A 57,671-nucleotide genomic window follows, 5' to 3' on the forward strand; every position below is an offset into this window, starting at 1 on the left:
TTAGTGCCGAGTATATAGAAGAATGACATAAGCCCGTTTCTCAAAAATATATCGTTTCCTGAAGAATGACTTTGTTGATTTTACTTGTGGAATCTTGCGAAAAAAAGGGTGTAGTTCGCAAGACCTGGAGAATAACTATAATTGCAGAAAACCCATTCTACACATTAGCATGTAGGCGTTTACTTTTCAACTATAATCCAGAGCGGGCTCTCTGCTGAATCAGACGGAATTGGTGCGGCGAGATGCCCATTTTCTTTTTGAACAACTGGCAAAAGTACGACGGATTCGTCAGCCCGACCCGGATTCCGATTTCCTGAATCGAGAGCGGTGTCTTCGTCAGCAGCAGACAAGCCTGTCTCACTCGCGCTGCCTGCAGGTAGTCGGAGAGGGTGCTGCCCGTCATTTCCTTAAACCGGCGGGATAAATGATAAGGGGATAAATGAAGAGCCTTGGCCATTTTCTCCAGTTGGAATTCCTCCTTATAATGCTCGTCCAGCCATTGCATCATGGTCTCCGCCTGATGAGGTTGCCGGTTAGGGTATCGGGAGACTCGCCGGGCTTCCCGTTCTCCGCGTTCCTGCCAGATAGGCTTAAGCATCCTGAGAAAGGATACCGTGCAGTGGATGATCAGCTCGGCCTTCTCATCCGGCGGGGCGCTCTGAATCGCGCTGCTGTAATAAGCCAGCTGCGAAACCAGCAGATCTTCTTCAGCGATCCCTTCGATCAGCTTCATCGACAGCTCATGATGATAGAGATGCTGGTAAAAAGACTTCAACGCAGGATACGGCTCCATATAAGGCTCCAAGAGCTGAGGATCGAAAATAAGCAGAGACCGGATGAATGGGGCAGCTTCGGTCACTTCGATTTGAACACGATGCAGCTGAAAGGGCTGAAAGAAGAGCAGGACACCCGGACGGATCGCAAACGTCTTCCCGTCGGTGATCAATTGCCCCGTCCCTTCGTGAACATAGACGAATTCCATTTCTTTATGGGCGTGGAACGTCTCGCGGAATGTTCCGAACGTCGTTTTTTTACTGTCCAAGATCAGCATTTTCCCGTAATGGTACAACTTTCTCCCCCCCACCGGCTGCCTTCACGGTTTTTCTTCTATTTTTGATCCTACCACAAATAAGGTCCTTGTAGTTATTCCTTTTCAGAGCCCATAGGGTGGGAATACATGGTTCGGTGAAGCGCAATATGACGATATTTTCGGGCAATGAAACCACACATAGCCGCTACCTAATGAAATACACTCAAGACAGCTTAAGATTAATCCAAATTGGAGGGTTCAGGGATGAAATTAACACGGGAGCAAGTAAAGCGCTTTCAAGAAGATGGTTACGTTGTAGTGGACAATGTGCTGAGCGAGGAAGATCTGGCGCCGGTCATCGCGGGAATATCCCGCTTCATCGATCAAAGAGCCCAGGAATTGAAGGCGGAAGGAAAGCTGCAGAAATTATATGAGGAGGAGCCTTTTGAGCGCCGTTACTCGTTCTTATATGCCCAGACCAAGGAGATCGGCCAAGGCTTGGACATTATGTATTCCCGCATACCGGAGGTTTTCCGTTTTCTGCTGAACCGGAACCTGCTCGATGTGGTAGAGAGCCTGCTAGGTAATGAGATTATATGCAATCCGATTCAACATTTGCGGGCCAAGGTGCCTAATCGGACGTTCGGGGAGGAGACGCCTGAGCATTTTTTGAACGTGCCCTGGCATCAGGATGCAGGGGTAACTTTGGAGGAAGCGGACGATTCGGATATTGTGACGTTCTGGATTCCGCTAGTCGATGCCGTAGCCGAAACCGGATGTATGGAAATCATTCCGGGAGTTTTCCGGAACGGTTATCTCCAGCATACGGCCAAGGACGGTTTCACGATCGTCCCGGATCAATTGCCCGACCAGCCGGCCAAGCTGGCTCCGTGTCCCAGAGGCGGCATCGTCATCATGAACAAATATACTCCGCATCGCGGGACGCCTAACGTATCGGACATTATCCGCTGGAGCATCGACCTGCGCTATCACAAGGCCAACCAGCCTTCGGGCAGACCCTTCTATCCATCCTTCGTGGCACGAAGCGCTGCGAATCCAGACAGCGTCATGGCAGATTACGACGAATGGTGCAGATTATGGGATGAAGGCTTGAAGCGCGGGGCCGGCAAGCAGCTGCATCGGGTCTGATCCGCGCGCCGGCTTCCGGCGGAGAAGGAGACTCCCGGGAAGGCGGGTCTCCTTCTTCAGCCGGCAGCCCCGGCTGATAAGTTCTAACGGCGGCAGTCAAGCTGCCACCCTGACCAGTGGAAGGGATGGAGGCGGACACCCCGCCTTGCCGTATCCTCTAACTATTCCCGGCAGCACTGGTCACCGGATGCAAACAAGCTTTAACCAAATGAACAACCCTATATTGATCCTCGGGCGATAGATTGGAGCCGGAAGGAAGACATAGTCCGTTCTCGAACAGCCGGTCCGACACACTTTCCCCCGGTTCATGCTCGTAGTAGGGACAGCCCGAGAATAGAGGCTGCAGATGCAGCGGCTTCCAGACCGGTCTCGCTTCAATCTGCTGCGCCGCCAGAGCATCGACCAGCTCCGCCGGAGAAACTCCGTGCGCCTGCCGATCAATGGTCATAGTCGTTAACCAACGGGTGGAACGGCCAAAGGCCGCCTCCGGCATAAATTGGACTCCCTCGACATCGGAGAAAGCATCATAATACGCCTGAAACACTCTACGGCGGGCTTCCACCCGATCCTCGAGCACCCTTAATTGTCCCCGGCCAATCCCGGCCAGCACATTGCTCAGCCGATAATTGTACCCCATCTCGCTATGCTGATAATGACGAGCCGGATCACGGGCTTGAGTAGCCAGAAAACGCGCTTGTTCCAATGCCTCCAAATCGTCTGAAACCAGCATGCCGCCGCCGGAGGTCGTAATGATTTTATTCCCGTTGAATGAAAAGACGCCATATTTGCCAAGTGATCCGCTTCGCTTCTCCTGGTAAGTAGCACCGAGCGATTCCGCCGCGTCCTCGATAATCGGCACTTCATATTCGTTGCAAATAGCAAGCAAAGGCTCGAAGTCGGCACTCTGTCCGTATAAGTTGACGACAACGACCGCCTTCGGCAGCTTGCCCTGGGCTGCGTGCTCGGCCAAGGCTCTCTCCAGAGCCTGAGGAGACATATTCCAGCTTCCCGGCTCAGAATCAATGAACACCGGCTTGGCGCCTTGATACAGAATGGGATTGGCGCTGGCGACAAAGGTCAAGGTCGAGCAGAAGACCAGATCGCCCTCGCCCACTCCGATTAAACGCAGTGCCAGATGGATGGCCGCCGTTCCGGAGCTGAGCGCCACCGCCCCTTGGGTGCCTGCATAACTCGCCATTTCCTGTTCAAATGCGTTGACATGGGGACCCAGAGGAGCTATCCAATTAGTATCGAAAGCCTCGCTGACGAAAGGACGTTCAAACTCCCCTATATGAGGAGGGGAGAGATAGATTCGTTGATTATTGCTCATCGACAGATTCCCCATTTCTTTTAATAACTTTGGCTGGAACTCCAACGGCCGTCACTCCGTCTGCCATTGGATGGATGACTGCCGCCCCTGCACCGATCATAGCGTTCTCTCCGATGGTCACTTGTTGAATGACCGAAGCCCCGATGCCCAGCCAACTGCAGCGGCGCATCACCACGGAACCGGCTATGTGAGATCCGGGCGACAGATGAACCCCTTCTTCCAACACACAATCGTGATCCACCGTACTCCCGGTGTTCAGTATGCTGCCCCGTCCAACGACCGCTCCGGCATTGACCGCGCAGTTAGCCATAATTACGCAGCCCTCGCCAATATAGGCATGCTTGCTTATCCAGGCTGAAGGATGAATAATAGACGGCAAGGAATAGCCTGCCTGCTGAAATTTAGCCATCCATTCCATTCGGACTTGGTTATTCCCAATGGCAACAACCACATCCGGACGCTCCCCGTCCGCCAGATAGGCCAGCTTCAACTCTCCGTCTCCCAGGCCGGCGGGCTTCAGCTTCCCGACAATCGGCCAGCCCAGTACAGGAGGAGCGGGATAGCGGTCGTCCAGAAATGCCAGATCCGTCCACTTCCCCATCTCCATCGCTGCATCCGCTACTACCTTGCCGTGACCTCCCGCACCTATAATCAGTAACTTTGCCATTATCCTTCCGTTCCTTTAAAGGGCTCCATGGTTGCTTGTCCTTGCTGGTTGATCCCTTCTGATTTAATGACTTTGTAGAAGGTGAGCCAAAGAATTTTAATATCCAGCCAGAACGATTGGTGATCCACATACCAAACATCCAACTCGAATTTTTGCTCCCAACTGATGGCATTTCTGCCGTTCACCTGCGCCCATCCGGTAATACCGGGCCTTGCCTCCTGCCTTCTCCTCTGCTCATCTGTATACAGAGAGAGGTATTCCATAAGCAGCGGCCGGGGCCCGACCAGACTAAGGTCGCCTTTCAGCACATTAAACAATTGAGGCAGCTCGTCCAAACTGAATTTCCTTAGTAATTTGCCAAAGGAGGTCAGCCGGACATGATCCGGCAGCAGGGCTCCCCTTTCATCCCTTTGATTGGTCATCGTTCGGAATTTATAGACATAGAAAGGTTTGCTGTGAAGGCCCGGACGCATCTGCTTAAAGAGAATGGGTGAGCCAAGCTTGATACGGACCAGACATGCGACGACGATCATAAGGGGCGATAAGACGGCCAGCAAGCCCAAAGCCGCCGTCAAATCAAACGCTCTCTTGAGAAAGCTCCCGAGCCGGGAACGGGAACGCTTGCCTCGTCTGGCCCGGCCTGGTTTCGTCAATTGATCGAACAGCTCCAATTGCTTGCCAATCACTTTTTCTTCATTAAATAACTCCTCGACCATTTCTCGGCTTTTTTGCCCGAACACGATCCGCTTTGCTTTGTCATCCACCAACTGGAGCATATGAAGGAACAAGTCTTCACTATCTTCCTTTTCTACCAGATAGCCGTTATGCCCGTGAACGATCTCCTCCCTGCAGCCTCTAATATTGGTGGCAATAACCGGTTTGCCCATCGCCATAGCCTCGATGATCGATCTGGGAAGGCCTTCCCGGTAAGAAGGGAGCACATAGACATCGCTAATCGATAATAGTTCCGGAATATCCTTACGAAAGCCGGGGGTGATTATACTCGAATCCTGGAGCAACTCCACCAGCTTCCGATTCGCTTCCTGATCTCGATCACTGGCCAGGACATCGCCGATCATAAGCAATTTGGCTTGTGGATGCTCTTGCTTCAACCGATGGAAGGCTTCCAGCAGTTCGAAGATCCCCTTTTCCCTAACAAACCGGCCTATAAAGGAAAATACAACATCGGAATCGCGAAGCTTGAACTCCTTCTTTAACAGAGCAAGCGAAGCCTCGTCCAGGCATTCCTCATTAAATTTGTTGTAAATGTCGACTCCGTTGCTAATATGGATAATCCTCTCTTCCGCTTTAAACCGATCCTGCACGCAAAGCTCGTAATCTTCCCGGCTCTGCAGCAGAAGCCAATCGGTTATCCATCGCGCGCTATATTTCTCAAGCCCGTAAAAAAACTTGTATTGGGCAGAAGACATCCCTTCATGAAAATAAAACCCGTGAGCGGTATAAATAATATGTTTGACTCCTGCCAGTTTGGCCGCGACCCTTCCAAGCAGTGCAGCTACAGGCGTATGAACATGGACGATATCGTATTTCTCCTGCCTCATCAGCCGGTAAAGAGCCATTATCGATTTCAGGTTGGAAACGGGACTTATTTTTCTTGCGATAGGCACCTCGATCATGGTCAGCCCTTGACGGGTCAGCTCGGCAAACCGCCCCGTATCGGTGCAGGCATTATGAACGGTATAACCTGCAGCCATAGACGCTAGAACCATAGGCTTTAACAAAGCGTCCACGGATACATCAATGGCGCAAACTTGCAAGATTTTCGTCATTTTCTATAAGCTCCAGTAAGTAATGTTCGATGGTATATCCGCCGGGCTCAACACAGATTTGACATCCACGAAAATTCCCGTTTCGTTATATAAAAATTTCTTAATGCCTTGCCAGCCTTGCTCTAGATAGGGATGATGAGGAACGGCCAGAATGACGGCATTCGACTTTTTAAGCTGCTCCATCGGTACCAGCTCTACTCCATATTCGTGTTCAGCATGCTGAACTTCCGCTAGTGGATCGGTGACTTGCACATCGATGCCAAACTCGCGCAGCTCGTTAATAATGTCAATCACTTTGGAATTGCGCAGATCGGGGACATTTTCCTTGAACGTAAGTCCGAGCACGGTCACCCGAGAGCCTTGAACGGGAGTGCCATTGAGTATCATCTGCTTGACTAACGACGTGGCGATGAATTGCCCCATGCCGTCGTTAATTCGCCTTCCCGCCAGAATCACCTGGGGATGATAGCCTACACTCTCGGCTTTATGAGTCAAATAATACGGATCGACGCCAATGCAGTGCCCTCCTACCAACCCGGGGGAAAACTTCAAAAAGTTCCATTTGGTAGCTGCAGCCTCCAGCACCTCATGGGTCCGGATCTCCAGGCGGTCAAAGATGAGCGCCAATTCGTTCATGAGAGCTATGTTGAGGTCTCTTTGGGTATTCTCGATCACTTTGGCCGCCTCTGCCACTTTAATGGAGGAAGCTCTGAACACTCCTGCCTCCACAACCGAGCCATAGACGTCGGCGATAATTGCTAACGTATCCTCGTTCTGGCCGGAGACGACCTTCGTAATTTTCTTGAACGTATGCTCCTTATCTCCCGGGTTAATTCTTTCTGGAGAGTACCCCACGAAAAAATCCCTGCCTGCAGTTAAGCCAGAATGCTTCTCCAGGACAGGGACACACACTTCTTCCGTCGCACCGGGATAAACCGTGGATTCATAGACGACCACCGTTCCCTTCTGCAGGTTGCGGCCTACCGTTTCCGACGCCTTGATCAATGGAGTTAAATCCGGGCGTCTCGCATCATCTATCGGGGTAGGTACGGCTACAATAATAAAGTTGCATGCTTTAAGCTTGGATTCATCGTTAGTGAAATCGATTTGAGTATTTTTCAGCTCTTCCGACGATATTTCCCCTGTATAATCTACATGCTCCTGCAATGTGGAAATCCTGTGCTCATTAATATCAAACCCTACAATAGGCTGCGTTTCCCCAAAGGCAACGGCTACCGGAAGTCCTACATAACCAAGTCCGACTACTGCTATTTGTCTGCCCATCTTATACGGTCACCCCATAGTATGATTTATACCAATCTACGAATTTGGCAATTCCATTCTCAATCGTTGTATTGGGCCTGAAGCCGACGTCCCGCATCAGATCATCTACATCAGCGTAAGTGGCGGGCACATCCCCATCTTGAAGGGGCAGAAATTGTTTCTTCGCCGGCCGGCCAATCTTTTCTTCCAGCACTTCTATGAATCGGAGCAGTTCAACCGGCTGATTATTTCCAATATTATAAATTTTGTAAGGCGCGTAGCTTGTACCCGGGTCCGGGGCATCGCCTGACCAAACCGGGTTAGGCTCCGGCTTCTTCTGTGCCAGCCGGAAGATACCCTCCACTATATCGTCTACGTAAGTAAAATCCCTTCTCATCTTGCCGTGATTGAATACTTTAATCGGTTCGCCGGAAATAATCGCCTTCGTAAATAAAAAAAGCGCCATATCCGGGCGCCCCCATGGTCCATAGACGGTGAAAAACCTTAATCCGGTCGTCGGCAGGCCATAAAGATGACTGTATGTATGAGCCATCAGTTCATTGGCCTTCTTGGTCGCGGCATACAGGCTAAGCGGATGGTCCACATTATGATGGACAGAAAAAGGCATCTTCGTGTTGGCTCCATAGACGGAGCTCGAAGATGCGTAAATTAAATGTTCTATCCGGTTGTGACGGCACGCTTCCAGAATGTTCATGAACCCGACGATATTGGAGTCGATATAAGCATGGGGATTCGTTAAACTGTAACGCACCCCTGCCTGGGCCGCCAAATTAATAACGATCTGCGGGTTATGTTCCGCGAAAATACGGTCGATCTGTTCCCGGTCTTCCAACGATACATTATGGAAGAGGAATTCGGGCGATTGAATGCGATTCAGCCTGGCTTCTTTTAAGGAGACTTCATAATATGGATTAAGATTATCGATTCCTATAACCCTGTAATTGTGCTGAAGCAGCTTCTGAGTTAGGTGATAGCCGATAAATCCTGCGGCGCCTGTCACTAGAACGTTCATATTCATTTCTCCTTTGGCCCTTTAAATTAAAGAGTTTTTAATATATCTGAACTTGCCGTTCTTCTCTACATCAATTTTGTCCACGTAATTCAGTCTAATCTTTGTGGCCGGCCCCATCCTTTTTTGTATTTCGTGCCTGATGGTCTCTTCGTACTTTTCTTCCAGCCGATGATTCCCCTGTGTAACCAGCTTGAACTCCACCTCATCGATTCGGGTCTGAACGAATTGTGATTTGATCACTACAGGAGGAACATCCTTAAGGATCGTGCTTCCTATTCTGACCTTCCCTCTGTCCGAAGAGAGCAGATAGTCCTGCGTCCTTCCTTCAATAACTTTCACTAGAGGATTATGATTCCCGCAGCCGCATGTCGTGCTTTCCTCCTCCAGAATGATCGAATCTCCCACTCTATAGCGGATCAGGGGGGTGCCATATGTTGTGAAACTAGTCACTAATGCGCCCTCAGCATCCTCTTCAATAATACCGGTTCTTAAATCGTAATGCAGATTTCCCCGGGAGCATTCAATAATAAAAGGAGCGCCTTCCGATGAGGCGTATTGATTAATGACGGGACAATCGAACACCTTGGAAATGAGAACCTTTTGATAATCGTAAAGTGTTTCGGCCGTTGTAAAAATAGCCAGCGGCTTAAACTGAAGGGGGATGCTATGTCTATCAATAAAATCCGCCAATACATGAATAGCGAACGGAAAGCCGTCTATTTGCTGAGGCTTGAACTTGTTAATGCTGTTCACATAATCCATCATATTGGGCTCGTCCATATGAAAGGTTGAATATAGCATCTGTTTGATAGGGCGGTTGTATCTCCAGAAATTCGAGCCTTTAGCGGCTTGCAGCGGAACTATCGTTCTTCCGGAAAAGGTGGCTCGACGCATACCGTGCACAACTCCAAACTTCTCTTTAAAGTTGGCCAGATAGGCCTGCCTTTCCTGAAAATTGTCTATGGTATAGGCGACTTTTAACGGGGTCCCGGTCGTCCCGCCGGTAACAGAGAAGATAGGCTTATGGATTGGCACCCGGATCTTATCGACATTTTCCCTTAACTGCTGCTTCTCCAGAACCGGCAAGCTTTTAAGGCTTTCCCCCTCCGTAATCGCTTCTATATCCAGACCTTGATAGTAATTTCGATAGAACTCGCTGTTGGCATAAGCATGACGCAGCAATCTAGTAAAGGCCTGCTGCTGATATTGCTTGAGCTGCCTTAAATCCCAGTGGTCGGATTCGGCATAGAATTGCTTAAAGCGTTGATAAGTTTTCCCAAACCGTTCGCTGGCAAGTTTCATGCCGTACATCGAAATGAGCAGGTCTTGACACCAGCTTGGCGAAGCATTGTAAACCTTCTCTTTTAGTCCCATCCTTATTCACCCTGTTTTAGATTACTTCTTATGTGTGCTTCACTTTCTCTCTAATTCCTTGCACCGCTCGTGAATCACTAGCGCAAAACGCAGCGTAAGAACGCCAGAATCGGGTTCTGCGCTCATCCAGCTTTTCTTTTAAATAATCGCCGGCTGTTGCTAAATTTGTCCGAATGTTATTCTCGTACATATCCCGATCAGTGACCATCTTCTCCAAGAGCTGCGCCATGCGCTCCGCATTTCCAGCAGGGAAGATGTACTCCCCGTCCAACAATTCAGGTATCCCTCCGGCATCGGAACCAATGCACGCGCAGCCCCTGCTCATAGCCTCAACCAGCGCTCTGGGCAGTCCCTCGGTTAAGCTGGGATGGACGTATAAATCGATGTTATCGAGCCAATTCATCACAGGTTCCCCGCCAGGAAGAGTCCCATAAAATTTCACATTCAGTTTCAAGCTGTCAGCCATCTGAACCCAACTGTCCTGATTTCCCCCGCCAAGCACCCTAAGCTCGTAGTCAGGCAGCCGATCCTTAATCAGGCTCAGTGCTTTGAATAGAGAATCTAGGCCTTTGTATTTAACGTTCAATCCCCCTATAAAGCCAATCGTCAATCGGGCGTCATTCGCGACCCTCTTGATCCGGCCATCCAGACAGCTATCGTTGATTTCCACCAGTTCCACATTAGAACAGTGCTCGCTCTTTCCCGCGGTTGGGTATTTTTGTTGCAGAAATTGTTTGGTTACATAAATGGTATGGCTGGATTTCTTTATGATTTTTCTTGTTCTGTAGGCAGAGTAGGGGGCCAACAGCTTGCCGGCCAAGCTTCCGTGATTGGTTAACGCATCCCATGGACAGCCAACCAGTTCAGTCGCCCATGGAAGTCGTCGCTTCTCAGCTATCGTTACCGCGAGCGATCCGATTTCACTCGGCAATCTGCCGATGACAGCATCTACCTTATTGTAATGTTCATTTAATATTTTCTTGGCTTGCTTCATATGGCTGAGCCGGTTAATGGGAGAGCTTAAGTTGGGCATCGGCAGAAAAGTAACTCCCCTCCCGCTCGATTTCACATACCCGGACACATCCTTCACCCCGTCATGTCTGAGTCTCCCTGCGACAATAACGTGATCGAATACTTGCAAATATCTTTCCCATACCGAATAGGGGAATCCTCCGCCAGAATAATAATTCCCTTTATCATCTCTGACAAAGGGAAAGTCGTGAGCAAATAATAGGATCATTGAACTTATCACCGTTCCTAGCCTTAAGGATTATCGTTTCCGATCCATCTCAGGTCGCCCCGGATAGCGGCCTTTCTCTTAATGTTTGCCCTGATCTTAATAAAGATAATCGAAAATAGCCAGATCAAGAAAATCGGATAGATCGGGGTCAAATGAACCACCAATAATAAGGCGGAAAAAATGACCGTTAGTAAAGAAATAAAACTTTCCCGGGTATTATCGCCTATCCTGCATATTAGTCCCAGAATCAGCGGTCCTATAATGAAACCGAGCCAGCTAAAGTTAGCTATCATCTCTTCCAAAATACTTGTTGTCATCCCCCAGCCCCACAGCTTGGGCTCCGATAGAAAAAGAGCGGATGTCATATATTGGGCATAAGGATAAGGTTTATCGGGCCACATACTTCTTGGGACATATAGGGTCAAATAGAACAGCAAGCTCTGACCTCTATATTCCAATATTTGTAAATCTTCTTCCAGCTCACTATAAATTGCCAGCCTGGTTACATCGTCCCGGCCATAATCGATTCTAAAATTTAAGTAACTCTGATCAAATGTGTAATCGTCATATTTTCTAACGTTCTGTTGAAAAAAATTAGAGAACAGCAGCAGAACCGTAACGGCCAGTAAACCAACGGCTACTATTTTTTTCCCTCTCAGTACATTCCGCTTGTAAGCCACGAATAATAGGGCCACTAACGTTAAGGCCACTATACTTCTTTTGCCGTATAACCAAATATCCAGGAACAGAAGAGGAGCAAATAAAACGACATAGGTCATATACTTTTTACGGCCGATCAGCATGACCAAGGAAATACAAATCATACTTAGCCGGGAAGAAAATAAAATTAAAGCATGATATTCTGCTTCTTCGCTTCCTAACAGCCCTTTGGAAGAAACGGCATATTGAAGATAAAGCAACGGATTAGGAGAAAACAGGACAATCAGAATGGGTAGAACAATCAAGAAATAAAGAATGACTCTATATTTCCTCAAGTAAGAAATGGCGTTAATCGATACGCTTTCCTTAGGCTTGCCCACTTTGTACATAATTACTGGTGCCAGCATAATATACAAGGCGTAGATTATTCTAGTAGCCGTATCCTTACTCGAGTAATAAAAACCAGGATGTCTTTCATAATTCGGAACTCCTACAATTAAATCCAATATTAATGGCAGGACAAAGAATACGAAGAAGACAAAAATAAGAATATTAACCGTATACAGCTTGCCCCTGTTAATATTCTTAATGACTTTTAATAAAAATATAATGTTAAATACTATTGCTAAAACCTCTATTAAAAATACACCCATAACATACTTCCTTTATGAGCTTTATAAATCAGGCTGATGAAGATGATTAATATGCGGTGATTTACAAAGCTTTTTGTAGTATCTCTAGATAAGATTTAGCAAATTGATCGCTTGTAAAGCCGGTCTGCCGAAATTGGGCATAGGCCTGCTTCTTGAAATTTTGGGACTCCGCCTCCTGGATCATTCCCACGGCGAAGTCAGCCCAATCGCGGTCTTCCGCTGCCAGTGGCAAGCAAGCCAGATTATCAAAAAATCCGGACAATTCCACAATAGGATCGATTTGACTTCCGAGAACCGGAACGCCGCAAGCCAATGCTTCTAATACAGCACCGGGAAGCCCTTCACGAATGGAAGGATAGATCATCAGGTCAGCTTGCTTCAATAATTCAAATACATTGCTCTGAACTCCAAGAAAGAAGACTCTGTCGCTAATCGCATATTCTTCCGTTTTTGTCTTAATTAAGCTGGCAGTGGGCTCATTTTCCTTGCCTACCAGAAACAGATAGCAGCTGCTTCGTTTAGTCATTTCCTTGAACACATTAATTAGCTTGAGATGATTCTTCGCTTCTACCAATCTCCCGATATGAATAATAATTTTGCTTTCCTCATCCAATTTATATTGGCTTCTTAAGGTGTTAGCAAGATCAACAGGATGATTGATTTTGTTTAAATCAATCCCGTTATAGATCACTTCCGTCCGTTTATCGTTTATTATTTCCTTGCCCATACTGGAGACTAAAGATGATTTGCTAACCCCTATAATGTTCGTCGCATAACGCTGGATCAAATTTTTCAGCACAGTATATTTAAATTGCTGAAAGCTTCCCCCTTGTTTGCCGCTGTCCGTCGTTCTGAAATGAGCAATTCTTACTTTAACCCCGGCCAGCTTGGCCAGCATTAAAATCATTCCGGAAAAATAAAACGTATTCGAATGAACGACATGTATATGATTTTTCTTTAGCAGCTTTATAAATTTGAAAGGGAATAGAAAGCTTTTGAATTTGCAATAAGTCATCTTGCCGCCAAGGCTGGTAATCACATCGTCCAGTTCCCCCCGTTGACCGCTTAAGGAGCAAAAATAAAAGGTGTAAGCATCATGATCGATTTGATGCAGCAAATCAATCGTTCTTAGCTCGGCTCCTCCCCTGTTCATCTTGCCGAAGATATGGAGGATGTTTATTTTGTTATTGACCACGCTATCACGCCTTATATTGAATACTTTTGCCTATTCGATAGGTTTTCTCATAAATCTTGGCTTTTAATTTCGGAATGTCTACGATTCTCTTGCTTATCTGCTGATTGCGGCTCTGAAGTCCATACTTGCTTACACATAACGATAGGACGGCTACCCAGCTTAAGCGGTCCCCCAATTTGGAATGAATCGCTTTAGGCTCTTTTTGCCACTCTTTATACATATAAGCCAGCTGCTTCATATCAAATAGATTTAACTTATGTAAATCACGATGAAACAACTGCTCTTTCATCAATTCTGCGCAATGCTCCCTTAACCATAATCCGTAATCATGGTGCCGTTTGGATAGCTGATCCCCGCTCCCGGCTTCCCCATACTTGCTTCCTGTTCTTGCCCAAGCCAGGTCCAGCAGCTTCGGCTCGGTCATCTGCAGCAATTCGTAGTAAATTTGGTCGTTTCTCACCGAATGCTTATATTTCCACATAAGAGAAAAGACATCCTTATCGGTAAATGCCTGATAGAAATTAGTCCAATGCATGATTAAATTGGCGGCATTCCCTAACATTCTCCGCAAATAATGAGCCTGCATCTCGTATTCATTAATCTGTTCATTGGAAGCCCCCTTGTATCTTTCTCTAAAAGAAGCCAGATCCTTTCGCAGCTCCAAGTCAGCCTCATTAAGCAGATCGGTCTTTAATAAGCTGTACCTCTCTCTCGGACAATGCTGTTTCAGCCTTGAAGCGTGAACCGAAGAGTACTCCGCTCTTCCGATACTGTCTCCGTAGCTGCCTGCCAGAACGATATCGTGCTCTCCCAGTCTTTCGAACCAATTAAATCGGTGTAAATGAACAGGACTGATTTCCGCTCCAAGCTTCGCCGCAGCTACTTCAAAGTTGGAGAGCAGATAGGACTCGTCTAATTCCGCATAGTGCCATTCCCATTGGAACAATTCACTGATTTTCTTAGCGTATACCACATCTCTGCTGTTTCTCTTCCCCCAGGTTACCGCATGAATAGTTCCCTGGATTTCATTATTTTTTTCCAATGATTTAAGAATCGCAGCTACGACCCGACTGTCCATTCCCCCGCTTAACAGCAGATAGATACGATGATAGTTAGCGCATTTTCCCCTGATTTCCTTCTTCAAAGCTTCGATTAATCGTTTGGTGATTTCAACCGGCGAGCCTTCCTGTGAATTATATTGCGTGGTGCTGTGGTGAATCTGTTCCCCATTCGCCCCCATTTCGGTCAGCCAAGGCAAGCGGAATACATTCCGGATTAACGTCCGGTCGCCGCATATGTATCCATAACAGAGCATGGAATAGACGGATACTTCATCCAATAGTTTGTTCTCATCCGACAGCAGGGAGACAACCTCCTGAAACTGGTTGGAATAATGGTACCTGCCATCTTTTTTAATTATATAAGGATATACACCGCCTACTTGACTCTGAATCAAAAATTGCCCATCCTTCAAAATGTTCATACTTCTACCTCTACTTGTCGTATATTCTTTAAGCCTTTTTGGATCAAAATAGAGTAAAAAATGACGGAAACAAACGATGCGGTAGCCAATGTCCATGCAGCGCCATTCAATCCGTAATCTTTAATCAGCCATACGGAACAAATGACTGTTACAATCAGCTTCGTCACATGAATGGGAACCTGTGAAGAAAATATTCTCATCGATGTGGCGCCGACCCCCAGCACGCTTCCCAAAAAAGAAAACAAAGAGATCAGCATGACCCATATCAATAGATCGGAATACTCTGCATAGCTCTCCGTATAGACAAGCGTTAATATCGGTTTCCCAAAAAAGACAGCCACAACTACGCCCGCTATTCCCAACGAACCGTTAATGAACAATACGGCAGCTAATAGTTTGATAAAAGCCGGTTTATTGCCGCTTGCATAATATTTGGCTAACCGCGGGCTGACCGTCTGCGAAATCGCCGTCGTGAACCTTGAGGCCCCTACCAATATATAGGTAATCGCTCCGAAAATCCCCAGCTGTTCAATGCTCAAGTAATTCTCAATAAAGTACCTGGGGATATTCGTGCTCAGCGCCCCCATCATCATGATGGCCCCCAAGGGCAGGGCAAGCAGAAACAATTTCCACAATTTTCGGAAATCGAAGGTGAGCAAAGGCTTTTGAATGTAGTGCATGGCGTTGCGGAAATCATAGAACAGCAGCACCAAGAGCCATCCCAGGACAAATCCGGTAATGGCGAAGTAGAAATTATGATAGACCACGTAAAAAATAACGAATAATAAGAGGCTTACCCCTCCCCTGGCGATGATGGAGATGGCCATTTTATTCATCGCTTCATGCCTTTGAAGCAAGCCATAGATCACATCGCTAATTCCTTCGATCAGCTTGCTTATAGCAATTAATAATATGATTATTCTGGCTTCGGCTGAATAATCGCTTAGGTATGAAACGGTTATACATACTAGCAAGGCCAAAAGAACTCCGATCCATCTCAAGGAGTAATAATCTCTAAATTGGTAGTCATCTTTAGCATCTGTAGCCTGAATTCCCCGTAATTGAAAGCTAAAGAACAGCATGATAGGGGTTGTAATCGCCAGAGCTAATGTATAGTAGCCGACCAGCTCTTCCGAGCCGAACTTGGCCATAATAATCAACATCAGCCATTGCAGGAAAGCATATAACAGATTTGCAATAAACATCCACTGAAAATTTTTTTTGAGCGATATTTTTTTCCCCATCCCAATCCCTTTTTCCGTCTAGTATTTTTGGATACATCTTGATGCGAGTCAGCTTCATTAAATTAACTCTAAAAGCCGCGCCAAAACCGGTTTTGATGCTGCTTTTAGAGTTAATTACAATGCTAGTTAGAATGAGAATTATAATGAGTTATAATGAGAGTTCAAAAAGTCAACTTTTCAGCACCGAGAAGTAAAAGTTTTCGCAGAAAACTCACTACGGGAGCTTTGCTTGCGAAGCTGAGAGCGTATGCTTCCGAAGAGAGTTTTGCTCTGCAAAACTTTCAGGAGGAGCGGAGTGTAGGTAGACCTACATGAGCACCTAAAATGTTTCCGGAGGAAACATAACTTCGTAAGCCTAAGCTTTTCGAGGGTGAGTGCAAGATTCGATGCCGAATTCGCTTCTTGGTATCCTTCGTGATCAAAAGGTGACTTTTTGAACAACCTTTTATAGGGCATTCAACCCTTCCTCACATCATACCCTCGACGATGAACGTCTAAGGCGCTAGGCGCCCACAGCATGACCGAGTGCCTGCAGTGATAGAGGTTCAGCAGACTTTACCTGATACTCTTCAGCGGCTATGACAGAAATGGATGACCTAAAACCGCTAAATATCGATTTATTATTGACTAAAAACATGCGACTACTTGGTATAAAGTAAAGCTTACTCCCTGTTTGCTTCCCGAAATTCCGCAGTACAGCGTTTAGTCTTGAGAGCCGTAGTAATAATAGTAACTGTCATCTTTACGCCGACGTTCCACATTATTCAGAACCGCTCCAAGAATTCTTGCCTGAACGAGCTCCAGGTTAGCCTTGGCCTTAAGAGCGGAATCGCGCTTAACTTTACCCGAATCGATGACGAGAATAACTCCGTCGCTTTTAGTGGCGACCAGTTGAGCATCCGTAACAGCCAATAATGGAGGGGTATCCATCAGGATGACATCGTAACGCGAGCGGAGTTCGTCCAGAAGCTCACTCATTCGTCTGGAAGACAGCATTTCGGACGGATTGGGCGGAACCGGCCCCGACGTCAGCAAATCGAGATGCGCTATATGCGTCTCCATAATCACTTTGGACGACACCGATTGTCCGGTTAGCACACTGGTCAGTCCCCACCGGTTAGTTTTGGCAAAGATTCGGTGCATCGTCGGCTTGCGCAAGTCTGCATCGATAATGAGCACCTTCTTCTCCGCTTGTGCATAGACCGTTGCGAGATTGGCCGTCGTTGTCGATTTCCCTTCCCCTGCACCCGGCGAAGTGAGCATAATAATTTGGATCTGGCTGTCGATCGCCGAGAAATCAATGTTCGTTCTTAGCGTGCGGTACGCTTCGGAAATCGGCGACTTCATATTGACATCGGCAATGATCGCCCGCCCGCCGCTATTGTCCAAGCGTGACATGAGACTCACCTGCCTGTTTTGGAATGGAGGAAGAATTGGAGCTGAGATCTTCCTGCTTAATCTTCGTGATGACGGACAAGACCGGCAAGCCCAGCAGTTCGTTCACATCTTTTTCCGTGCGGATTCGGTCATCCAAATATTCCAGAAGGAAGATAAGTCCTAAGGCCGCCATAAGCGAGACGATGAAGCTGATCGCTATGTTCATCTTAATGTTCGGCTTGATCGGAGCCGGATGGCTCTGAATTTTGGCTTCACTCAGAACGGAAACGTTGTCGACTGACATCAAATTGACGATCTCCCGTTCAAAAACTCTGGAAATGGCGTTAGCCAGCTGAACCGCTCTTTCGTGAGACCGGTCTACAATCGATACGGTCATCACTTGCGTATTGTTGACGGAGCTTACGCTCACTTTATTAATAAGCTCGCCAGCCGTTACGCCGAGACTCTCTTGTTCCTTGGCAACCATTTCCATAATATAAGGAGATTTGATCACTTCTTTATAGGTGTCAATAATTTTAATATTAAAGTTAATTTCATTAAGGCTGAGCTGGCCTAAGGAAACGGATGGATCGGTCTTATTGACAATCAGCTTGGTGGAAGCCTGGTAGACTGGTTTAAGGAAGAAGTAACTGACAACTCCAGTGACGGTAGTGACCAACAGGACGATCCCGATGACCCACCAGATGCGTTTGGCAATTACTCGGATATAATCGCGAATTTCTAGTTCCATGATGCTCCCTTCCCTTATAGAGGTTGTTCAAATAGTCCATCGGACTTGTTGAACTTCCCTTATACGACTATAAGTTTCTTCGATTTCTTCTGGTTAGCCAATTGCAATAACCGGTCCTGAATAACTAAACGATCCCATTTTTCGTAATTTTGCAAAATCACGGCCACATCAGCCATCTCGTCCGTTAAAGTCGCTTTGCCGATATAGATTTTCGGGTAGACCTGCTCCTCGTGGACCTCGTTCTCGTTAAGCAGCTCCTCGAACAGCTTCTCCCCAGGACGAATCCCGCTGAAGCGAATTCCGATGTCCTCCACATCGTAGCCGGAAAGCTTGATCAAATTCGTAGCCAAATCGACAATTTTAACCGGCTGCCCCATATCCAGCACGAAAATTTCCCCTCCTCTGGCAAGAGATCCTGCCTGGAGTACGAGCCGGCTGGCTTCCGGGATGGTCATAAAGTACCGGACCATATCCGGATGGGTCACGGTGACCGGTCCGCCCTTGCGGATCTGCTCCTTGAAGAGCGGAATTACGCTCCCGCGGCTCCCGAGTACATTGCCGAAGCGAACGGCAACGAATCGGGTATGACTTCGGCGATCCAGCTCCTGGATAATCATTTCGGCGATCCGCTTGGAAGCCCCCATGACACTGGTCGGATTGACCGCTTTATCGGTCGAGATCATGACGAAGGTCTCTACTCCGGCCCGATCTGCCGCTTCAGCCGTATTCTTCGTTCCGATAATGTTGTTCTTAATCGATTCCTCCGGATTCCGCTCCATCAGCGGAACGTGTTTATGCGCCGCCGCGTGGAAGACTACCCGCGGCTTATGGAGCCTCATGACCCTGAACATCCTATCCCGATCCTGAATGTCGGCAATTTCAGTAATGAACTCTATATCTTGGCCAAAGCTGGAGCGGAGCTCCATCTCGATCGAATAAATGCTATTCTCTCCATGGCCCAATAAGATCAGCTTGCGCGGCGAGAAAACCGCAAGCTGCCGGCATATTTCCGACCCAATGGAGCCTCCCGCTCCCGTAACCAGCACTGTGCTTCCGGTTATATATTTGCGAATCGATTCGGTGTCCAAATTAATCGGATCTCTCCCAAGCAGGTCTTCTACCTGGACATCGCGCATTTCGTTGACGGATACCTTGCCCTCCATTAAATCTTCGAACATCGGGATGATCTGCACCTTCGCTTTAGTCGGATTGCATTGTTGAACGATGGCGTTCAGCTCCCTTTTTTTCAGCGACGGGATAGCTATGATAATGTTCGTAATGTTGAGCTTGGCCACCGCCTGCACAATTTGTTCCCGCCCACCGATGACCGGCAAGCCGACGATTTCCAATCGATGCTTGGTTTCATCATCATCAATGAAGGCTACCGGGCAGAGATCCACATCGGGATTCTGCATCAGCTGCCTGGCCACCAGCGTTCCTGCGGAACCCGCTCCGATAATCAGCGTTTTTTTGCGGTTTCCCAATCCGTTGACACACTTGTCCCGATATAGTCTCCAGGAAAACCGAATTCCACCGATCAAGAACATATGCATCAACCAGGTGATGAGCATCGTTCTCCAGAAAATCTGCCCGGTGAACAGCGCTTGCACAAGCATGGTAATGGCAATCGAGAAGGTGACGGCCTTCATAATGGAGATCAGTTCCATAATGCTGGCGTACTTCCATACCTTGTGGTACAGCTTGTACTTATAAGCAAACAAATGATGGCACAGGAACAAAGTAGCTGCGCTGATCGCCAGTGCATAAGAGAATGGGTAAAAAGATGACGAGGCTATAAAATGACTGGCATAAATGGCAAACAGGACAATGAATGAATCGATACCCATCAGGAGTACCAATCTTTTTGAATAACTCAACCTTATTCCCTCCCTAAGAGCTTTTTCAAAAGTAGATCCTGCCTTCCCACAAAACGACCGATTTTTCAGTTTTTCTCGCCAGTTTTCCAGACCATAAAGCATGCAATGTTTTTCAAAAATATAAGCAATTCGACACCAGGGAGTTAACATCTGCTTTATTTCCCAAGATTATACATAGAGAACAAAATGGGGACAAGACCCAAACCGCCTACGGCCGGTCGGGAGAAAATTAGTTCTGCTGGCACAACAAATATGGAAAATATTTACTTTTATCAACAACATTCCTGTCAGATGTATAACATTAGTCTCAAAAAACTGTAGAATTTCTTTCAAACCAGAATGACGAAATATGAGTAATAATGTCTAATTTTGTAGAATTATCTTTAAAAAAGTTACAAAAAGTTAACAAAATAGCCCCTTAAAGTGACGTATGGCCTTTGAAGCGTATTCCGATCTGCAGCAGAATGCATCTAAACCTTCCTCTAATCGCGGTCGAGCTTCCTGACTTGGCTTCGAAAGGGAGTTATACATTTACTTTGTGGTGGGCCCCGAAACTTGCAAATTCCACAAAAAAAGCACGCCGACTAAGGCGCGCCTTGATAAAGCAGTTTTCGCAAGCTGATTTTAATATCTTCTCCGGATTCCAGAAGCTCTTTGTTTCTTGCCCATATCTGGTAATGGGAAGCACATAGTCCTCTAGCCCGATGCTTTTTCCCACAGTTTTCCACCATACAGGTGCGGATAACCTTTCTTACATGATTCGGGTCCCCGTGCTTTCTCCATCTGGCGTAATGTACGCTGCAATAGCCCTTGCACTTGGCCGGCTCCTGACAATCTTTCACTTTACAAATCTTTAGTATTTGCTGCTTCAACATCAGCGGGTCCCCGTTCCTCCACCATCTCTGATGATGCATCGAACAGAGCCCTCTGGCCTTGATCGGTTTATGGCAGCCTGGAATTGTACAATGTTTATTCATCATCTCACCTTCTGTTCGTTCTTTTTCGGAATTTAGATTTAATAATGGCTTGTCCGCGAGGTTCTCCCAAGGGGTCCTCGTGTCATCCTTATTCAAAGAAACTGCAGCCGGCTTAAGCGAAAGTCGTTGTTTGTTCGTTGATACACAAGACATCATAATTCCCCCTTAGAAGGTGCTTTCCCGGTAAATTGGAAATAAAAAACCATCTTTCGTCATCATTAATGACAAAAGATGGTCGGTTGCACTACTAGCTCCATCTACTCCAAGTGCCCAAATACAGAATAGACTTCAACGCTCCCATTTTGGATAGAGATACTCATTATTTTACAGTTGACACCATTATATAGTAATTCAAACAATATTATTGTCGAATTTTGTAGAATTTAAGAAATATTTTTAACATTTTGCGTGACATATCCGTTGTTCAAGCTGTCATATACTTAGAATGCATTTAGTGGTCAAGTTATAGATAAATTAGAGATGGAGCGGTGATCTTTATTGAAAAGATATTTGTTGCAAAAGCTGTGCAGCCTTGATTCCCAGAGAGAGACCTGGACGACGATTATGGAAAGTAATAATAAAGAAGCTCTACTTAACTTCCTGGGCTGGAATTATCGGATTGTGGACCGAAGCAATCAGGAAGAGGTAGCCCGTTCCGATACGTATCAGGCTGCGTCGAATGAGCGGGTCATCTGACGACCAATCAACCGCTCATCCATGGATTAGGAGGGGGAATCACTCTGTCCATCCAAGCAGATGATTATTTCCATAAGATCCCCTTCCGTTCCAACTGCTCCGGCTGCAGCGGCCGGCTGATCAGATAGCCCTGCACTTCATCACATCCATGCTCCGCCAACCAATTGAATTGCTCCTCATTCTCCACCCCCTCCGCGATGACCTTCAAATTCAATTTGTGAGCCATCGAGAGGATACTGGTCACGATCTCGGCATTCTCTACGCTCGAGGTCAGACCGTTAATAAATGAACGATCAATCTTCAGCTTGTGAATCGGCAGCTTGGTCAAATAGCTGAGCGAGGAATACCCTGTCCCGAAATCATCCATGACAATCTGCACGCCGAGCCGCTTCAGGTCAGCCAGCTTGCGAACGAAGAAGTCCGCCCCCTGGACAGCCATATTCTCCGTAATTTCCAATTCCAGGCAGGAGGGCTCCAGTCCGGTCTCCTCCAGCGCCTTCTCGATTACTCCCATCAACTGCTCGTCCCGGAATTGGCGCGGGGATAAATTGACCGCCACCCGAACGGGGCGATAGCCGGCTTTTTGCCAGGCTACACTCTGCTGGCAAGCGGACTTGATGGCCCATCGGCCTAACGGAACAATCAGACCGCTATCTTCAGCGATCGGGATAAATTCGGATGGAGAGATCAGTCCCAGCTCGCGATGGTCCCAACGAAGGAGGGCCTCCAGACCCGTTAGCAATCCGGTCGCCATGTTCACCTGCGGTTGGTAGACTAAATCGCAGTCCTTAAAATCCCCTGTTTCGAGCGCCTTGCGCATTTCTTTCTCCAGCATGACTTTTCTCAGGTTGGTTTCATTCATATCGGCCCTATAGAACTGGTAATGATTCTTTCCTTTTTCTTTAGCCCGATACATGGCCGTATCCGCATTCTTGATGAGCGTCTCCACATCCGCCCCGTCATCCGGATACATGCTAATCCCTATACTGGTGGATACATAAAGCTCCAGTCCGTCCAACCAATACGGCTTGTCAAATACATTGAGGATAGCCTTGGCGATTTCCTGTGCTTCTTCTTTAGTCGCGTCCTTCAGAATGATATTAAATTCGTCTCCGCCTCTTCGGGAGACGGTATCCGTTGGCCGCAAGCAGGTCAGCAGCCGCTCGGCTACGAGCTTAAGCAGTGTATCCCCCGTCGTATGGCTGAATGTATCATTAATCATTTTGAATCGATCCAAATCGAGAAACATAACCGCCAGACGCCCCGGCTCCGCATGGGCAATCGCCTCCGCCAAGCGGTCGTTGTACAGGAGCCGGTTGGGCAGACCGGTCAAGGAGTCATGGTAGGCCATGGCGGTAATCTGCTCCTGGAACCTTTTATAATCCGTAATATCGGTAGCTATACAGAGAAGCTGCTTTCCCTTGCTGGTGTAAATCGGCATTTTGGAAACCCGGACCCACTTCAAGTGGCCCTGGGCATCAATAAAGGTTTCCTCCAGTCCAATCTGATCCTCCATTTCCTGCAGAAGCTGGCGATCGTGATCCCAAATCCGCGAGGTCGGGGATGCGCTGCTCATCGACAGCTCGTTCTCATTGCGGCCGATCAAATCCGCGGGAAATGTTCCATATAGACGCGCCGTCGCCAAATTCGCCAATGTAAAATTACCTCGGGCGTCTTTGGCATAAATATAATTCGGATTCAAATCAATCATCTGGCGCAGGAACTCCTTTTGCCCAATCAGCTCCGTATTCATATCTTCAATCGTGTTGGCGTTCATCCGATTAAATACGGCAAACAGCGCAATGGAAAAAATCATGACCGCTATACCGCTCGGATACAGCCCCTTGTCTTCCGACAAATTGAATACTCCCACTGCATAGGAAAAGAAGGAGACGATTGAGAAGACAAGCAAGAAAAAGCGGAAATGCCGGTTGATCACCGCACGGCTTACGACCAGGCAAAGAATCAGACTCACGAAAAATAGAATAAGGACGACAACAATTAAAAAACGATATTCACCATAAATCGGGTATAAATATTTCGTATGGTGAGGCGGCTCCACATAATAAAGCTTCTCGACTCCCTTGCGGCTCCAGCCGCCCAGATAGACGATGAACGAAAATAAATAATAAAACGCTATCATCCGAAGATCAACGAGCTTGCTTACCAGCTTGCCAAATCTCAGACCTGAGGTTTTCGGTCCCTCCAGATCATGGTAAACAATATGAACGATATACATGGAAGCGGGCCCCAGCATGATAAAGCCGAATCGAAAAAGCCGGAACAACCTGTCGACTTGTTCCGGAGTAAACCACTCATAACCATATAGAACCGCAACATCCAACTGCCAGATGCTGACAAAAAGCATAAAAATGAAGAAGCCTCTGGCCAGCCTGGTTTTCCTGAACGTAAGCTCCATGGCCAGACCGAGTATTAGCGGGACGACTGCAAAAGCGATCATCGTAATAAAAAGCATCCTCTTACCCCGATCCTCTAGATTTGGATAGTAAAAGGCACGTATTGTTGCCACCGTAGCCGTGTGTAGTAATCGCCACATGATCAACACATTCATATCGAACGGAGCTTACAATAGGAAGATCCTCAAAGCCATTGGCGTCTGTCTTGATGGTGGGCGGGATGAATCCGTATTCGATCGATAAAAGTGCGGAAATGACTTGGAGGTTGCCGATCGAGGCGAAGGAGTGGCCTATATTCCCTTTTATTGAAGTAATCGGAACAGAGGAGCCGAACAAAGCCCGGTGGGTAATGGCTTCTACTTGGTCGTTGCTCTGCATCCCCAAAGCCTGGCTATTAACGAAGGTCGGGCGGATTTCCCCGACAGCCCGGCTCATGGCCGTTATCATGTTGCGTCCGGTGCTATCCGATTCAAAGATAGAGAGACCATCATTATTGGAGTAGATTCCTGTCAATTCTCCATAAATACGGGCCCCCCGCCTTCGCGCATGACTTTCCAGCTCCATGACCAAAACCGCCGCCGCTTCCGAAACTACGAAGCCTTCACTGCTTAAAGAGAAGGGTACGCCCGCTCTAGCGATATCTGTCCCGCGGGATAAAGCGCCCAGCCTCATGAAGCTGTATACGCTGCCAATCGTTATAGGCGCATCGGAGCCTCCGACCAGGCATGCCTCACATTGCCCGCTTTCCAGAAGCAGCTTCCCCATCAACATAGCGTCAACACCGGCCGTACAGCCTGTGCTTAGTGTAAAAGCTTGTCCCTTCACCCCCAGATGATAAGACAAGGCCGACGTTATACTGTGGGAATTGCCCGCACCGGCACCGGATATCGGAAATTTGCGGTATTGGCGGTTGCCGCTTATTAATGCATACGCTTCAATTTCCTTTAATCCTCCGACGGAGGTTCCCATCACGATCGCTGCATGCCTTCGTTCGTCCTCAGACAGCCTCGCCATGGCAACCGCTTCATCCGAGGCGGCAATCGCCATCCGGGCTACCCGGGGATAATATCGGTATTTGCGATCCGACAATGGTATAGCCTCTTCGCTAATGATGCCGCATACGATATCTTCATCATGCGGCCCCAGGCCGGAAACGACCTTCTGAGTACACACTCCCTTTTCCAATACATTCCTATATTCCTCTTTATCGCCAACCCCAGGAGCCTTTAATCCATAGCCCGTTATAACAATTCGATCCAATCCATTAACCTCCGCATTTAGTTGACAGACAGCAGCGTTCTAGCGCAATCGATCATAATGGCTCATTAATCCTGGAACGGACGGGTTCCCTCAATTTCGCATGTTGCACATCCATTATGAAAGAAATTATTCTACACAAATTACAAAATTCCTTTTTTCTCTCCTATTCCTTGCATAATTTGTAAATCAAGTCGAAATTGATAAAAATCCCTTGGGTAGGCTCTGCTGTTAATTTTTACCGTCTTGGCGGTGACCCATTCCACTTGACCTCCTGAATCGATCAAATGTTCTTTATCCCAGATGGACACCCGCTGCTGAGTTAAGAGTGCCAATACAAACTCACTATCGTTTTCAATATACCGTTTCATAAAGATCACCCTTCCGGATCATATTCATCCATGCTCTAATAAGGTTATATGGCTATAAAAACGCACAAAACCACCTCTCAAAGAAATGAAAGATGGTCGGTTGCACTACTAGCTCCATCTACCCCAAGTGCCCAGATATGGAATAGACTTCTACGCTCCCTATTTAGTTAAATAAATAATAACAACTTGAAGACGTGATATTTAGGTCTCTAATATTCTACTTCTATTATATAATGATTTCCATTTTTGAAAACCCAAAATATTATTCACTTTTAGCAACATTTGACAAAGTTTTTTTATCAGAGTCCTAAGTCTCTTGTTTTTTCCATTAAACCTATTTATTGTCTATATAACAACAGGACTTAGGAAGCAACACTTTTGTAACCTTTGGGCAATCAAACCTACCCGGAGCTTGGGATAGGACAATCTCCTTGTTCGAATGTCCCGGAAGCGTAGGAGAGCATGAATAAATTGGCTGCAACTCCGGCATCCTACCTTATTAAGGAAACTCCTTATTTTGTACAATTACTCGGACATCACTAGAAAAAACGCACTTGCTCATCACTCGCACACTCACCTAAAGGAGATAAGTTGACCATGAAGGATAAGAAAAAAAAATCCGCAGAGCACGAACCGACCGTCGCTCCCGGATTGGAAATCATTGAATTAGATGAGAATGCTACAGAAGAAGAAATAAAATCCGGCGATTATACCCCCGTTACCTCTCTGGGCATCGATCGGACACCGGATGATGATTGACTTGCCGAGGCTGTGCACTCTCCCTCCTCTACTCTGCTCTGCTGGTCAAGAGGAGGGCCGCCCCTTTCTGTACTCTCCTTAGCTCGACCCCTGCAAAACTTAGTTCATTCCTACGAAGCAGACAAGCCTAGATACTTTCCGCATTTTTCTTCTGATCGTAAGACAGCACATAAGGAAGGTGATACACATAAGTACCGTTATCGGCAATTTTCAATTGAGCAAATCCTTGTTCCCTTAAGCGCTCCAGGTACTGCTTTGCTTCATCCAGGGAGTAATCGGATCTGAGAGCGATGTCCGCCGGCGTCACCAATCCATCCTGGGAAACCGCAATCGCCAGCACCACTTTCTCCATCTGATAATCCGACTTCGGGTCGTACTCGGGCACCGGCAGGTTATGCTTCGTCTTCTTAAGGTAGTTAAGAAGAAAAAGCGCCACTCCCAAAGGAAGAATAGACAACAGAGTAATCATAATTATAAAAAATGACACCGAATCGTTATTATTCATCAGCATTAGAATAAACCAAAGAATACTCCAAAGAATCATTAGGACCGCGGCTGTTTTCAGGAAAGCCCGCTTCGCTTTAAACCATAATCTTCTCACCAATAAATTATTGTCTTGCTTCATCCTGCCTCACTCAGCTTTCTATATTCATTCAATTTTTTCTCCACACTATGTTGGATGTTCCAAATTTATCCAGATGTCACTCCACTTTCATAAGATATGCCTGGATGCTGAACATACAACGGTTATAGAAAGCAAGCTCCCCCGCCTGCCTTATCTTCTTATTCTAATTTAATCCTGTCATGCTGGCAATGGGAACCATTTCTTTTCCTTTTTTTATTTAAAATACGGTTTACGGGAGAGAGACGGGATGAATGAGGCTACTCGATCCTGCTCTTGATGAATCTGACTACATTGTCTACCGTAGATAAAATGTCCAGCGTCAGATCGTCTTCGTCGAATACGACATGAAACTCTTTCTCCAGCTTCACAATCAATTCAACGGCCGTTATGGAATCCAGTACACCTCGAGTGCCTAGCAGAAGGGTCTCCGGTCCTACCTCTTGTTCTCCTAATATTCTACTAACGAGGTTTATTACCCTCTGCTGTACTTGACAATGGCCGCTCTCCCTATGGTCGGATGGAAGGACTGGTCTGAGTACTCTTATCCAATCGGATTCCTTATAAGGAAAGGGGAACGGCAAACGATAGATGGAATGATCCCCCTTTCTTTCGCCCCTGACAAAGCCAAGCAAATTCAATAAAATTAACGCAGGGCGATTCCGTCTTTCCGATTTATAGCCGCAGCGCGCTTCCTGAAGCCCGGGATGATTCTGCTGAACCAGATCCAGAACTGTCCCTAAAAAGGCGGTGCCGATCCCGCGTCCTTCAATACGGCAGGAAATACAAAATAAACGGATATCCGTCCAGGCCTCATCCAGGTCAAGCATAGCGACGGAGACGATGCCGTGATCCCCGAACCGGTCCTGCAGCTCGGCTAGGTAAAGCCTCTTCATCTTGCTCTCCATATAGGTGCGAACGACTTCCTCCGAAACCCGTTCGACCCGATTGTTCCATTGATTCGTTCTCTCAACCAACTCACATACTCGAGCAAGATCCTCTTCGCAGGCTAACCGCACCGTCAATTCCATGGAGCACGAACGCAGGAACTCTTCCCGTGTTCCGGCGAATTGTTTCTCCGCCTCCTCCCGGTCGGCTCTGAGCAGCATTAATTGCCTGCGCCTTAAGGCTTCGCCCGTCCTTCGGGGAGCCCGGAATTCCGGGTATTCCATAAGCCGCCTGTATTCCTTGGCGTCATATACGTTCAGGTCCGGCAGACAGGTTCGGGCCTCATGCAGCTCGAAGGGATTATCATCGATGAAGGCGACGGCCTCCATTCCGATATTCAGCTCGCGCGCAATTTGCCGAATGCTGTCTGCTTTCGATCCCCAGCCTAGCTGCGGATAGATAAAATAATGATCTACCCCCAGCTCCTTCAGCTTGCTCATCGCTTCGCCGGGATCGTTGCGGCTGGCAATGCTCTGGATCACTCCCCGCTCATCCAAAAGCTCCAGCACTTCAAGAGCTCCCGGACGCAAAGTGACATCGCGGCTTTCGGTGAGGGTTCCTTCCCACAACGTCTCATCCAAGTCCCAAATCAAACATTTGATCATCGTGAAGCCTCCCCGGATTCCAATGGCTTGAACTGTTCTTGAGCAACATACTCCATAGTTAAATGGGTAGGCTCGAATCCGTGCATCTTATACAGGACCCGCATCGGAAGATTGCCGACATGAACATGCCCGACGATTCGTTTAGCCCCTTGATTTCTGCCGAACTCCATTCCGGCGCCCAATAAATCTGATGCATAATCGGTCCCGCGGTACAGTTCGGCAATGTAGAAGCTCTTGAACTGAATATATTTCTCTTTCGTGACAAAATTAACTTTGGGCGTCATCCAGAGCCAGCCTGCCACCTTTCCGTCCTTTTCCCATACCAGCATCCCCTTTCCTTCCTGAGGAATAGCCTTTTCCAGCTTGCGGCGGTGAAATTCCAGTTCGGTTACCGCTTCGCCGCCAAAGGAAATAAGGGCAATCTCTTTCTCATACTCGGCTACTTCAGCCAAATCTCGTTCTTCTATGGGTCGTATGTTCATTGGATCCTTCCTCTCAATCATCAAATAATCAACTGTCATTTTATTCGTCGACAACCTTTTCATTATCTTAGACCATTGTTGCGCAACCCGCGATCAGCCTTTTCATCTATGAATCAGCCGTTTCGTCTAAACCGTTTTTTTATGCTTCAGATCAAACGTGTCATGCCTGCAGCGGGGACAGCCTTCATTCTTCAAGTCTTCTATTGTGGCATAGGTCCCTTGAAAGCCAACAATGACCGATTCTCCACACTCTTTGCAGCTATAGGTGCGCAAAGTTCTCTTGACTTCGCCTGTATAAAGCGCGTCCTCGAATAAAGTAGTAATATCGGGGCGGGTTTGCTCCGTTGTTTTAAGAATGATCATTTGACCCCGATTGCCAATCATCTCCGCTCCCTCGTATTCGTTAAAAGAAGGGATCGTTTCGCCGGCCGTCAGACCCATCCGAATAAATTCCCGCTGCATCGCCAGCATGAAATCTGGGGATTTATGGGCGAACGAAAAGAAGATGGGCAGCCCTTTATTGGACTTCAAGGCGCTTATTCCCCGAGAAAGGAAGAGCGTCATTCCCTGCAGTGTGTAAGGCGGGTCCGTGAAGAAACAATCATACTGCCGTTGCAGCCTTTCCGGCAGAGGCTCCCGCAAATCGACTTGGTGACAAGCAATCGGCAGCTTCTCCTGCTCCGCAATCTCGCGAATGAAGCTTAAGAAGCGTTCATCGATATCGACGACATCGATCATCGCGTTCGGATAGCTGCCAGACGGGAACAATCGTTTAAGCAAAAATCCGATCGACACGCTGACTAAATCGTCATCACCAACACACAATACTTTCTTGCCGATCAGAGTATGATTCCTCAGGCCTAGAATAGCCCGACTCAGGCTGGTCTCCAGCGTGCATTTTGATTGATCAATCTGCACATTCACTTGCGGGCGGGCCTGAAACCACGGCTGAAGCCGGAGGATAAGATCAGCCAGCTCTGATTTCCAATCTGTTTCCTTCTCCATCAGCTTCTGATACAGCCTCTTGTCTATTCCATCGTATCCCCACACCTTTTCAATATAGCTGTTTCCGGTTGAAGTGCAGTACACCCCCCGGCCTTGCTGCAGAACCCCCGCTTTAATCAATTCTTTCTTAACCGCGGCTGCAACGGGAACCGGCAGCAATGTTTTTCTCGCCAGTTCTTTGGTGGAGATGCCCGGCTTTAAATAACATTCCACGAGCAGCTGCTCAATTACCCGGGAGCCCTCTTGCAGACGGACATTGGCACTTGCTTGTTCAATATAATCGTTCATCTAATCCCTCTTTCTTAATTAATGTTCACTGCACCATTCAGTTGAGTTTTTCATTGTATCTCCCCTTCTCCAAAACACTCATTAGCTGTCCAGACACATCGGTTGTTGAAATACAAAAGAAACAAAAAAAGGGCAGAAAACGAACATATAGTTCATCCTCTGCCCTAACCGGGAATGGATTGACGACAATTGCTTATCTCAAAGAAAAGAGGAATGCACCTCTCCCGAAAATAAGCAACAACAAAGCCGTGCTTAAGAAGCACGGCTTATCGCAATCAATTGGATATAGTAGATGATACCGATGTTCTTAACTAATGAGCCCTTCCATTAACCCATGCAGGAATAAACCACCAGAATAAACGGTTCCGAGTCTTATCGCAAAGACACCTGCCCGTTTACCCAAATATCAGCGCAAGAAGGATAAGGACTATCCTCAGCCGATATCAGCGGCACATGATAAAAATGGAAACGACCCTATGAAATTAATTAGTTAAGAACCTTCGCAGACATCAACAACATTCCCTACTATTTAAATTTCATTTATTATAATGTAAAAAAGTTGAAAAATCAAGTAAGGGGCTGCCAGCTAATTGATCATTAAACGGGATCGGGAGAAATATTCCTCCCGAATAACATTATTTTGAACAAATTATTCAGTATATGATCGGCTTATCGTGCTATAATGTAGAGCATAGCCCGGATAAGGCTATCTGATTAATGAATCGATTAGTAAAGCTCTAAGGAGGATTCCTCATGAATCGTATTGTTTTACTGCCTCTGGATGAGAGGCCCTGTAACATCGATTATCCCGAGCAGTTGGCTCGTTTAGGAGGGCTTCCACTCTCCGTTCCGCCTCTCTCCTTGCTTGGCGACAAAAAACGCCCCGCAGATTGTGATCAGTTGGCCGAATGGCTGAAGCAAGAGGCCGAGCAGGCGGACAGTTTGATTGTTTCTATTGATATGCTTGTATACGGCGGTATCGTCCCGTCGAGATTGCATCATTACAGCCCGGAGCATTGTCAGGCTCGTATCGACTTACTCAAAGAGCTGAAGCTTCGTCGTCCGGAGCTAAAGATCTATGCCTTTAACCTGATCATGAGAACGCCAGCGAACAGCAGCAATGATGAGGAGCCCGACTACTACGCTGATTACGGCAGCTCGATATTCCGTTACTCCTGGCTTAAAGACAAGCAGGAGCGAGAGGAGCTGGATGCGGAGGAAAGAAACGAATGGAATCGGCTCCTTAAAGAAATCCCGGAAGAGGTCCTTACGGAGCATCTGCGCAGGAGAAGCGTCAATTCCTTTATCAATGAGTATGCCATCCGTCTTGCCCAGGATAATATCATCGATTTCCTGATCATCCCGTTGGATGACAACGCTCAATACGGCTTCTCGGCTATGGAACAGCGCAAGCTGCTTTTCCTTACAGAAGAATTGAACATCATGGATCGGGTATACCTCTATCCAGGCGCTGATGAAATTGGCTGTACGCTGGTTGCCCGCGTATTCTGCGAAACCATGCAGTATCGTCCCGAAATTTTTGTTCGTTATTCGTCGACTCAGGGGCCTTTTGTCATCCCGCGATATGAAGACCGCAGCTTGAATGAAAGCATCAAGTCGCATATTACGGCTGGCGGGGCCTGTATCGCCGATTCCTCACACGAAGCGGAATGGGTGTTGATGGTCCATTCCCCGCCGGTAGGACAGCAGCAGGCTGCCGAATCTTCGACAGCTTTTGCCGATAGACACCGCTCTTATTTCTCGGAGCTGCACTTTAATGAATTTATTCAAGCCATGCGAAATTACATTAGTAAAGGGAAGACCGTCGCCTTAGCCGACGTGGCTAATTCCAACGGCAGTGACCATACCTTTATGAAGCTGGTCGCCAAATCGGGGCTGTTGCCGGAGCTGGCCGGATATTCCGCCTGGAACACATCCGGAAATACGCTCGGCACGGTGATCGCTCATGGGATCATCGAATCCTACTTCCGTCGCCCTGGACAACCGCTAGATTCTGAGCGGCTGCATCGGAGCCGGGAATTCTATCTGCTTCGACTGGTCGAAGATTGGGGATACCAGGCCATTGTCCGTTCCGATGTTACGAAGAACATCCTGCCCGGAATCGGCGCCAATTACTTTGATGTCGCGCACGTTTATGAGCAAGTGACTGCAACCGTTCGCGAGAAGCTGACCGAATTCATTCAAACCTACCTGCAGGACCTTGAACCGGATCGGATTCATCTGGAGCAGGTGGAAATGCCGTGGAAACGTATGTTTGAAGTCGGTCTTAAAGTGAAGCTGGATGCTAAACTGGACTGAATCTCCATCTCGGCACACACATAATTTTAATTGCTAGTGGAGTTTTCACCCAAATTAAATGCAGACAGTTACCCAACTCCACATTGGCCAAGCCTAACCCGGCGTCCTGTGAAGGTCGCCGGGATTTCCCCATGCCCTTCCCTTCCGAGATTGACTTCGTCTAAAGATTCCGTCCTATGATAATCCGTCTCGCCTTGGAACAGCATCCCTTGCCCTCGCTGCTGCTTCGGATCTCCATCTGTGTTCATCCCTCCCTTCTTTGCATCTCTATCCCCTTCGTTCAGATAGATTCTGATAAAGAGAAAAGGAATTTCACTCGATAACAATTAAAATAGTATATCCAGACAAGTTTCCTGAGCCAAGGGGATAACAGTCAAAAGGAACGGATCCGATAGGCTATCAACGTGGCGGCCTGGAGTTAGCGAGATAATAAAAAAGAACCCCAGAGCGTTAATTGGCTCTAAGATTCATGGCTTTTGGCTTTTGGCTTGGCTTTTGACTTTCGATTTTCGTCAGATTTTTCTCTGCAGTTGTTCCTCCATCCATGCCCAGCCGTCCTTACAGGAGGGCCGAACGATCCATGGCTCAAAGCCAAACTGCAGGTACATTCCAATCGCCTTCCAACTGGTCGTTTGAGTAGTCAAATAAGCTTTATCGTGAAAATCAGCGAGTCGCTTCATCGCCGAAGCTAAAAGCGGCTTTGCCAATCCCCGGCCTTGATGTTCGGGAACAATCGCCACCCAATGTATTCTGCCGTAAATTTTCCCTTGCAACGATTTATACCAAGCTGTCGTTGTGCCTAGCGCCGAACCCGCTCCGTCTTCCAATAGGAAGCAGCGAAGCTCCATTTCATCCGAATGCTCTCCGAATTCGTTAGCGTAGTGAAGCCGGGCCTCGTCCTGACTCGGAAATTCTCCGGCTTTCCATTCAATGGCTGCCCAATGCTCTTCATCTCCCGATCGAAATGGACGAATCCGATAGGGGGACGGAACCGTGTAATTCGGGATGTTCAGTAAATGAGGTCGGTGCATCGACAAAGGAATGTTAACCAATGACGCTTCCCCCTCGACTCGCATGGCTGTTCCCCCCTTACCGGCCAAAGATAGACAATAGGATAAGAATAGCGATCAGAATAGCACCTATAAGCAGCGGGGTGCTGCGTTTGACCTTGCCTTCCAGCCGGGCAGAGTGAATGACGATCTGGCTATGCCTTCCTTCCGCTTTCAAATTGTCCAGCACCTTCTGCTTGGCCTCTTCTTCGTCTTTGGCCTTAACCGATACAATGTTTTGATTTCTTTGCTTTTCTTCATCGAATAAAGTTTCCGTCGATGTATATTTGACCGAATAAATATTCATTCTACCAGCCCCTTTATATATGACATTCGTTATGTATCCATAATTAGAAGATCGTTCCATTAATTATAACAAATTTTGTCCCTCCCTCCTAACGATAATTATTTTATAAAAAAGAAAAAAACCATTATTTTTTAAAAAAATAGAGGAATTTAACTCCACATGTGGTATATTTTTATCAGCATCCTCGATTCACCTGCTTTTTTGACTTTTGCATTGAAAGCGGATTCAAGTATGTCCGTTCTTTACAGAAGGGAGAGTGAGTAAGCCTGAAGAGAAGAGAGCCAGATAATTAACAAGTCAAGCGATAAGCCAATTGGAAGGTTAATCCATAACTATGCCCCAAGGAGGAGTTTATTCAATGAATCATCTAAAGAAAATGATATCTCCTATGTTGTTCGCTTTATTGATCAGCGTTCTAGCGGCCGGGTGCAGTACCGGTTCCAACTCGGCAGGGGGAGTGACGCCATCGGTTACACCCGAGGAAAAACCAACGGATAAACCTAAAGACACGCCCTCGGACAAACCGAAGGATACCGTGGAAATCACTTTCTGGCATGTATGGAGCGAGAAAGATTCGGGCCCCATTGAGGCCGCGGTCGAAGCCTTCAATAAGAAGCAGGACCGGATCAAGGTCAAAGTGCTCGGCAATCAAGATGCAACCAAGCAATTAACAGCGATTTCCGGGGGCAATCCGCCGGATGTCGCTCTTACCTTCTGGAACAACATCGGTCCGTGGGCCGATGCCGGGGCCGTACTGGAGCTGGACGATTACTTCGCCAAGAATAACTTCGATGTCAAGTCGGTCGTTCCCGCTGCAATGGAAAGGATGAAAGTAGGCGACAAGCATTACGGCGTCCCCTTCACTATGAGTATGGCCAATACGCTTATGTATAACAAGCAAGCTTTTCAGGAGGCGGGACTGTCTGAACCGCCCAAGACGCTGGAGCAATTGTTGGATTACGCCGGCCAATTAACCAAGAAGGATGGATCGGGCAATATTACGAACGTCGGATTTATGCCGGACTATCCATGGATCGACAACGTGTTCTGGCCAGTCATTTTCGGCGGATCGTGGGTTAGTGATGACGGCAAAGTAACCCCGAACCGCAAGGAAAACGTCGCCTCCATCGAGTATCAGCGTAAATTCTATGAGCTGTACGGCAACGAGGCGCTGGGCAAATTCAAATCCGGTCTGGGACAAAGAGGAACGCCGCAGGATCCGATGCTGACCGGTCAAATCGCCATGATTATCGGCTGGGAATACAACTTCACTGAGGAAAGAACGCCGGACGGTCCTATCGGCATCGCACCGTTTCCTTATCCGGCGGATAGCCCGGATCTGGAAGGAGCCGGAATGGTATCTCCACGCGGAGTCTTCATCCCGAAGAAAGCGAAGCATCCGGATGAAGCTTGGGAATTCCTGCAATACTTGATGAGCGTCGATGCGCAGGTAGAATTTTCGACAGAATCGAAAGTCATCCCCACCGTTATTAAGGCGCTGGATGACGAAAGATTGACGAAGAACGAAGAGCTCAGCACGATGTGGGATTTCTATGAAAGAGCCAAAAGCGAGAATCTGCAAGGGTTCCCCAATAACGTATATATCAATCAGTATTTGCAGGCGTTGAGCGAAGAAACGGAAAAAGCGTTGAATGGGCAAACCACCGCTCAGCAGGCGATGGATAAAGTAGCCGAGAAAATTCAGCCGCTCGCAGATAAAGCGAATAAATGAACCGATGTGAGCACGGCGGTCCGAGTCCGCTTCATGACTGGGGGTCCTTGGACCGCCTCTTCCACGATGTTCTCATAAAGGAGGCCGGGATGCCTTGTTGAAATTACGAACTAAAGTCGGAGGAGTCCAACGCAGGCAGCTCAAAGCTATCCTCATAGGCCTGTTGTTTACCAGCCCTTGGTGGTTCGGCTTTGTCATTTTTAAGCTGTATCCGATTCTGATGTCGTTCTATTACAGTGTTACGGAATACAACTTATTTTCCCCGCCCGATGTCGTAGGGGCCGAAAATTACGTCAATCTTTTTGCCGATGACAAATTCTATCTCTCGTTATTCAATACGGGTTATCTGATCGTATTCGGTTTGTTTCCCCACCTCGCCTTTGCGTTAGCGATGGCGCTGCTGCTGAATACGAAGGTGAAGGGGCAGGCGCTCTACCGAACGATTTATTTCTTGCCGACTCTTGTTCCCGCCGTCGCCAGCTCGCTCTTATGGATGTGGCTGCTCAACGCGCAATACGGGCTAGTCAACGATTTACTCGGTTTTATCGGCTTGGAAGGCCCCAATTGGCTCGTCGATCCTCTATGGACTAAGCCGGCCATTATTCTGATGGGGTTCTGGGCAACCGGTACGAATACCGTTCTTTATTTGGCCGCCTTGCAGGACGTTCCGCAAACCTTCTATGAAGCGGCGGAAATCGACGGGGCCGGTCGGTGGCAAAAATTTTGGAACATTACCCTTCCATCTATTTCGCCCGTGACCCTGTTCCTGCTCATCATTGGCTTAATTGGCTACTTCCAATTCTTCACGGAAGGAATGATCTTTGCAGAAGCTTCCCAATCCGTCGGAGGCCCGGAAAATTCCCTGCTTTTCTATGCCATTTATTTATACCAGACCGCCTTCTCCTTCTTAAATATGGGGTATGCGTCAGCCATGGCTTGGATCTTGTTTCTTTTTGTCATGGGAATGACTCTGCTTGTGTTCAAAACCTCGGCCCGCTGGGTGTATTACGGAGGTGAGAAATAATGGCCAGACCGTCCACAGCACGTTCTCTGCGCACTCATATCATTCCACATATCGGGCTATTTCTCGTCGGAATGCTGTTTCTGCTTCCTTTTCTATGGCTGGTGCTAACGTCCTTGAAGACGGAGGATGAAATCTTTTCACTGCCTGTTGTATGGTGGCCGAGCACGTTCGAATGGCTTAATTATTCCAACGCCGTCAATGCGATCCCTTTTTTCCGCTATACGCTCAATACATTGTTTCTATGCGGGATGGCGGTCCTCGGCCAGATCATTTCCGCACCGCTTGCCGCTTACGGATTTTCAAGGCTGCAATTTAAAGGCCGCAATCTGATGTTCTTCGTCATGATGGGCTCGATGATGCTGCCTTACCAAGTGACCATGATCCCGGTTTATGTCTTGTTCAACAAGATGAACATGGTCGATACTTACTGGCCGATCATTTTACAGAATTTGTTCGGAATCCCTTTCTACATTTTTTTAATGCGGCAGTTTTTTCTAACGATTCCTTATGAATTGACAGAATCGGCCAAAATCGATGGTGCGTCGGAATTTCGGATTTATTGGCAAATTATCCTTCCCTTGGCTAAGCCTGCCCTCTATTCGGTAGCGTTATTCGCTTTCCTGAACGAATGGAAGGATTTCCTCGGCCCGCTCATTTATTTGAATGATCCGGCCAAATGGACGCTATCCGTCGGCCTGCGGGCTTTCATCGGGGAGCACAAGGTCTCCTGGGGGCTGCTGATGGCTTCCGCCACCATGTTTACCGTGCCGATTGTCGTCCTGTACTTCTTTGTCCAGAAAAAATTCATTCAAGGCATTTCATTAACCGGACTAAAATGACACTAGGAGGAATGAATCGATGAAGTCGAATAAATGGTTCTCTTTGCTGGTTGCCATCCTTATGGCCCTTACTGTTGTACCCGCCGTCGGCTTGTCCCAATCCGCCATTCCCGACAACGAGAACCTGATGAACCTGGCGCTGGGCAAAAGCTATACATTGGAGACACCTTATCCGCGAGATCCGCATTTTAGCAACGTAGAAGCCGCCCATAAGGATGAAGCGGGAAAGAAATTGACCGACGGAGAATATGGCGGAACGACTTTCTCAAGCGGAAAATATGTCGGAAGCATCTGGCAGGGTAGCCGGATCGTAACGATCGATTTGGAACAAATATCGACGGTTCAGGACATCTCCGTCAGCGTGCTGCAGGATTTGCCGGTCGGGATTTTCTTCCCTAAACAAGTCCGTTATTCCATCTCCCGGAATGGGAAGACGTGGGAAAATCTCGATACCGTGCATAATGAAATCTCAACGACGGAAACAGGACCGCTGACGCAAAAGCTGACCCTGCGAGGAATTAACAAAGTGGCCCGTTACGTCAAACTGGAGGTGGCGGTAGACTCCTGGATGTTCATGGATGAAATCGAAATATGGGGTACGCCGGATCGCTCCGGACGGCCGCTGACTCCTTCGCCTCAAGGGCCCAAAGACAAAATAAAATACCCCCAGTCGGGAACGGAGCAAACCGGAGGCATTGGGCATGAAGTTCTGATTTACACAGGAGAATGGGCATATGAGCCCGCTGACTGGATTTCTTTTAGCAAAGACGATTTCAAGCCTTATGTTTCCTATGTAGATGCAGATATGAACCGGGTGGACTATATGTTTGACAGCTACTTGTTCCTCCCTTATGCCCCGCTGATGGATGGCGCCAACTTCGGACCGACGGCCGGCAAGCCTACTGCTAAAGCCCATTTTGAATCGTACCTCGACCGGTTATTCCGGGACGACTATGAGCTAGGGGCGCTGAACGAAGCGGTTAAGGAAGCCAAGGCCGAGCTGGGGAATCCTTCGTATAAGGCAAAAGTGGCTATTGCCATCCCTTATCCGCGCACGGACCAGAACGATTTTGGCGATGTGGACGGAGACGGGATCAGCGAGAATATGAAGGTGAGCGAGGTCGGTGAGGAGCAAGCTCTCGCCAGCCGGGATAAGGTAGTCCGCTGGTTCGTAGACGAAGTGTACGATCGTTGGGAACAAGCCGGATATACGGACATTGAACTGGCCTCGTTCTATTGGTATAACGAATTCGTAGCATACCAGCTCTCAGAGATGGACGGCCAACTGATTCGTAAAGCTGGCGATTATGTCCGCTCCAAAGGGGCCCGACTGCAATGGATTCCTTATTACTTCGGACGAGGCTGGGATGAATGGAAGGACATTGGCTTCGATTCCGCTCTCATGCAGCCTAATTATATGTTCCACAATACGTCGGCGGAACGTGTGGATGCGATCGCTCAGGCGGCACGCGCTCACGGCATGGGCGTGGAAATCGAAATGAGCGATGCGGTGCTGACAGACCCGGCCATGCGGGATAAATATTACACCTATCTGGATAAAGGAGTCCAGCATGGGTATATGACAGGATCGTACAATGCCTATTATCAACAGGTGAAAACACTTCTTCAGGCAGCACAATCCGGAGACCCCGACGCGCGTGAAGTCTATGACCGCACCTATCAATTTATTAAAGGCCAATACAAGGCGCGCAGGTAAGACAGAAGCGGCCGAATAAGCAAACGCGCGCCCGTCCGGCGCGCGTTTGCTTCACTGCTGGGCTGCGGGCCATTATATCAGGGTCATGTTGACGCTGATATAATGGCCCTAAATTATTGCTTGCGGGCGACCAGCAAATAGATGGCATCCGACGGATTCTCCCGATGAACCACTTCTAATCCGGCTTCCTTCAGAGCCTCCTCCATCTGCTCCGAAGGAATGCGATGACTCGGCGGCGGGCCCGATTCCGTCACCTTGTGCTCCCATTCCAAGCATAGCAGATGCCCTCCCGGCTTCAGGACGCGACTGATTTCGGCTGCTCCTTGGGTAAACGGCTCCGCTTCATGCAGCACCATGGAAGCAATGACATGATCTACACAGCCATCAGCAAAAGGAATAGCCTCCAACGGGCCTTCCTTCCTCTCTACGTTCGTCAGTCCCTGCTCCTCCACTCGGCTTTTTAAAACTTCCAGCATTTGGGGCTCCACATCAAGAGCGTAGACCACTCCCTCCGTCATCCGCGCCGCGGGAATCGTGAAATAGCCGGAACCGGCACCAGCATCGAGGATCGTGTCCTCCGGTTGTACTGGGAGCAGCCTCAATATTTGCTCGGGAGGCAAAGTTTTGCGGCGTTCCGGATTATCAAGCCTCTCCAGATTAGCGGGATTAAAACGACGTTCGTGCATGCTGATCTTCCTCCTTTATCAAGAGTTTACGGATTATCGGGATAAACTGACCTTCAATTGTGACAGCGAGCGGAAGACGACCATCTCCCGCCAGACGATCTCCTGATCGGCCAAGGTAAGCCGGGGAAATTTACGCAGCAGGGAGCCAATGGCCACCTGGCCTTCCGCCCGAGCCAATGCGGCTCCCAGGCAGTAGTGAATTCCTGCGGCAAAGGCCAGATGAAGGTTGGGCTGCCGGGTAATATCGAACCGATCCGGATCGGCGAAGATTTCTGGATCTCGATTCGCCGCACCAATTACGGGGAGCACTTCCTGGCCCCGGCTAATGGTCCTTCCGCCGATGGTAACATCGGTTAGCGCCAGCCGGGAGGTCATCTGTATCGGACTCTCATAACGCAAGACTTCTTCAATAGCGCCGGAAAGCAGCTCCCGCCTGTCCTGCAGCAGCCGAAGCTGCTCAGGATGAGTGAGCAAGGTGTACACTCCATTGGCGATCAAGTTAACCGTCGTCTCATGTCCGGCCACCAGCAGAAGGACACACGATGCGATCAACTCATTCTCCGTCAGCTTCTGATCATTCTCTTCCGCTCGGATCAAGCCGCTGATCAGATCATTCTGCGGGTTGAGTCGCCGTTCTGCGATAATGCTCTTCAAATATTCCGTTATTTCCAGAACAACCTGACTGCCCTCCACGAATAGCTTGCGGGGAGCCTGGTAATCGATCAATCGAGCAAGCAGATTTGACCAATCCTTAAATTTCTGACGATCCTGCGCGGGAACGCCCAGCATTTCCGCAATGACAATGACAGGCAGCGGAAAAGCAAATTGCGCGACCAGCTCCGCCTCTTCCCGTTCAGCCAGTTCTTCCAGCAGTTCATTCGTAACTGCCTGGATGCGCGGAACAAGCGTATCAATCATTCTCGGGGTAAAAGCTTTGCTGACCAAGCCCCGCAGCCGGGTATGATCCGGAGGATCGCGAAACAGCATAAACAGATCGAGCAGCTCGACAGCGGGCTTGATATCCTCCTCGATCTCTTTGGGCTTCCCTGAAGAATCCAATCTCTTTCCAAATCGGCCATCCTTCAGAATATGAACGACATTGTCATAGCGGGTTACCAGCCATGAGTTCGAATCCGGCACAGCGTAAACAGGTTCCCTCAAGCGCAAAGCCCGATACTGTAAATGCGGATTAGCAAAAAACTCAGGGGTGTTCGGTTGAAAAATGACCTCTTCCTCTTCCTCTTCAGCTGACCTTCTGCTTGCCTCATTCATAGCTTCACCTCAAATAATGTCGATGATTTCCATGCGAATATTCGCTAATATGGATAATTTTCTATATCATAACAAAAAGGCGCGTTGGAAGATAGGTGACATGTGGAATTTAATTCCAAATATCTCCTCTACTCCAAAACACCCTTTATTGCTAACTCTAATTTACGACAACAAGAAATGTGAAGCTCTTCCATACTAATGACGACTAATGGAGCTTTACGCTTCAAACGGTTATCACGTTGACTCCGCTGTCCTGAAAATGTTTGATGTGAGAAGGCGAGGCTTCTTTTCCAGTGATTAAGGTGTGGACAGACTGAATCGGCGCAACCGTATGCAAGGAGACTTTGCCCAGCTTGGTATCGTCCGCCACTACAATGACTTCCTGCCCTGCACTGATCATTCCTTGCTTGGCCGGGACCAGCTGCGCTTCCGGATGAGTGAGCCCGTATTTCGGATGAATCGCCGGAGTCCCGATAAACACCTTCTGCACATGCATGCTTCCCAGAACCTGATCCGTAAACATTCCATTCAGCATAAAGCTCGAAGGATAGAGTTCCCCTCCCGTTACAATCACTTTAACCCCCGGCGCATCCCGCAGCTCTGCAGCAACATTCATATCGTTGGTAACGACCGTTACATTGGATCGATTCTTCAGATGATGGGCAATATGAATCGTCGTAGTCCCCGAATCCAGGATGATATGCTCCCCATCCTCGACTAGCTCGGCCGCCTTCAGACCGATGAGCTTCTTTTGCTCCAATTGATCCGAAACCCGCTCTACAAAGGACGGCTCCATATTAGCCCGCCCGTCCACGACAATGACTCCTCCGTGCGTTCTGCGCAGCAGCCCTTCCTGCTCGATCTCTGCGAGATCCCTGCGGATGGTCGCCTCATGAACTTGAAATTGCTTGGCAAGCGCCGCTACCGTTGCTACCCGTTTCTGGTTGACGTACTCTACTATTCGAAACTTTCTTTCGGCGGCCAGCATTTGATCCCTCCTAGTTGGATATATAATTAAAATCGGTTTTATAAACATTAATAGTAAATAACTAACTCAACCGTACCCCAACACTCTATATAAGTGGCACGCTTACCCGTTCGTTGTTCCTTTAGCGGACACGAATTCCTGCGATCATACAGTTATTATATATTGAATTCGAAGCTCAAGCGAAAAGCCTGCGATTATACAGTAATTTCTATATAAAACGACCCGATCACCACTAGAACGAGAAAAAAGATGTATTTTTGCAGGCTCTGCTGCGGAATCGGAACAAAACGGTCTTAAATCCTGCATAATTGCAGGCTTTCTCAAAGTGGCTCGACCGGGCGTTTCCCGAAGAACGGTGTTTTTTTGATTTCTGCAGTTCCCTTATTCCATACACCATGGATCGAAACACAACGGGCCGTCGAGCCAATTTAACGCTCAGCGAAAGTTAAATAATTTATGGATAGCCGCTAATAGATTATTTCAGTTAGCCCCTCTTTGTCAAATAGACCCTCTTTCTTAATAGGATCAAATAAAAAAAAGAGGGCGACGGTTCACCCTCTTGGAAGCTTGCCATGTCTTCCCCCACCGGCTCTCGATTCGGATTTAGCAATGATTAAAGCTGTTCTGAATCAACCATCTATTAGCGCAGTAAGCGCAAGCCGTTCAAAATGACAAGAATCGTGCTGCCTTCGTGTCCAACGACACCGAGGGGCAGAGCTATTCCCTGAACGAAGTTGGAAATAATCAACAGAGCGATAACGGTGATTGCAAAAACAATGTTTTGCTTGACGATTTTTTTGGTCCGGCGGCCAAGCTCAACGGCCGTCGAAATTTTATCGATATCGTCATTCATCAGCACAAGGTCGGCTGTTTCCAAAGCCGCATCACTGCCTGCCGCTCCCATCGCAATGCCTACCGTTGCGGTAGCCAACGCCGGGGCGTCATTCACTCCGTCTCCGACCATTGTCACCTTGCCGTACTTCTCTCGTAGCGCTTTGACGCGCTGCACTTTATCTTCCGGCAGCAATTCGGCGAATACCAGGTCGATCCCCGCTTCCTCGGCAATCGCTTGAGCCGTTCTCTGCTGATCTCCCGTCAGCATAGCTACCGTGATTCCCAGCTTCTTCAGGCGCGCAATAGCCTGCTTAGCCTGTGGGCGGATGCGGTCCTGCAGTGCGAGCACTCCCGCAACCCCTTGCGAATTCTGGATGACAGTGACGGTCTTGCCTTCGTTGGCCCACTGCTCTATGACCGCCTCCACCTCTGCCGACAACCGTTCCTTATCGGCAAAGGAGGGCTTTCCGATCTTCCAGGTGTCCCCCCGGTAATCGGCCTGTACGCCCCAGCCGGTCAGTGCCTTCAGCCCGGAGGCCCGCCCGATTTGCAGTTCTTGTTCCCGGGCCTTGTTCACGATCGCTTTAGCCAGCGGATGCTCGGACAAGCTCTCGATAGCCGCAGCGATTTCGAACAGCTCTTCCTCGCTCAAGCCCTGGTAAGCGACCCAGTTGGTCACCGCAGGCTGGCCATAGGTCAGCGTCCCGGTTTTATCGAAAGCGACGACATTCGTCAGCGCAATGTTCTCCAGATGAGCCCCGCCTTTGAACAAAACCCCTTTACGCGCGCTGTTCGATACCGCAGAAAGCATGGCGGGCATAATGGAGGCGACCAGAGCGCAAGGGGAGGCTACGACCAGGAAGACCATTGCCTTATAGAATGTATCCTCCCATCCCCAGTCAAGCAGGAAAGGCGGTACGACAATAAGCAGCAGAGTGATCAATATAATGACCCTGGCGTAAATTCGCTCAAATCGTTCTATAAACAGCTGCGAGGCCGGCTTCTCACTCTGGGCCTCCTGCACCAGCTTGATGATTTTAGCAAATAAGGTGGACTCGCTAGGTTTCGTTACTTCTACGAACAAGGCTCCCTGGCCATTCAGCGTACCGGCGAACACTTCGTCTCCAGGCACTTTGTCGACAGGAATGGATTCTCCTGTAATCGAAGCTTGATCGACAGCAGAGCTGCCTTCACGGATAGCGCCGTCGGCTGGAATTCTTTCCCCGGGCTTCACGAGGACAAGATCGCCCACCGCCAGCTGTCCGATAGGCACTACGGTTTCTGTGCCATCTTTGTACAGAAGGGCCGTCTCCGGCTTGAGGTCCATCAATGAGGAGATATCCTTGCTGCTCTTCTGCATCGTATAGGTTTCGAGGGCACCGCTTAAGGCGAAAATAAATATTAGAACAGCTCCCTCGGTCCAATACCCGATGCTGGCGGCCCCGATAGCGGCAAAAATCATCAGTAAATTGACATCAAGATCCTTCTCGACAAATAACGTATACAGGCCTTCTTTCGCTTTGACGAAGCCACCCACAACAAAAGCAAGCAAATACAAGGCTACAGACGCCGGCTCCGACACATACCCAATTCCCCAAGCAGCAGCGATCAAAATTCCGCTCGCCAGGGCGGCTATTCCTTCTCCATATTTACTCATCCAATCGCTTCCTTTTTCTTCACGTTGATCATGGTATGAGGATTCGTTTAACGTCTCTTTTGCGGTCGGAATCGAAGTGCTCATTATTATACCCTCCTGTCTCAATGAGAATGATTACTATTGTTAGCTCCCTAAAAATGACACATGCCACTCCTTATAAGGAGCAGCATGCAAGAAGAACCAAATTCTCATCTTATTGATTTAAATTAATTTCTACTTAATAATTATTATAAAGTATTTAGGAGGAGTTGTAAATTATATTTTTGCCTACTTTCATGATAAACATTCCAAATCCATAAAACAAGCTGAATGATACCCGACAAATAAATTTTATTAACGGTTGCCATTCCGGATTAATTGCCGGACAATCTGTGCAGATGTTTTAACGAGCCGTTCAATCCCCTCGGTCATCTCCTGCAGATCATCCAGATGCCCGTGAATACGAACATATAAATCATGAGGATTCGAGAAATCCCGAATGTAAGCATCCGACATTTCCATTCCGGATGATTTATGGGATGAAATGATCGGATCGGCTGACTGCCTCTTTGGCGACGGTTTCAATGGCGGCTTTCTATCAGAGTTTTTCATTAGATGGATCAAGTCCGCCTGTTCCAAATTACGCATAGCCTCTTTGACTCTACGGGTCAGTTTCTGTTGGAACATCTTTCTCCCCTCCGACGATTGTTAGATTATAATTCATTAGATGAGAATAACAGGGTTGTCTGTGGAGGGAATTCGCCTAATGGATCTGCAGGAAAACATAAATAGGCCGATCGCCTAACCTAACCATAATCTATTCGACCTGAAAGCAAAGCAACCTTCAGCGGGCTCTTCTCTTCTTTCGTACGACAAAAAGCCGATCCCTGCCGGATCGGCTTAAACTCAATATTTCGAGCTATTGAGTTATGCAGTATTGAGTTAAGGTTATGCATTGGATGGGGTTGTCGGCTCGGATTATTGGATCAACTATCGGGGTCAGGATTCCGGAGCTCCGCCCCCGACGGGCTCCATAATCGAAGGCTGGAACGAACGATTCAGCAGCGGGGAAATGATGAACACCCCGATCCCGAACAGACAAGCGGCCACTCCATACAAGCCTACGAGAGACACCACAGGTTTGAGGCTCCCCGACATCATCATCGTCAGTACCATAGAACCCATGAATAATGGATTCAGAATTCCGTTCACCCGTCCCACGAAGGAGGATTCCGTATTTTGCAGAATCAGAGTGCTAATCCCGATCTGAATAGCAGGCAGAACAAGGCCGCTAATAAATTGCCCGGCCAAGGTTAACCACAGGACGGTTGAATTGCTTGTAATCAGCATGCCGGCAGCACTGACGATCATTCCAAAAGCAAGCATCCGCTGAGGAGCAATCTTACGTGCGTAGACCATGGCCAGAGCGCCACCGAGGATCATGCCGATACCGCTGGCCGCCATCAGCCATTGCAAATTCTCTTTATCCAGAGCCAATCGCTCTGTCACCAAAAACACAGCCAGCGGCTGGATCAAGCCTATCGCTAAGCCGGCCGACATAAAGCAGCCTCCCAGCAAGGTCAGAGTGCGGCTGTTCAGAACATATCGAAAGCCTTGCGCCATTTCTTCGCGAACCGATGAGGCCTGCTTGCCCTTATCCTCTTTCTGATCCGCCGGCAGAAGAGTTAATGCCGCAGCCGATAAGAGGAAGGATATCCCCATAATAAATATGGCGACATCAATGCCATAGGATTGATACACGAATGTGCCCAGAACCGGTCCCAATATCATAAAAATGGCGAACATCGTCTGGTAAAGCGACATTCCCATCTGCATCTGCTCCCCCGGAACATGCATCTTGAACAGCTTCATTCCGGATGGCTGAGAGAACTGGGACAGAATGGCCGAAATTAAGGTCGCAAAAAATACGGCATGCCACGTAGCAAATATAAGCGTGGCTAGAACAGCGAAGACCGATACTGCACTTAGCAGGTCGCACCAAATCATCGTGCGCTTCGGACGCCAGCGGTCGGCAAACGTACCGCCAATAAACGAAAAGATAAAGATCGGCGCAAATTCCGCCACATAAATCATCGACACCGCAAACGGGTCTTCATTCGTCATTTCCATGACAAACAATAATATCGCGTAATTACGAACCCATATTCCAATCTGAAGTAACAAGCCGGACAGTAAAATGGCCTGGACGAACCGATTGCGGAGCAATCCTGAGAAAGAAGTTTGGGACGTAGTGGACATGATCATCCACTCCTTCTATGAAGAATTTTTCAATTTTCAACTTAATTAGAATACAGGCAATAAGAGCTTCGCGCAAGCGAATTTTTATGTATAAATTGTTATTTCCTACCGAACCCTCTATCCACGCTCTTAAGCGTAAACGGCTGTCTTCGTTATGGCGCGTAATTAAATAAAGCCGGCGCCGATAAAATATCGACGCCAGCTTGCTGCCTTGTGCTATACTTTTTTAACTATTATAACGGAATTGGCACTTGCACATCTTGCTTTTCATTTTAATTCAAACTGGACGCTCACTTCATCCCCGACTCTATCGGACTGATCGTTATAGGGTTCGGAAATATAATAGGTTAAGCTTTTAATCTCATCCAGATTGCTCTCGACTTCAAAAACAATATTTCCCTTCTTCAGCACCTGCCCCCTGAACTCGCCGCCAACCGGGTCCGAATGATAGATCGCGGTTTCGATCTGCTCCTTCGTGTTCAGAACAAGCTTGCCTTGATGGGGACGCCAGTTTACGGTTTCACCGGACGTATTCTCCACTTCCACTTTGAGGACAACCGCGTTCACGGCTTTGGAATACGGAGTGCTTTTATAGGCGGGGTCCAAGGTAACTTTGGAAATGGAAATTTTCATTGGACCGCTCACGAGCTCCTCCTTCACATTAAAGCTTTTCAGCGCGGTCGGAGGACCCCCTTCGTTTAAAATGACTTTATTCGCCTCTCCGTCCCATGTCACCGATAATCCTAAGGATTCGGCAACAGATCTGATGGGGATATAAGTGTTATCATCATAGGTAATAGGATGGAGCTCCCCACCCTGCTCGTCCTTAAATTGCAGAACGCTGCCATTTAATTCTACCTGGATTCCTTTATTCAAAAAAGCGCTAATGGGTTCCATATGGCTGGCGGCCCATGCGCCAATGGACATGGACGCGGCAACAACAATAGACATAAGAGCGGTAATCATGAGCTTTCGTCTCAATTTCGACACACCTCACTATAGGAAATCGTTCCTATTATTGTATCATAATCACCAATCCGTTCAAGAACAAACCTGAGCAGGATTATATCGTCTGGTTACTCTTATATAAACCAAAAGTGAACGCCCGAATAGGCGTCCACTGTATGGAAGAAACTATCTGATTTTAACTTTGGCTTTTTCACCGTCGATGTCAAAAAGAACATGGATGCCTTCGGTAGCTTCGACCACCTTGTCAGGCATTTCAATAACCGTAAACCCTTTAGCCGTAGACAATGGCTGTACTCTTTCATTGGCCAGATCGCCGTCAATCAACGTTATTGAAATTTTGTATTCGTATTTGTCATTATAAATGGCTTTAATCTTGGTGCCGCCAATCATTTCAATAAACTGTTGGGCCTCACTGGCATTGTTGGTAACAGCCAGATTCAGAACTAGAAACTTACTTCCTTCATCTGCAGAAGAGGACAGCATCCCGCCCGTTACAGATTGATTAAATTCAAAAGATTCGACAACAACTTCCCAATCTTTTAAATTGAAAGTATCACCGACTGCGAATTCTTGCTCTGCTTTGTCTTTCTCTGCATCCTTACTCTCTTCTTTTCCCTCGTCTTTTCCTTCGTCTTTACTGCCTTCGCTGTTACCCTCTTTGTCATTTGTTTGAGCCCCTTGAGCCGCACCATCATTTGGTTTAGGTGTTCCTTCCGCTTCCTTGCCAGTAGATGAGGAACAAGCAACAAGAAATACTAGTAAGACTAAAATCCATGACTTTTTCAATTCTCTATCCCCCGATTAGGTAAATTTTACTACATCACTTTACCATATTTCGACTATTGTTTCTAGTTCTATTTTCATAATATTTTCATAAAACTAGTCCTTTCGGATCTAATTCTTAAGTTATAGCCTAGATTCGGCTAGAAACGGAAACAAAATACATTATAGCGACACTTTAAAGTTAGACCCATTTTGAGAGCGACCGCATTCGAGGGATGATTATCGTCGGAGCAATCCCAATAAGCTATTTTATCCTCTTCTAAACATTGTCTGACAAAAGCGCGGGCTGCTATTTGCGCGAGCTTGTTCCCCCGATGGGCTTCTGCCGTTTCGATGTTGATAGAATGAGTCTTTCCAGCTACAAATCCCGAATAGCAAAGAGTGGCTATTTCATTCTGACGAAGAACACAATATCCCATGCCTAGCTTGAAGAAATGCTCCAAGGTAGACCAGTTCTGCAAGATGTTCGATATGACCAGACTTCCGTTTATTAATTCGGTAGAGGCGAGCAGTTCCGGCGATAGTTTAACCAGCCTGTATGGTTCCTTCACGAAAAGTTCCTCCAGGGGAAGTTTTTCCAAAGCTGCTTCTCCAATAGTTCTGCTTTGTTCTGGTTGTGGTACGTAGACATTTTGCTTACACACTTCTACTCCCCGGTGAGCAAATAAAGCGGCCATGGTCCCATCCCAAGCGGGATGGTGGCCGAATCCTTCAAACCAAGCCAACCGCAGCTTCCGTACTTCACGAGCAATTTGATTATCAATAAAATCATTAAGCTCCCGATTAAAAACCGTGTGATGCGGATCACCGATCAAACCAAAGCCGTCCAGATTTCCTTGCCAGACAAGCGCGGACCGAGGCGAATTCAGATCATCGACAAATACTCGCCCAGGATTATTTCCTTCTATAATCGCCCTAATCTCTAGCGGTCCTTTGTCGTAGAGCAGCCTGTCACATCGCTTAAAATATTTTGGCTCTAGTTCATAAATCATAATATTGAACCTCCATCCCTAATAATAAAGCCCAGGAATACACTTCCCGGGCTCTTTCGACACTTATTTCCTCGCCGCATGCCTTCCTTGTTTATTAAGCGTTCTTAAACATTTGGTACACAGGCTTAATGTCATAGGTTGACCGTCGATCAGCATTTTTCGCTTGACAATATTAGGCTTCTGCACGCGCTTGCTTCTTCTGCTCACATGAGATCGGGATAGGCTGATTCGATTGGCAGCGACTGTTCTTTTACCACAAAGGTTACACTTCATATATTCATTCCTCCTACGGATGCTTTCGATGTAGAAGGAACGCAAAGTAACGTTCACTAAAGGAGATAGCTCTTGCTCCTATATCGTAAAAAGCGGACAACCCGATTAAGGCGTCCGCATAGGTTTATAACTACTGATTACCAAGCGTTCCTGTAATGGTTAAAAATAGGCGCACTAATCCCTTGGTGTACAAATCCGGGTTTGGCGCTATTGAATTAATAAACCATTACAGCGTTGCTGGCATAAATAAATTCCCCTTCCCTATATCTCCGTGGGATATTATACCATTTCCTCCGCAATAATACAATGGAGAAGGAGGTCACAAAATTTTGTTCTCTCCAACAATTTATACCACCCTCTACTTATTAGAGGCTTCACAACACTGTTTCTGTAGACCCACCCGATCTCCATCGGATAAAATTGTTAACAAGGAAAAGTTCTGCATGAAACGGTTTGGAATGAATTGAAAAGGATGAGATGAGTTTGAAATCAACCAGAGCCGCTGGCTTATCCATCATAAGCAACACTTTCGTCGTCATACTTAAGCTGATGGTCGGAGTCATTACAGGATCGGTGGCCGTCATCTCTGAAGCCATTCACTCCTCACTCGATTTAATGGCTTCTGTCATCGCCTTTTTCTCCGTCCGAATTTCATCCCGGCCGCCGGATAAGGATCACCCCTACGGACATGGCAAGTTTGAGAATGTATCCGGTACGATCGAAACGCTGCTCATTTTTGTAGCGGGGATCTGGATTATTTACGAATCCGTCCAAAAACTGTTAAATCCGGAACCCATCCATCTCCCTATGCTGGGGGTTGCCGCAATGGTCGTAGGAGCGGGGATCAACTTCGTTGTAGGAGGCATTGTGAAAAAAATAGGGGAGCAGACGCAGTCCGTCGCCATGCGATCCAATGCTTTGCATTTGTTAACCGATGTCTACTCCTCGTTGGGCGTGGCCCTCAGTTTGCTGTTGGTGAGCTTGACCGATTTTTATATTCTCGATCCTCTGATCGGGATCGGCATTGCGATCTATATTATGAAAGAGGCCTTCTCTCTGGGCAAGGAGTCCTTCCTGCCTTTGCTGGATACCCGGCTGTCCAAAGAAGAAGAAAAGAGAGTGCGCAACATTCTTGATTCCTACAAAGATGAATTTATCGAATATCACGATTTCAGAACCCGCAGATCCGGACCGGAGCAGCATATTGACTTTCATCTGGTCGTTGCCTCCGATTCCGATATCGTAACCGCACATGATCTATGTGATCGGATAGAGAAGGAAATCCAAAAGGTGTTATACGCCCCCAGAGTGTTTATCCATCTGGAGCCGGAACACGAAAGATTGACTCACCGTCCGCTTAAGGATACGACAAACAAATCGCCAACTAAATGAGGCGTTGAAGCCAACCATCTGACGCCCCCATTGGAGAGAGGCGAAGGTCCTCTCTCTATTATATCCATCCATTCGAGAACCTTTCGTCCGACCTCATAGCGCCACCTCCACCGCCCGAATGCTATTTTTTATCCCATACAACAATAAAAAGTGTAGCCAAGGGTCCAATAAGCAATGAAATAAAAAACCAATTCAGACCGCTTCTGTTTTTACCTTGCGCAAGCCCCGCATTTATTAGAGCCAATGTTCCCCAACCTACATAAAAACCATTATCCACAACATCTCTCCTCCAAGCATACTAGATAAAATAATTATAAAGCAAAAAAAGCGGGGTGACAGCCATTTTGTCACACCGGTATACGCTGGGAATGGCGCTGAAGATTTGAGGAATTTAGAAACGCTCGGCAATAATAAACGTAAGGTATAGTAACATTTTCGAAAATTTAGATTACAGAAAAAAAAGGGAGGACCTTACTTATGAAATATAAAGCTGGAAATACTACGCTAGTTTGCCCCTGCTGTCAGAATGATACTTTTGAGAAGGACTATCGGCAGCTTAACTCCAGAGGAGCGACCTTCTTAGGTTTTGATTGGGCTAATCGAAATGCCACCATCCTCATCTGCACACGCTGCACCCATATATCATGGTTTATGGAAGAACCTGCGAGAGGCTGATTTAGATCCCCTGCAATAATCCAGATACGCAAAAAAGCCGGTTTGCCGATCCCCGATCGGATTTAACCCGCTCCCTCTCCTCGCCCTGAATTCCACGGAATTCAGGGTTTTTCCATTCGGATCACTCTTCAATTTTAATATTTTTGTAAGCGTTTACTTTAAAATTGTAATACAATCCGATAAAATATTGATAGAGGAATATAATGCCAATATAATACATTTATATTGATTATAAATTTTCGCGGAATATTCTTCCATTAATTTACAATCATAGTGCGACAGGGGGCCATTATGACAAATAACGGGTTCTATACTTTCAGTTATAATCGTTCTCCGAAAAGCGATAAATTAATGATCCTCCATGAATGGGAAAAGTTCATATCCGGAATGTCCTCGCAGGTCAATATCCGGCCCTTTATGTTCAATTCCTGGAAGCGTTGTAAGGAGCTCGGAATTGATCCGCTTCTCAATGAAATCTCCTATAGCTTGGGAATGGACCAAATTCAGGAATACATCAATTCCGACCGGCTCTTCCAAATGATCAAACCGTTCTTAAAGAAGTTGAAGCAGCACTCCGAAAATACCGGCTATATCGTCACGTATTGCAATGCGGCTGGCGAATTGATTTATTACGATGGCGATTTGTCTATACTGCTCAAAGCCGAAGATATTAATCTGGCGCCCGGCGCAGACTGGAGCGAAGGCAGCGCAGGGACGAATGCGATCGGTACGGCTTTGGTTACCGGAATGCCGATCCAAGTGTTTGCCAGCGAGCATTACTGCCGGGAAATACATGGCTGGACCTGCTCCGCCTCCCCTATCCGCGATCCCGGCACCGGCGAAATTCTCGGTATTATTGATTTATCCGGCTTCTGGACGACCTATGATCCGAGATCGATTGAGGCGGTTATTGGAACAGCTCGAGAAATCGAGAGCATGCTTTACAATCACCTGAAATTGGAACGCAGGCAGCTTTCTCAGTATTTTGCGGAGCTGACCAAAACAACAACCCTGCCTTTAGCGGTTATAGATCGCGGAGGACGGGTCGTTCAAGCTTCCCCGATCCTCTATGATAAGGGCTGGATTTCAGCCAATCATGGGATGAAGGCTCCTTTTCCCGCCAACAAAAGGATTCCGGACAGAATGAGCTGGGAATTGGACGATGGTCATAAAAACTGGCGGTTTGAACTCTCGCCCTTCTACTATGGAGGAGAGGCCATTGGATCGATTGTCTACGCCCTTCCACCGGAGATAGCCAATTTTAAACACCTGCCCAGCCTGGGGCAGTCCCTGGCAGCCTCTAATCTGCCAGAGGAAGAAGCCGGTGAACGTCCAGGCGCTCTGCCCCATGATAAATTGTACAATTCATTGTTCAAGCATCATCCCGATGCCATCTTCTGCTATGATTTGCAAGGAGTTCTTCTCGACGCCAACCCGGCAGCCGCAACAATGCTGGGCTATACTATAAGTGAGTTGAGAGATATCAGCAACCATGACAAATTCATCCTTCCTGACGGCAAGGAGGATAAGAAGCAAGCTTTTGCCCAGGCAGTTGGCGGCGAGCTGCAACAGTTTGAAGCGATTTTCCTGCATAAACTGGGGCATCGAGTTTATGTCACTATCAGCAGCTTCCCAATCATTATCGATAACGAAATCATGGGCGTCTATGAAGCGGTGCGGGAGGTCAAGCCTAACTACCAGCAAATGTTCGAGGACTTGAAGTCGACTAAAGAACAGCTGGACTTCTACTTGAGCAATACGGAAGATGCGATCCTTATCGTGGACACCCATCTTCTTATTGTCAAAGCTAATGAAGCTTTTGAGAGAATATATGGCTGGACAGAACAGGAGCTGCTCGGCAAAGAGCTCCCCACTATTCCAGATTATCTCCAGAGCGAAGCCGAAGAACTTTGGAGCAATCTGTTGAACTCCCGGCATGCCATCCCCTATGAAACCGTTCGGCTTCGCAAGGATGGCACCCTGATCGACGTTAGCAATTGTGTCGCTCCGCTCTTTGACAATAAAGGAAATGCCGTCGCCTATGTGCTAATTTCACGGGATATTACGGAATTGAAGAAAATGGAGGAATCGCTGCGAAAAACAGAAAAGCTGGCCGTTGTCGGGCAGCTGGCCGCAGGAATTGCCCACGAAATTCGCAATCCGCTTACGACACTTAAAGGGTTTGTAAGCTTACTGAGAGACCAGATGCCGGATAAGAACAACTGGTACTTCGAAGTTATGTTATCTGAAATCAAACAAATGGAATTGCTGGCCGACCAATTTTTGACCGTAGCCAAACCCCAGACCATGAGATACGAACAGAGAAATGTAGAAACCTTGATTCGCCAGGTTACTTCATTCTTGTATCCGCTGGCACTTATGAATAATGTACAAATAGCCTTAGAGTCGGAATCTGATCATTTCCCCATTCAATGTGAGGAAAATCAGATCAAGCAAGTATTTATTAACATTATCAAAAATGCGGTCGAAGCCATGCCGCAAGGCGGGCAAGTAACGATCAAGATTCAACATGCCATGCCTTGCGTTTCCATTCGAATCACCGATCACGGATGCGGTATACCCCAAGATAGAATTCCTTTTCTTGGAGAGCCTTTCTACAGCCTGAAGGAAAAAGGAACGGGCCTGGGCCTAATGGTTTGCAACAAAATTATTAAAGAGCATCATGGAAATCTTCACATAACCAGTGAAGAAAACCGGGGAACGACGGTGGAAATCATTTTGCCGCTTATCGCTCCATGATCACGGCCCTGAAGTCCTCGCAAAAAAATAGTCGTATACCGAGTTAAATTGGGTATCTGTTTAATCCAACGAATCCGCTCCTACATATATTGAATTAGCCCACTTTAGAAAAGGAGTGAAAGCAATTGTCATTCATGCCTCCACCTACAGGACCTGTTGGACAACCGGGACCGGTACCTACATCCCCTCCTCCACCTTTTGAACCGACCATTTCTGCTTTTGCAGTGGACCCCCGAGCTATTTCCAACTGCTTATTTAGAAACACTTTTATTTGGCTTACCAATGGGAACCGCTTTTGGTTTTTTCCAACTTTTGTCGGGCGTGTTTCGGTTTCAGGATTCAGATGGACGGGAAGGTCTTGGGTCATTTTTGGAATTAGCTTAAGAGAAATTAGCTCATTTACATGCTTCTAATTTTTTCAAAAGCAAAGGTGTTTTATATTATAGCCTTGCTTTGTAATATCTTAATAAATATACGCTAAGCCCTTGATATTAATTGGCTTGGCGTATTTTCTTACCGGGAAAAAGCTGGAGCAGCAACCGCGGAAAAATCCATTCTCGGAGCCTTTTAGGAATAAAATTAACGAATCGGAACAACCTATGGATGAAGTCTAATATTTAGAAAGGAGGATATTGAAATGAAAAAAATGGCATCACTTTTGATTGCAAGCTGTCTTGTTCTTTCTTTTTCCTCATCTGTATTTGCAGATCCAGCACATCATGGCAAGCATCACATAAAAGCGAAGGAACATAAAGGTCATTTTAAAATGAAAGAAGTAACACCTGGAATGCCAAAAACCGGCGCTGGTGGAGCAAGCGAGACTGAATAATAAGGAGGGGGATTATCCCCTCCTTTTTTAAAATATAAGAAAGTATAAGTTTTCACCTTATACCTGTTCTTATATTTCATGGTAAACGCGCCTGTCCAAAGGACAGCGATAGCCGTTTATCCTCGGTGATCTGGAGGAATTTGAGTGCATAAAAAATATCTGGCGTTCTCCATCATTCTAATCCTGTCTATAGTCTCAGCATGTGGCACAGGACCTTCAGACGGCCAACCCGGCCAACCCTCATCGCAAATAAGTGAACCCGAAAAAGGGATCAGCGTGCCGGAAACAGCTTCTTCCCGATCACCTGAACCTGAGCCTGAACCGACACCTAAGCCTGTCGTCGAGACTCCTTCATTACCGATTAATCAGGCCGATGTTGAGGGTATCATGCCAGTACGGTTAGAAATTCCAGCCATTCAGATCGATGCCAATGTCATCCCCGTCCCTATACTGCCGAATGGGCAAATGGGTGTGCCTAAGCAGTTCGATCAAGTTGGGATTCTAAGCCCCTGGACCCTTCCTGGCGAACAAGGGAGTGCGGCTATTTCAGGGCATTTTGACCATTATACCGGACCGGCTATTTTTTATGGACTAAAAAAATTAAAGCCTGGAGATCTTATCATTTTATCCGACTCACTAGAAAAAAAATTAACTTTTACCGTCCAATCCGTTGAAGTATTCAAAACTTCTGAAGCCCCACTTGATCGAATTTTCAATACAGCCGATAAATCCTATCTTAACTTGATTACATGCGCCGGAAAATTTAATAAGAAGACGCAAGAACATGCAATGCGATTGGTTGTTTTCACACAACTGATAAATCCATAATAGAGTTACGGCACAATAAAATCTATACTCAAATACCCAGTCCCAGCAGATGGCAAATGCATAATGTAAGGTGTACAAAAGAAAGGAGGTTTGAAAAATATGGGTGGATTTTTAGGAGGTTTCGGCGGTAGTTGTGGCGGATTCGGTTGTAGTTGCGGTGGACTGGGCGGCTTATTTACTTCGACTGGAGTCATTTTAGTTTTATTCATTCTTTTAGTTATTGTCTCTCGATGTTTTATTTAGGCCTGGAAAGCGCTAGCTTGAATCGGTATGTATTTTACAGGAAACAGGCGGCCGTCTCTGGCCGCCTTATTTTTAGAAATGAAGTATCTATAAAATTTTGTGCATTTGGAGCGTTTATACTTGGGTCATGTTCAGCTCGAACCAAGGAGAAGCTGTTCCCGCACTGGAAACTGATCTAAAAAACGTTGTGCCGTGTACACTGGAGTTTCTTGCCAGGATTTGATGGACACCATAGTTCACTCCGCTTCCAGAATCTCCGCCGGAAACATACAACCACCAGCCGGCGACATTCTTCATAGGATGGTCGCTCATGGTATTGCCTTCCACCGTGGTCATATAGTAACAACCCGGCTCCTTGATTTGCGATATGGATTGGACCTTGCTCATATCGATTCTTTTAGCTTTATTATCGTTTCTCGTAAGAGGTACCCCTTGAGCTCTTTCTCCTGCAAAGCCTAGAAATTTATGAATCCCAATATTATTGGATAGCGCAAAAAGTCTTTGTCTGCGTCTCCCTGCAGCATCTCCGACTATAACCGTTAATAGCGTTTTATATCCTGTATTGGGGTCCGTATACAAGAATAAACCTTCAGGCTCCCCGAATCCTTCCACATAGCTGCCGGTGGGGGAATATCCGATCGGCCGGTTGATTTCCTCGCTGATCGCTCCCGTCGTTAAATCGACCCGGTACAAATGAAAATCACTGGCTCCCTGACCAAACG

At 47.4% G+C, this 57,671-nt stretch carries 51 protein-coding genes, 1 pseudogene and 2 riboswitches (1 of these 54 only partly in view); of the genes and pseudogenes, 14 read left to right on the forward strand and 38 right to left on the reverse strand.

The window, feature by feature from the left end:
• Positions 1 to 190: 190 nt before the first annotated feature.
• Positions 191 to 1,069, reverse strand: a complete 879-nt coding sequence (locus KJS69_RS20840; RefSeq protein ID WP_213585724.1) for an AraC family transcriptional regulator — start codon at positions 1,067 to 1,069, stop codon at positions 191 to 193.
• A gap of 225 nt (positions 1,070 to 1,294) precedes the next feature.
• Here KJS69_RS20840 and KJS69_RS20845 point away from each other — a divergent pair, with 225 nt between their 5' ends.
• Positions 1,295 to 2,179 (forward strand): phytanoyl-CoA dioxygenase family protein, encoded by an 885-nt coding sequence (locus tag KJS69_RS20845; RefSeq protein WP_213585725.1) that lies wholly within the window; start codon positions 1,295 to 1,297, stop codon positions 2,177 to 2,179.
• 157 nt (positions 2,180 to 2,336) lie between these two features.
• Here KJS69_RS20845 and KJS69_RS20850 read toward each other — a convergent pair whose 3' ends face one another.
• The 15 genes from KJS69_RS20850 to KJS69_RS20920 form a co-directional block, all read right to left on the reverse strand.
• Complete coding sequence (locus tag KJS69_RS20850; RefSeq protein ID WP_213585726.1) at positions 2,337 to 3,509, reverse strand: DegT/DnrJ/EryC1/StrS family aminotransferase; 1,173 nt, start codon at positions 3,507 to 3,509, stop codon at positions 2,337 to 2,339.
• Positions 3,499 to 4,176 (reverse strand): acetyltransferase, encoded by a 678-nt coding sequence (locus tag KJS69_RS20855; protein ID WP_213585727.1) that lies wholly within the window; start codon positions 4,174 to 4,176, stop codon positions 3,499 to 3,501. Before KJS69_RS20855 ends, KJS69_RS20850 begins: the two co-directional genes overlap by 11 nt.
• The gene (locus KJS69_RS30040; RefSeq protein ID WP_213585728.1) at positions 4,176 to 5,966 is read right to left on the reverse strand and encodes a sugar transferase; all 1,791 of its coding nucleotides are present in this window, start codon (positions 5,964 to 5,966) and stop codon (positions 4,176 to 4,178) included. Before KJS69_RS30040 ends, KJS69_RS20855 begins: the two co-directional genes overlap by 1 nt.
• A gap of 3 nt (positions 5,967 to 5,969) precedes the next feature.
• The gene (locus tag KJS69_RS20865; protein WP_213585729.1) at positions 5,970 to 7,250 is read right to left on the reverse strand and encodes a nucleotide sugar dehydrogenase; all 1,281 of its coding nucleotides are present in this window, start codon (positions 7,248 to 7,250) and stop codon (positions 5,970 to 5,972) included.
• Position 7,251: 1 nt separating this feature from the next.
• On the reverse strand, positions 7,252 to 8,262 hold the full coding sequence (locus KJS69_RS20870) for an NAD-dependent epimerase (RefSeq protein ID WP_213585730.1): 1,011 nt from the start codon (positions 8,260 to 8,262) through the stop codon (positions 7,252 to 7,254).
• 21 nt (positions 8,263 to 8,283) lie between these two features.
• On the reverse strand, positions 8,284 to 9,636 hold the full coding sequence (locus KJS69_RS20875) for a phenylacetate--CoA ligase family protein (protein ID WP_213585731.1): 1,353 nt from the start codon (positions 9,634 to 9,636) through the stop codon (positions 8,284 to 8,286).
• Positions 9,637 to 9,664: 28 nt separating this feature from the next.
• Positions 9,665 to 10,876, reverse strand: coding sequence for a glycosyltransferase (locus KJS69_RS20880; protein ID WP_213585732.1), 1,212 nt, complete (start codon positions 10,874 to 10,876; stop codon positions 9,665 to 9,667).
• 23 nt (positions 10,877 to 10,899) lie between these two features.
• Positions 10,900 to 12,189 (reverse strand): O-antigen polysaccharide polymerase Wzy, encoded by a 1,290-nt coding sequence (gene wzy, locus KJS69_RS20885; RefSeq protein WP_213585733.1) that lies wholly within the window; start codon positions 12,187 to 12,189, stop codon positions 10,900 to 10,902.
• Positions 12,190 to 12,250: 61 nt separating this feature from the next.
• Complete coding sequence (locus KJS69_RS20890; RefSeq protein ID WP_213585734.1) at positions 12,251 to 13,384, reverse strand: glycosyltransferase; 1,134 nt, start codon at positions 13,382 to 13,384, stop codon at positions 12,251 to 12,253.
• Positions 13,385 to 13,388: 4 nt separating this feature from the next.
• Entirely contained in the window at positions 13,389 to 14,867 is a 1,479-nt protein-coding gene (locus tag KJS69_RS20895; protein WP_213585735.1) for an asparagine synthase-related protein, read from the reverse strand.
• A complete protein-coding gene (locus tag KJS69_RS20900) occupies positions 14,864 to 16,111 on the reverse strand; it encodes an oligosaccharide flippase family protein (RefSeq protein ID WP_213585736.1) in 1,248 nt (415 codons plus the stop codon). Before KJS69_RS20900 ends, KJS69_RS20895 begins: the two co-directional genes overlap by 4 nt.
• Before the next feature lie 702 nt (positions 16,112 to 16,813).
• Positions 16,814 to 17,509 carry a CpsD/CapB family tyrosine-protein kinase gene (locus tag KJS69_RS20905; protein ID WP_213585737.1) on the reverse strand — a complete coding sequence of 232 codons (696 nt, stop codon included), beginning with the start codon at positions 17,507 to 17,509 and terminating at the stop codon, positions 16,814 to 16,816.
• Complete coding sequence (locus tag KJS69_RS20910) at positions 17,490 to 18,239, reverse strand: YveK family protein (protein WP_213585738.1); 750 nt, start codon at positions 18,237 to 18,239, stop codon at positions 17,490 to 17,492. Before KJS69_RS20910 ends, KJS69_RS20905 begins: the two co-directional genes overlap by 20 nt.
• A gap of 59 nt (positions 18,240 to 18,298) precedes the next feature.
• The gene (locus KJS69_RS20915) at positions 18,299 to 20,116 is read right to left on the reverse strand and encodes a polysaccharide biosynthesis protein (protein ID WP_213585739.1); all 1,818 of its coding nucleotides are present in this window, start codon (positions 20,114 to 20,116) and stop codon (positions 18,299 to 18,301) included.
• A 584-nt stretch (positions 20,117 to 20,700) separates the two neighbouring features.
• Complete coding sequence (locus KJS69_RS20920; RefSeq protein WP_213585740.1) at positions 20,701 to 21,096, reverse strand: hypothetical protein; 396 nt, start codon at positions 21,094 to 21,096, stop codon at positions 20,701 to 20,703.
• Between the two features lie 221 nt (positions 21,097 to 21,317).
• Positions 21,318 to 21,401, reverse strand: a riboswitch (cyclic di-GMP riboswitch).
• 190 nt (positions 21,402 to 21,591) lie between these two features.
• Here KJS69_RS20920 and KJS69_RS20925 point away from each other — a divergent pair.
• On the forward strand, positions 21,592 to 21,789 hold the full coding sequence (locus KJS69_RS20925; protein WP_213585741.1) for a hypothetical protein: 198 nt from the start codon (positions 21,592 to 21,594) through the stop codon (positions 21,787 to 21,789).
• Positions 21,790 to 21,853: 64 nt separating this feature from the next.
• Here KJS69_RS20925 and KJS69_RS20930 read toward each other — a convergent pair whose 3' ends face one another.
• The 3 genes from KJS69_RS20930 to KJS69_RS20940 all read right to left on the reverse strand — a co-directional run bounded on the left by KJS69_RS20930 (position 21,854) and on the right by KJS69_RS20940 (position 25,834).
• Positions 21,854 to 24,265: an EAL domain-containing protein gene (locus KJS69_RS20930; RefSeq protein WP_213585742.1), complete on the reverse strand. Its 2,412-nt coding sequence runs from the start codon at positions 24,263 to 24,265 to the stop codon at positions 21,854 to 21,856.
• A 4-nt stretch (positions 24,266 to 24,269) separates the two neighbouring features.
• On the reverse strand, positions 24,270 to 25,466 hold the full coding sequence (locus tag KJS69_RS20935; protein WP_213585743.1) for a beta-ketoacyl synthase N-terminal-like domain-containing protein: 1,197 nt from the start codon (positions 25,464 to 25,466) through the stop codon (positions 24,270 to 24,272).
• 140 nt (positions 25,467 to 25,606) lie between these two features.
• On the reverse strand, positions 25,607 to 25,834 hold the full coding sequence (locus KJS69_RS20940; protein ID WP_213585744.1) for a hypothetical protein: 228 nt from the start codon (positions 25,832 to 25,834) through the stop codon (positions 25,607 to 25,609).
• 85 nt (positions 25,835 to 25,919) lie between these two features.
• A riboswitch (cyclic di-GMP riboswitch) is annotated at positions 25,920 to 26,003 on the reverse strand.
• A gap of 428 nt (positions 26,004 to 26,431) precedes the next feature.
• On the opposite strand from KJS69_RS20940, the gene KJS69_RS20945 reads away from it, so the two are divergent.
• Positions 26,432 to 26,593, forward strand: a complete 162-nt coding sequence (locus KJS69_RS20945; protein ID WP_213585745.1) for a hypothetical protein — start codon at positions 26,432 to 26,434, stop codon at positions 26,591 to 26,593.
• Positions 26,594 to 26,720: 127 nt separating this feature from the next.
• Here KJS69_RS20945 and KJS69_RS20950 read toward each other — a convergent pair whose 3' ends face one another.
• The 4 genes from KJS69_RS20950 to KJS69_RS20965 form a co-directional block, all read right to left on the reverse strand.
• Positions 26,721 to 27,218, reverse strand: a complete 498-nt coding sequence (locus tag KJS69_RS20950; protein ID WP_213585746.1) for a hypothetical protein — start codon at positions 27,216 to 27,218, stop codon at positions 26,721 to 26,723.
• 257 nt (positions 27,219 to 27,475) lie between these two features.
• Positions 27,476 to 28,768 carry an HAD-IIIC family phosphatase gene (locus KJS69_RS20955; protein ID WP_213585747.1) on the reverse strand — a complete coding sequence of 431 codons (1,293 nt, stop codon included), beginning with the start codon at positions 28,766 to 28,768 and terminating at the stop codon, positions 27,476 to 27,478.
• Entirely contained in the window at positions 28,765 to 29,250 is a 486-nt protein-coding gene (locus tag KJS69_RS20960; protein ID WP_213585748.1) for a GNAT family N-acetyltransferase, read from the reverse strand. Before KJS69_RS20960 ends, KJS69_RS20955 begins: the two co-directional genes overlap by 4 nt.
• A 126-nt stretch (positions 29,251 to 29,376) precedes the next feature.
• Positions 29,377 to 30,543: a bis-aminopropyl spermidine synthase family protein gene (locus KJS69_RS20965; RefSeq protein WP_213585749.1), complete on the reverse strand. Its 1,167-nt coding sequence runs from the start codon at positions 30,541 to 30,543 to the stop codon at positions 29,377 to 29,379.
• Positions 30,544 to 31,296: 753 nt separating this feature from the next.
• Here KJS69_RS20965 and KJS69_RS20970 point away from each other — a divergent pair.
• Positions 31,297 to 32,862, forward strand: a complete 1,566-nt coding sequence (locus tag KJS69_RS20970) for a DUF4127 family protein (protein WP_213585750.1) — start codon at positions 31,297 to 31,299, stop codon at positions 32,860 to 32,862.
• A gap of 68 nt (positions 32,863 to 32,930) precedes the next feature.
• Here KJS69_RS20970 and KJS69_RS20975 read toward each other — a convergent pair whose 3' ends face one another.
• The 3 genes from KJS69_RS20975 to KJS69_RS20985 all read right to left on the reverse strand — a co-directional run bounded on the left by KJS69_RS20975 (position 32,931) and on the right by KJS69_RS20985 (position 34,218).
• Positions 32,931 to 33,110 (reverse strand): hypothetical protein, encoded by a 180-nt coding sequence (locus tag KJS69_RS20975; protein ID WP_213585751.1) that lies wholly within the window; start codon positions 33,108 to 33,110, stop codon positions 32,931 to 32,933.
• 264 nt (positions 33,111 to 33,374) lie between these two features.
• Positions 33,375 to 33,938 (reverse strand): GNAT family N-acetyltransferase, encoded by a 564-nt coding sequence (locus KJS69_RS20980; protein WP_213585752.1) that lies wholly within the window; start codon positions 33,936 to 33,938, stop codon positions 33,375 to 33,377.
• A 13-nt stretch (positions 33,939 to 33,951) separates the two neighbouring features.
• Positions 33,952 to 34,218 (reverse strand): hypothetical protein, encoded by a 267-nt coding sequence (locus KJS69_RS20985; RefSeq protein WP_213585753.1) that lies wholly within the window; start codon positions 34,216 to 34,218, stop codon positions 33,952 to 33,954.
• Positions 34,219 to 34,576: 358 nt separating this feature from the next.
• On the opposite strand from KJS69_RS20985, the gene KJS69_RS20990 reads away from it, so the two are divergent.
• The 4 genes from KJS69_RS20990 to KJS69_RS21005 all read left to right on the forward strand — a co-directional run bounded on the left by KJS69_RS20990 (position 34,577) and on the right by KJS69_RS21005 (position 39,530).
• Entirely contained in the window at positions 34,577 to 35,950 is a 1,374-nt protein-coding gene (locus KJS69_RS20990; RefSeq protein WP_249730639.1) for an ABC transporter substrate-binding protein, read from the forward strand.
• 97 nt (positions 35,951 to 36,047) lie between these two features.
• Positions 36,048 to 36,974, forward strand: a complete 927-nt coding sequence (locus KJS69_RS20995) for a carbohydrate ABC transporter permease (RefSeq protein ID WP_374706690.1) — start codon at positions 36,048 to 36,050, stop codon at positions 36,972 to 36,974.
• Positions 36,974 to 37,813, forward strand: coding sequence for a carbohydrate ABC transporter permease (locus KJS69_RS21000; protein WP_213585754.1), 840 nt, complete (start codon positions 36,974 to 36,976; stop codon positions 37,811 to 37,813). Before KJS69_RS20995 ends, KJS69_RS21000 begins: the two co-directional genes overlap by 1 nt.
• A 19-nt stretch (positions 37,814 to 37,832) precedes the next feature.
• Positions 37,833 to 39,530, forward strand: a complete 1,698-nt coding sequence (locus KJS69_RS21005) for a DUF4855 domain-containing protein (protein ID WP_213585755.1) — start codon at positions 37,833 to 37,835, stop codon at positions 39,528 to 39,530.
• Between the two features lie 113 nt (positions 39,531 to 39,643).
• Here KJS69_RS21005 and KJS69_RS21010 read toward each other — a convergent pair whose 3' ends face one another.
• From KJS69_RS21010 to rpmB, 10 genes are all read right to left on the reverse strand, one after another.
• On the reverse strand, positions 39,644 to 40,216 hold the full coding sequence (locus KJS69_RS21010; protein ID WP_213585756.1) for a class I SAM-dependent methyltransferase: 573 nt from the start codon (positions 40,214 to 40,216) through the stop codon (positions 39,644 to 39,646).
• A gap of 33 nt (positions 40,217 to 40,249) precedes the next feature.
• Positions 40,250 to 41,488: a cytochrome P450 gene (locus tag KJS69_RS21015; protein WP_213585757.1), complete on the reverse strand. Its 1,239-nt coding sequence runs from the start codon at positions 41,486 to 41,488 to the stop codon at positions 40,250 to 40,252.
• A 223-nt stretch (positions 41,489 to 41,711) separates the two neighbouring features.
• On the reverse strand, positions 41,712 to 42,476 hold the full coding sequence (locus KJS69_RS21020; RefSeq protein ID WP_213585758.1) for a DeoR/GlpR family DNA-binding transcription regulator: 765 nt from the start codon (positions 42,474 to 42,476) through the stop codon (positions 41,712 to 41,714).
• 640 nt (positions 42,477 to 43,116) lie between these two features.
• On the reverse strand, positions 43,117 to 45,051 hold the full coding sequence (locus KJS69_RS21025; protein WP_213585759.1) for a heavy metal translocating P-type ATPase: 1,935 nt from the start codon (positions 45,049 to 45,051) through the stop codon (positions 43,117 to 43,119).
• 249 nt (positions 45,052 to 45,300) lie between these two features.
• Complete coding sequence (locus tag KJS69_RS21030) at positions 45,301 to 45,633, reverse strand: hypothetical protein (RefSeq protein ID WP_213585760.1); 333 nt, start codon at positions 45,631 to 45,633, stop codon at positions 45,301 to 45,303.
• A gap of 312 nt (positions 45,634 to 45,945) precedes the next feature.
• Positions 45,946 to 47,211 carry an MFS transporter gene (locus KJS69_RS21035; RefSeq protein WP_213585761.1) on the reverse strand — a complete coding sequence of 422 codons (1,266 nt, stop codon included), beginning with the start codon at positions 47,209 to 47,211 and terminating at the stop codon, positions 45,946 to 45,948.
• A gap of 261 nt (positions 47,212 to 47,472) precedes the next feature.
• Positions 47,473 to 48,186 (reverse strand): stalk domain-containing protein, encoded by a 714-nt coding sequence (locus KJS69_RS21040; protein ID WP_213585762.1) that lies wholly within the window; start codon positions 48,184 to 48,186, stop codon positions 47,473 to 47,475.
• Positions 48,187 to 48,339: 153 nt separating this feature from the next.
• Positions 48,340 to 48,960, reverse strand: a complete 621-nt coding sequence (locus KJS69_RS21045; protein WP_213585763.1) for a DUF4352 domain-containing protein — start codon at positions 48,958 to 48,960, stop codon at positions 48,340 to 48,342.
• A 137-nt stretch (positions 48,961 to 49,097) separates the two neighbouring features.
• Complete coding sequence (locus tag KJS69_RS21050; protein WP_213585764.1) at positions 49,098 to 49,949, reverse strand: GNAT family N-acetyltransferase; 852 nt, start codon at positions 49,947 to 49,949, stop codon at positions 49,098 to 49,100.
• Positions 49,950 to 50,012: 63 nt separating this feature from the next.
• On the reverse strand, positions 50,013 to 50,222 hold the full coding sequence (gene rpmB / locus KJS69_RS21055; RefSeq protein ID WP_213585765.1) for a 50S ribosomal protein L28: 210 nt from the start codon (positions 50,220 to 50,222) through the stop codon (positions 50,013 to 50,015).
• A gap of 477 nt (positions 50,223 to 50,699) precedes the next feature.
• On the opposite strand from rpmB, the gene KJS69_RS21060 reads away from it, so the two are divergent.
• Positions 50,700 to 51,614, forward strand: a complete 915-nt coding sequence (locus KJS69_RS21060) for a cation diffusion facilitator family transporter (protein WP_213585766.1) — start codon at positions 50,700 to 50,702, stop codon at positions 51,612 to 51,614.
• Positions 51,615 to 51,735: 121 nt separating this feature from the next.
• On the opposite strand, the gene KJS69_RS21065 is transcribed toward KJS69_RS21060, so the two are convergent.
• Positions 51,736 to 51,891: a hypothetical protein gene (locus KJS69_RS21065; protein WP_213585767.1), complete on the reverse strand. Its 156-nt coding sequence runs from the start codon at positions 51,889 to 51,891 to the stop codon at positions 51,736 to 51,738.
• Positions 51,892 to 52,580: 689 nt separating this feature from the next.
• On the opposite strand from KJS69_RS21065, the gene KJS69_RS21070 reads away from it, so the two are divergent.
• The 5 genes and pseudogenes from KJS69_RS21070 to KJS69_RS21085 all read left to right on the forward strand — a co-directional run bounded on the left by KJS69_RS21070 (position 52,581) and on the right by KJS69_RS21085 (position 56,949).
• Positions 52,581 to 55,049 carry a PAS domain S-box protein gene (locus KJS69_RS21070; protein WP_213585768.1) on the forward strand — a complete coding sequence of 823 codons (2,469 nt, stop codon included), beginning with the start codon at positions 52,581 to 52,583 and terminating at the stop codon, positions 55,047 to 55,049.
• A gap of 170 nt (positions 55,050 to 55,219) precedes the next feature.
• Positions 55,220 to 55,462 (forward strand): annotated as a pseudogene (locus tag KJS69_RS29765) (transporter); the annotation flags it as partial.
• A gap of 224 nt (positions 55,463 to 55,686) precedes the next feature.
• Positions 55,687 to 55,878, forward strand: a complete 192-nt coding sequence (locus KJS69_RS21075; protein WP_213585769.1) for a hypothetical protein — start codon at positions 55,687 to 55,689, stop codon at positions 55,876 to 55,878.
• Positions 55,879 to 56,022: 144 nt separating this feature from the next.
• Positions 56,023 to 56,706, forward strand: coding sequence for a class F sortase (locus KJS69_RS29770; protein ID WP_249730641.1), 684 nt, complete (start codon positions 56,023 to 56,025; stop codon positions 56,704 to 56,706).
• Positions 56,707 to 56,805: 99 nt separating this feature from the next.
• Positions 56,806 to 56,949 (forward strand): YjcZ family sporulation protein, encoded by a 144-nt coding sequence (locus tag KJS69_RS21085; protein ID WP_213585770.1) that lies wholly within the window; start codon positions 56,806 to 56,808, stop codon positions 56,947 to 56,949.
• Positions 56,950 to 57,063: 114 nt separating this feature from the next.
• On the opposite strand, the gene KJS69_RS21090 is transcribed toward KJS69_RS21085, so the two are convergent.
• A protein-coding gene (locus tag KJS69_RS21090; RefSeq protein WP_213585771.1) for a phage baseplate protein crosses the window boundary here: on the reverse strand, positions 57,064 to 57,671 show its 3' end. The gene runs 631 nt beyond the window's last position; only the last 608 of its 1,239 coding nucleotides appear in the window; its start codon lies off the right edge, out of view — the gene reads right to left on this strand; the stop codon is at positions 57,064 to 57,066.

Source organism: Paenibacillus sp. J2TS4 (genome assembly GCF_018403245.1).
Taxonomy (GTDB): Bacteria; Bacillota; Bacilli; order Paenibacillales; family NBRC-103111; genus Paenibacillus_L.

What these genes read in the sequence shown, in the direction of transcription:
- KJS69_RS21075 (WP_213585769.1), top strand. Translation starts at nt 55,687, where the DNA reads ATGAAAAAAATGGCATCACTTTTGATTGCAAGCTGTCTTGTTCTTTCT.
- KJS69_RS21010 (WP_213585756.1), bottom strand. Translation starts at nt 40,216, where the DNA reads ATGCACGAACGTCGTTTTAATCCCGCTAATCTGGAGAGGCTTGATAAT.
- KJS69_RS21060 (WP_213585766.1), top strand. Translation starts at nt 50,700, where the DNA reads ATGAGTTTGAAATCAACCAGAGCCGCTGGCTTATCCATCATAAGCAAC.
- KJS69_RS20910 (WP_213585738.1), bottom strand. Translation starts at nt 18,239, where the DNA reads ATGGAACTAGAAATTCGCGATTATATCCGAGTAATTGCCAAACGCATC.
- KJS69_RS20900 (WP_213585736.1), bottom strand. Translation starts at nt 16,111, where the DNA reads ATGGGGAAAAAAATATCGCTCAAAAAAAATTTTCAGTGGATGTTTATT.
- KJS69_RS20865 (WP_213585729.1), bottom strand. Translation starts at nt 7,250, where the DNA reads ATGGGCAGACAAATAGCAGTAGTCGGACTTGGTTATGTAGGACTTCCG.
- KJS69_RS20920 (WP_213585740.1), bottom strand. Translation starts at nt 21,096, where the DNA reads ATGATGAATAAACATTGTACAATTCCAGGCTGCCATAAACCGATCAAG.
- KJS69_RS21000 (WP_213585754.1), top strand. Translation starts at nt 36,974, where the DNA reads ATGGCCAGACCGTCCACAGCACGTTCTCTGCGCACTCATATCATTCCA.
- KJS69_RS21020 (WP_213585758.1), bottom strand. Translation starts at nt 42,476, where the DNA reads ATGCTGGCCGCCGAAAGAAAGTTTCGAATAGTAGAGTACGTCAACCAG.
- KJS69_RS20940 (WP_213585744.1), bottom strand. Translation starts at nt 25,834, where the DNA reads ATGAAACGGTATATTGAAAACGATAGTGAGTTTGTATTGGCACTCTTA.
- KJS69_RS20930 (WP_213585742.1), bottom strand. Translation starts at nt 24,265, where the DNA reads ATGCTTTTTATTACGATGATCGCTTTTGCAGTCGTCCCGCTAATACTC.
- KJS69_RS20980 (WP_213585752.1), bottom strand. Translation starts at nt 33,938, where the DNA reads ATGCGAGTCGAGGGGGAAGCGTCATTGGTTAACATTCCTTTGTCGATG.
- KJS69_RS21070 (WP_213585768.1), top strand. Translation starts at nt 52,581, where the DNA reads ATGACAAATAACGGGTTCTATACTTTCAGTTATAATCGTTCTCCGAAA.
- KJS69_RS20950 (WP_213585746.1), bottom strand. Translation starts at nt 27,218, where the DNA reads ATGAAGCAAGACAATAATTTATTGGTGAGAAGATTATGGTTTAAAGCG.
- KJS69_RS20990 (WP_249730639.1), top strand. Translation starts at nt 34,577, where the DNA reads ATGAATCATCTAAAGAAAATGATATCTCCTATGTTGTTCGCTTTATTG.
- KJS69_RS20870 (WP_213585730.1), bottom strand. Translation starts at nt 8,262, where the DNA reads ATGAACGTTCTAGTGACAGGCGCCGCAGGATTTATCGGCTATCACCTA.
- KJS69_RS20850 (WP_213585726.1), bottom strand. Translation starts at nt 3,509, where the DNA reads ATGAGCAATAATCAACGAATCTATCTCTCCCCTCCTCATATAGGGGAG.
- KJS69_RS21030 (WP_213585760.1), bottom strand. Translation starts at nt 45,633, where the DNA reads ATGTTCCAACAGAAACTGACCCGTAGAGTCAAAGAGGCTATGCGTAAT.
- KJS69_RS21025 (WP_213585759.1), bottom strand. Translation starts at nt 45,051, where the DNA reads ATGAGCACTTCGATTCCGACCGCAAAAGAGACGTTAAACGAATCCTCA.
- KJS69_RS20905 (WP_213585737.1), bottom strand. Translation starts at nt 17,509, where the DNA reads ATGTCACGCTTGGACAATAGCGGCGGGCGGGCGATCATTGCCGATGTC.
- KJS69_RS20875 (WP_213585731.1), bottom strand. Translation starts at nt 9,636, where the DNA reads ATGGGACTAAAAGAGAAGGTTTACAATGCTTCGCCAAGCTGGTGTCAA.
- KJS69_RS20955 (WP_213585747.1), bottom strand. Translation starts at nt 28,768, where the DNA reads ATGATCAAATGTTTGATTTGGGACTTGGATGAGACGTTGTGGGAAGGA.
- KJS69_RS20960 (WP_213585748.1), bottom strand. Translation starts at nt 29,250, where the DNA reads ATGAACATACGACCCATAGAAGAACGAGATTTGGCTGAAGTAGCCGAG.
- KJS69_RS20855 (WP_213585727.1), bottom strand. Translation starts at nt 4,176, where the DNA reads ATGGCAAAGTTACTGATTATAGGTGCGGGAGGTCACGGCAAGGTAGTA.
- KJS69_RS20895 (WP_213585735.1), bottom strand. Translation starts at nt 14,867, where the DNA reads ATGAACATTTTGAAGGATGGGCAATTTTTGATTCAGAGTCAAGTAGGC.
- KJS69_RS20965 (WP_213585749.1), bottom strand. Translation starts at nt 30,543, where the DNA reads ATGAACGATTATATTGAACAAGCAAGTGCCAATGTCCGTCTGCAAGAG.
- KJS69_RS20845 (WP_213585725.1), top strand. Translation starts at nt 1,295, where the DNA reads ATGAAATTAACACGGGAGCAAGTAAAGCGCTTTCAAGAAGATGGTTAC.
- KJS69_RS21035 (WP_213585761.1), bottom strand. Translation starts at nt 47,211, where the DNA reads ATGATCATGTCCACTACGTCCCAAACTTCTTTCTCAGGATTGCTCCGC.
- KJS69_RS20880 (WP_213585732.1), bottom strand. Translation starts at nt 10,876, where the DNA reads ATGATCCTATTATTTGCTCACGACTTTCCCTTTGTCAGAGATGATAAA.
- rpmB (WP_213585765.1), bottom strand. Translation starts at nt 50,222, where the DNA reads ATGAAGTGTAACCTTTGTGGTAAAAGAACAGTCGCTGCCAATCGAATC.
- KJS69_RS21005 (WP_213585755.1), top strand. Translation starts at nt 37,833, where the DNA reads ATGAAGTCGAATAAATGGTTCTCTTTGCTGGTTGCCATCCTTATGGCC.
- KJS69_RS20985 (WP_213585753.1), bottom strand. Translation starts at nt 34,218, where the DNA reads ATGAATATTTATTCGGTCAAATATACATCGACGGAAACTTTATTCGAT.
- KJS69_RS20975 (WP_213585751.1), bottom strand. Translation starts at nt 33,110, where the DNA reads ATGAACACAGATGGAGATCCGAAGCAGCAGCGAGGGCAAGGGATGCTG.
- KJS69_RS20945 (WP_213585745.1), top strand. Translation starts at nt 26,432, where the DNA reads ATGAAGGATAAGAAAAAAAAATCCGCAGAGCACGAACCGACCGTCGCT.
- wzy (WP_213585733.1), bottom strand. Translation starts at nt 12,189, where the DNA reads ATGGGTGTATTTTTAATAGAGGTTTTAGCAATAGTATTTAACATTATA.
- KJS69_RS20970 (WP_213585750.1), top strand. Translation starts at nt 31,297, where the DNA reads ATGAATCGTATTGTTTTACTGCCTCTGGATGAGAGGCCCTGTAACATC.
- KJS69_RS21085 (WP_213585770.1), top strand. Translation starts at nt 56,806, where the DNA reads ATGGGTGGATTTTTAGGAGGTTTCGGCGGTAGTTGTGGCGGATTCGGT.
- KJS69_RS21015 (WP_213585757.1), bottom strand. Translation starts at nt 41,488, where the DNA reads ATGAATGAGGCAAGCAGAAGGTCAGCTGAAGAGGAAGAGGAAGAGGTC.
- KJS69_RS30040 (WP_213585728.1), bottom strand. Translation starts at nt 5,966, where the DNA reads ATGACGAAAATCTTGCAAGTTTGCGCCATTGATGTATCCGTGGACGCT.
- KJS69_RS21050 (WP_213585764.1), bottom strand. Translation starts at nt 49,949, where the DNA reads ATGATTTATGAACTAGAGCCAAAATATTTTAAGCGATGTGACAGGCTG.